The organism is Tolypothrix tenuis PCC 7101, from assembly GCF_963874875.1.
GTDB lineage: Bacteria > Cyanobacteriota > Cyanobacteriia > Cyanobacteriales > Nostocaceae > Aulosira > Aulosira tenue.
Map to the genome: position 1 here is coordinate 1,645,477 of NZ_CAWNJS010000001.1, position 57,671 is coordinate 1,703,147.

The following is a 57,671-nucleotide window of genomic DNA, read 5'->3' on the forward strand; positions in this document are numbered from 1 at the left end:
TTAGGGAGGCTTTTGTTATGGCTAGCATACTTCTTCTCAATATATGACCAACTACCAGATCTCGTTCTAGCTGATTTCGATTTTTGAGGTTGTGGCAAAAATCGAAATCTCAGTTTTTGGTATACGTATATTAATAACGCTTGCTCTTCCAGTGTGGAAAACTTGACAGCGATGTCTTCAACAAGCTGTGGCCAGGTTCTGATTTATTTCCCAGGCTTTCCTGTAATCACGCAATATTGTGACAACCGAAACATACCCGACTTTTTTTGTCGGGTATGTTTGACTGGTATTTCTACTCGTGTTAGTATCAGGCGAGAGTTGACAGACAAACAGGGAAAGCTAGGTTTATGACTCAGACAAAATCCGCACTTAACGAAGCAGCCACATATTTTCAAGCCTTGAAGTGTAAGGAATGTGGTGAGGAATATGAACTGAAAGCTAACCATGTTTGTGAATTATGCTTTGGTCCTTTAGAAGTTAAGTATGACTATAATGCGCTGCGTCATTCTGTCACTCGTGAAAAAATTCAAGCTGGCCCTAATTCTATTTGGCGTTATCGTGCCTTTCTGCCTGTAGCAACTGACAATGTTATAGATGTGGGAACAGGTATGACTCCCCTGGTTCGTTCTCACCGTCTGGCTCGTCGTCTGGGTCTAAACAAGCTTTATATTAAAAATGATGCTGTCAATATGCCCACCCTCAGCTTCAAGGATAGGGTGGTTTCAGTTGCTTTAAGTAGAGCTAGAGAGTTAGGCTTTACCACTGTTTCTTGTGCTAGTACTGGTAATTTGGCAAATTCTACAGCAGCGATCGCAGCTCATGCTGGTTTAGATTGCTGTGTGTTTATCCCCGCAGATTTGGAAGCAGGTAAAGTCATGGGTAGCCTGATATACAGCCCAACATTGATGGCTGTCAAGGGTAATTACGATCAGGTTAATCGTCTATGTTCGGAAGTAGCTAACACACATGGCTGGGGTTTTGTCAATATTAATCTTCGCCCCTACTACTCAGAAGGTTCAAAGACTCTAGGTTTTGAAGTTGCTGAACAATTGGGTTGGGAATTACCTGACCATATTGTGGCTCCTCTAGCATCTGGTTCGCTATTTACAAAAATTTATAAAGGATTCAAAGAATTTGTAGAAGTTGGTTTAGTAGAAGATAAGAAAGTCCGTTTTAGCGGCGCGCAAGCTGAGGGTTGTTCTCCCATCGCGCAAGCATATAAAGAAGGACGTGATTTTATTAAACCAGTCAAACCAAATACCATTGCTAAATCTATTGCAATTGGTAACCCAGCAGATGGCGTTTATGCCGTAGAGATAGCTAACAAAACAAACGGTAATATTGAATCAGTCAATGATGCAGAAATCATTGAAGGCATCAAGCTGTTAGCTGAAACAGAAGGCATTTTCACAGAAACAGCTGGTGGTACAACCGTTGCAGTGCTGAAAAAATTAGTAGAAGCTGGCAAAATTGATCCAGATGAAACTACTGTGGTATACATCACTGGCAATGGTTTGAAAACTCAAGAAGCACTTCACGGCTATATTGGCGAACCTTTGACAATTGATGCCAAACTTGACAGTTTTGAACGCGCACTAGAGCGTTCTCGCACTCTTGATCGTTTGGAATGGCAGCAAGTACTCGTCTAAAGGATGAAAGCTGAAGGCTGAAAGATTAAACTCAATCCTTCATACTTTATACTTTTTATTTCACACTTCTTACTTCAATTATGTCTGTAACAGTTTTAGTTCCCACAGCTCTTCAGAAATTTACCAATAACCAAGCTACATTAGAATGCAGTGGCAGTACGATCGCAGAATTATTTGATTCTTTAGAACAAAGCTGTCCTGGTATAAAAGCGCGCTTGTGTGATGAAGCAGGTGCACCACGGCGCTTTTTGAATTTGTATGTCAATAGCGAAGATATTCGCTTTTTGGATGGGACAGCTACACTTCTCAAAGATGGCGATGAAGTCAGTATTGTCCCTGCTGTTGCAGGTGGTTGATAGCGAGAAGTTGTAAATTTGTTAAATATACATATATAAGCGTGCCCTAACAGCACGCTTATATTGTTTAATACCATGTGGTTAAGCTTTTTAGGGTTGGGGTAGGAGATGTCACTAAACTTCAGTCCTGGGAATTTCAGGATGAACCAGAACATTGCGGAATAATTTATTTTTTGGAGTTCCCTAAAAAGATAGTCCAATAATCTTTATCTCGTTGTTCTATAAATTGTTTGACTGGGGTCGGTGCTGCTGTCATCGGACTCATAGCTACTGTATTGTTATTATGGGCTCGAACTGCGATCGCTTATCAACTGGCGAGAATTTTTTGCAGTTTTTGTTTAATTTCTATATGTCTTTGTACACCTTCAAAAGCATAGCGATTATAACCATTACGCTGAATGATTTCTTCTAAATAGCGAACTCGTGCTTCAGAGGTGGGATGGGTACGCAGGTAAGCTGGAGTACTTTGTCCTTTTTCTTGTTGTTTGAAAGTCACAAATAAGTTGCGTAAACCATCAGCCGCATAACCAGCAGCAGCTAATACACGAGTGCCAATAATATCAGATTGAGTCTCGTTTTGACGGCTATAATCTAGACTTGCCAAAGTAGAAATCAGATTGCCAAAAGGTATGATTTGCCCTACATTAGCAAGTAAATTCGCATTGGTAATTCGCTGAAATCCATGAGATAAAACTGCATGACCAATTTCATGTCCTAATAATCCTGCTAATTCTGCTTCTGAGTTAGCAGCCATAATTGCTCCGGTGTTAATAAATACTTTGCCACCAGGGAGAGCAAAAGCATTAAGAGAATTGTCTTTAACTACATTAAATTCATATTTAAAATCAGCCCGCCCCATCAAATTAGCTATATCATTACCAATACGGCTGACATATTCTAAAATACTCGGGTCATCTATCAGAGGTAATTGCTGTTTATAAGCAGCAGCAACTTGTGCCCCCATAGCAGATTCACCTTGGAGCATTAAAGGAGCCAATCTTACAGCTTGGTTAGCTCCATCACCTGTGAGAATCCCAACAACTGCACCCACAACTCCTTGGAAGATAATTTGTTCGTTGAGCTTGCTACGAAAGCGATTAAAGTTCTTATCTGCAATGCTAGCAAACTCCGTCGCTTCTGGATGTTGAGGATAAACAATCGCAAATTGACGAGCAATAATAGAAGCTTCCAACCATTGATCGTTTTCTTCCTGAGCTTTGATTAAAGCTTTATTTAACTCTACAGAATCAGGGAAGGTTGCTACGCCCCTCTCTAGAATGGGAATTACATCTTTTTGATCGCCGTACTTCTTAGAAGCTTCTGCATACAGTGCATATGCAGGGACAAATTCCGGCTGTTTTTCTAACAGCATTTTTAGCGGTACAAAAATTTTACTCGTTAGTCCCTGTTGCATTCCTTCGGTGGCATTACGCCAGTATACCCGACCTGCTCCTGAAAGTTGTTCAGGGTCAGTAATGGCTTTAGGAATGCTATTAGCCGTGGCTGTTTCTTTAGCAAATGGAGGTTTAGCTTGGCGATAGAGTTTTTCCGCACCTGCGGTATTTCCTGTAAGGTAAAGTTCATCTGCTTTGGTTAAAGTTTGCAACCGATTAGCTGCATTAGAATTTTGTGCAGAAGAAATTATGGGTACTAGTAAGTTAATAGACAGAAATAAAACTGCACCAAAAACCACCCATAATAATTTGGAGACTTTTTTCATTGATAGCACCTTGATAGTTTATTAGTTTGAAAATGGGCATGGGGCATGGGGCATGGGGCATGGGGCATGGGGCATGGGGCATGGGGCATAGGAAAGAGAGATTTTCATGTTTGGTTATGGGTTTTTACCATGCGGGGCTAGCTTGAAAAGAGCATTGACTGTTGACTGTTGACTCGGAAGAAATATTTTTATGTTTTTGACAAATAGTTGTAGTTTTAATTGAAATTATGGGAATGTAAACCCTATTGAAAATTACAATCCGGGAATTTTGGGAACTTGACGCAGAATCCCCGGAATGGGATTTTTAAAACCTGGAATAACAGATTCAACCACATTCAAAATATTGGAAACTTGTGCTGCACGATAAGCAAATTCACTGTATCCTGTAAAGCCGACATCAAAGATACAACCATCTAATAAACTTGCATCAACTCTCGCATTAAGACATTGGGATCTCGCATCCTCAAGTTGTGCAGGAGATAGCATATCTAGTGTCAAGTAGGCATCAGGAAAAGCTTTATCTGTAAAAGTTGCTGTAGACTGAGCTTGTCCATAGTCAAATAGAGATTCTTTCTGGCTGACTCGCCAACTATTACCAAAGTCTTTATTTAATTTATCAAGGTAAATTTTCTCCAATTCACCTAATGGAATCCGAATTGGTGATACACGCTCAATTAATTGGCGAACATCTCCATAAGTTGATTTAGAAGGTAGAATATCTCCACTACGGAACCGTAAATCATCATTAACATTACCGTTAACATTTCCCAGCAAACCCACCATTTGATTGGCTTGAGATTCTAGAACAAAAGGAAAGACATCCATGTATTTAAACTGTCCACGGCTATAAATTGTGATTGCAACTTTCTCACCTGTAGACCACTCAACTACATAGTTGCTATCATTTTGTTTATGAATTACCCCACCTCCTGGTAGAGATAAGGAATCACCTTCTACAGCAGTAGGTTTTCCATTAATTCGTAGGGGGGTATCAGTATTGGAATCTGGGAAATCTTTTGAGTAAAAAGCTACACGATTCTTGCCAACTTTCATCGCAACTGCACTGTTGAGAGAAAGGGATTTGTTCACTGCAGATTGACGGGTTTGGACTTCAAAAATACCATCAGTTGATTTTGCGAGGATGAATTCGCCAACTGTTTGGAAACTGTATCTGTGTCCGTCGAAGGTGATGAGGTGAGGATCGCCGTAACTTGTACCTTTGACTGGCTTTCCTGTTCTATCTTGGGGTTTTTCTTCTGGTTCTTTAGAGTAGATTGCGATCGCTGATGGAATACCAATCCTGATTGTAAACCGACCTCCTTGAAGGAGGATATCTTTACCCCAGGTCAGAAGTAAACTTCCAGCGCCATCTAACTGAGCAATTGATGTCGCTCCAAAACTTGTTAATGTATCTCTAGCTTGCTTCAGAGTTGCTGAATTACTAGAGAAAAACAAGACTGTACTACCTTGAGCATTACCATTTCGGATTCCGACGAAAGTTCGCCCTCCTAGAATAGGTTTTTCATCTGGATATGTTGGAGCGGTAGGAGCATAAAGACCAATAAAATTTGGACATTTGCTAGTATCTTTAAAAGCCTGAGCAACATCATTTAGAATAGAGGCTGTTGTTGAGTCAAAACAGAATGCTCGGTGAGCAAAATTAGAGCCGACTTTCTGAGGGTCATATTCCTGAATTTTTTTTCCCTCAGTTCTTAGTCCTAGAGGAATAATGCGTTCACCATCGACTAATATATTTCCGATAGTCTGGTCTGATTCTCCATCAAGAGTGCGAAAAAATGTACCATTTACCATCGCTCTCAACTTTAAGCCTTGTCTGTTAAGGTTCTCAATTTCATCATGTTCATTGAGAAAATAATCAGGGTTTTTAGCTTTAATGGTATTGTTCTTGGTGATTGGCCCAGTCAAATTAAAAAGTTTAGCTTTACTCAGATCTACTGTAGTTATATATGATGATTCTTGAGAGTAGAGACACACGCCATTGGCAGATTGGTAGAGAGTAAAGCCATTAATTTTATCTTGACAAGGAGAATCTGATTTAGAAGCCTGAGTTTGAATGGGTGATTTGAGGGAATCTTGGCTTGAGTTTTGCGGTAAAACTGCTGGAGAATTATTCTGAGGTACATTACTAGGCTGGGGGTTCTGCTGACGAACACGGGGAATTTGTGCGAGTTCTGAAGGCGTATCTATTTGAGAGTTATAAAACTGAGTCTCACTACCTACTCTATTATTGACAACTTGAATGATAGAGTTAGTACTTGAATATGTGTTAGCAGCATTTGCTTTGCCAGTATCATGCAAAAAAGCGTTTGAAATTGGTGAGTTTAAGGTAATAATTCCACATATAAATATTAGAATATTATTTATAAAAAATTTCTCGTTTATAGCAATCGCAAAGCTAATAAATCCAATAATTAATGGACGAATATACTTGATCATTACTGCTTAAAAATATAAAAAATATTGAATAAAGATACAATAAATAACTTATTTTATAGTCAGGCGATATGATATTGACTTTAAAATTCAGTGCTAGTTTTGGGATTAATTGGGCAAATATTCTTGAAAGTACCAGAAAACTTGATTGGAATTTAAACATTGTTCTATTTCTTTACTGTTTTCCCAACTGCTAGTAACTTGTTTACTTCCAAGGGCGATGAGTGGCCCATAATGAAGTTCATTTGATGTCAACTGAATTAAATAAAATGGCTCTTTTGACCAACCTTTTTTTTCAACCGACTCAAGTTTATATAAACTGAGGTATCGGGGGTCACGAACAACAGAAGCAACTGTTCTAGCAAGGCGGCCAAGTTCTTCATAACAAATGCGATTTCCTTGGATGGCAATTCGAGTACTACTGCTAGATCCTAGAGAATAAAAACCTGATTTTAGTTCTTGTGAAGAAGCCGGATTAAAAAGACGACATACAAGTAAATTAGCTTCTTTTAATGGGTTAGCTTCGCTATGTCTGATAACTTTATTCAGCTTTTCTGTCTTGATTAATTTACCGTTTTTAAAGTAACGATTTTGCAAAATTTTGACAGAGTTTATATCGTTGCAGTTGACATTAACTTCACTTTCTAAGAATTTTCTTTTTTCTAAACGGTTTTCCGATTGTACAAATTCTGCTACGAATTCTGCTGCTACAAAGCTTTTAACGTATTTATAGTTACTAGGTGAAATTTGCTTAACTTTTGCTAAATCAACATAAGAAATTGCAGGTTTTAAATTTAATTGGCTCTGGCTAATAAAATCTGCGCTCACATAGGGACTAGCCTTAGCTACATTTATATAACTGGAAAATGTAACAGTAAAACTGGCAAGTAAGCAGGATGATAAATTTTTTATTCTTATCATTATTTTCATAATTTAATCATTATTAATGTATTTTATTCAACAGAAAATATATTTCTTAGTTATGGAAGTATCAGCAGTAAAATCCTTAGAGTATTAGTATCTGAACTTAATATGATTACCCTTTCTTTTAACTACAGAATGTCTCTCCCCATTTAAGAGGTCTTCCTAACGCTGGAGCATCTACGTTCTCAAATTCTTTAACTGTGCCATCACCCATTAATCCAAAGGTAATTCCGCAAACTGCTGCTAACGTACTACCAAAATAAACTGCACCTATTGAGTTACATTTGCTGATGATATTTTGGCTGATACTTTTCAGAAATTTAGGGGAGTTTCCAAGCTGTTTTATACCAGTTTCTACCATACGACCATTACGCACTGTACCAGTGAGATGAAATATATATTCGATAGGTCGCTCTGCTGGTGAATCGGAATAATTTTCGGAATTTTTTTTCTGATAAATATCTTGAATTAAGACATTAGGCACTTTCTGTAAACTGGTTTTGGCATTAGCGATCGCACCTTTACAAGCTGCTGTTAAATCCTCTGCTTTAACATCTGTTGGCAACATCAAAATATTGACAAAACTAAATACAACAACTGTCATTATTTTTTGAATTACAATGTTAAACATAATTTTGTATTACAGAAAATTTTTAAGTTACAATTTAGTAAATATAAATGCTAATTTTTCACTGAAATAAACTTACCGACTACTCAAGCATCGTTGCCAAGAAATAGATATCGCTTCATCATCTCCAATAGAGATGGCCCATGTACCTGATAATACTTTTGAATTTAAACTTGAAATATAAAGTATATCTTCAAAAGACTCATTATTAGAATTGGTATGAGTAATAGCTAAAGAGTCAGAACTTTTTCGCTCGTATTTTCCCAGGAAAAAAATATTCCAGCTACCTGTATCTTTTTCTTTGACTAAGGATTGATAGCTTCCATCTGGCATAAACACATAACGAGAGGAATTACATTTCCCTTTTTCACTCCATTCGCCTACTATTAAAGAGAAATCAAACCTATTTTCTGCCAATACATATTCAGGCAAAGTTCCTAAAGAAAGTGTACCCAAAACAGTCAGAGACATCAATTTAATAACTATTTTTTCAAGTTTATATAATTTCATTTCAACAAGTAAACTAATCATAAATGTTATTTAACGTAATTACATTTTAATTACTTATTTCGTTTAAATTGTAAACTAATAACACATAATTTTCATGATATCTATTTTCTGCAGAACTCTACCTTCAATACAAAATATCAAAACCAATTCTTGTAATAAAAAAATCAGATACGAAAAGTATAGGAACTAAAAGAAGTGCATTCCGAGAAGATAAACGCAGTACTCCAATTAATGCTGTATTCAAAAATAAAACAACTGTTGTCCAGCAGAAAATAGAAACTAAAAATATTAATTCTCCACCGCTAGTGCCTAATAAGCATAGCAATAGCCAAAATAATGTAATCGGAGCGAGGGAAAATCCAGTCACAAAAATGAATTGTTTGTAATTACCTGCGCCTTTAAATATTTGTCGTATGCACCACAGTACAGCAATCATCCCTAACACTGGAATACTTGCACTTATGAGGATGCGGATATGTTCAAAAATACTTAATTGTTGGTTAAAACTCGTGCCCAACAAATTTACAAAACTCAACCAAGCTGTGAGAGATGCTATGACTTTTAACGCTGCCATCCAAAAAGCTAAAATGAACAGCACACAAAGGGCAATACCTGCGTTGAAGGCGCGGCTGTCTCCTAAACTGGTAATGGCTGTCTGTAATCCGTTAGCTGGATCTTGCCAGATTAATTGAAACACACTCCAGACATCAAAAGCAGCTTCTTTGCTAGCCTCCACAACTGGCTGTGAAGTTTCTGAGTTAAATTGAGAACGGGAATGAATAGGTGCAGAGAAATTAACTTGTGTCTGACTTTGCGGATCAAAAACCAAATGATCCGTATCCGTTTGTCTAGCTTCCTGCTCAATAGAGTCTCGATCTTCAGGTGGGATCGCATTGGACATATTTTTTACCCAATTTATGATAGTGAACTATGACAGAAAATCTTCGTAAACTGCACCCATTGAGAAATTAAGCAGCATAAATATTGAGTTGAACGGTGAAAAAACACTGAGACAACTACAGTTAAGCTAGATAAAATTGCACTCAAAAAAATTTGTATTTAAGTAGTATTACAGTATTTCACCGTAAATCTACTGAACTTAAAATAATTTAATTTCTTCTTATGGTTGAAAAATAGCCTAAAAAAGCCTAAATAGAGCGTATGGCATTTTTAGCAGGCGATGGCTTATTCAATTCATTGAAAGCAACGGGAACATCCACGCGCCTTGGTAATTGGTCGAAATTGTTCTAAAACCTGAGATGGCTAATAGCTCTGGCTATGTAAAGTTTGGGCGCGGATGAGCGTTGCATTCATCCCATCAGCAGAACTCGCCCGTACTGGTATGACTCCGATGAACAACACCAGAACACCAAACTATAAATTTGTGCTTTTGATGATTAATTTTAACCAGATCTTGACAACTTTTGGGTCTGGTTACATTCAGTCTGTGAAACATCTGCAAATTTTGTCTTCCTTGCACCAACAAACTGAGCATAGATATATAAAAATTTGTATGCTGAGGTTAATAGGTCTTAATAGTTCTTTTTTTTAAACTGGTGCAAGAAGATTTTAGGTTAATTGTTGATTTAGTCTCCGTTCTCGCCGTTGCTGCTGGTGGCGGACTGTTGGCGGCGCTGTTACGACAGCCTGTGTTGTTAGGGTATCTCATCGGCGGTATGGTGGTGGGGCCGGCGGGACTGGGATTGATTAAAGAAGTGATTCAAGTAGAGACTCTGGCTCAGTTTGGGGTCGCTTTCTTGTTATTTGCTTTGGGCGTAGAATTTTCTTTTGCCGAACTGAAGAAAGTAAAAGCGATCGCTCTGGGTGGTGGAGGGCTACAAATTGCGCTGACGATTTTGATCACGGTTGTGATCTGCGGTGTTACAGGCGCTTGGGGAGCCTTACCTGCTAAAGGCGTATTTTTGGGGTCAATTCTGTCTTTATCTTCAACGGCAGTTGTCCTCAAATGCTTGATGGAAAGCAACGAAACAGAAACGCCCCACGGCCAGGTAATGCTGGGTATTTTGGTGGTGCAGGACTTGGCATTAGGGCTAATGCTAGCAGTCCTACCAGCGCTGCATGAACCAGGTGAAGCGATTGGTGTTGCGGTGGTGACAGCGCTGGTACGCATTGGCTTATTTGCAGCTGGTGCAGTTGTCGCGGGCATTTGGCTGATTCCTCCACTATTACGACTTCTGGCTCGTACTGAAAGCAAAGAGCTATTTTTATTAGGTGTAGTGGCACTCTGCTTGGGTATTGCCCTTTTAACAGAGTATTTAGGGCTATCCATTGAAATGGGGGCGTTTGTCGCGGGTTTAATGATTTCCGAGGTGGAATACGCCGACCAAACTTTAACCTATGTGGAGCCGCTCAGAGACATCTTTGCCAGTTTATTTTTCGCATCTATTGGGATGTTGATTGACCCAGTGTTTTTGTGGAAAAACCTGGAATTGATTTTGGGTTTAGTGGCAATAGTTTTCGTAGGTAAGTTTTTAATCATTACTCCTTTGGTGAAACTGTTCCGCTATCCCCTAAAAACAGCTTTAATTGCTGGGCTGGGGCTGGCTCAAATTGGGGAATTTTCTTTTGTACTAGCCAGTGAAGGGCAGGCTTTGGGCTTGGTTTCACGTACTGTGTATTTACTGATTTTAGGAACTACAGCAGTAACACTTGTTATTACCCCATTTGTGCTACGTTTGGTGCCATTTTTATTTACTGTGGCAGAATCGATGCCGTGGCTGAAACCTTATTTAGAAGAAGTCCAACCTCGGGATGTTGCAGATGATTTGCCATTAAAAGGGCACGTAGTAGTTTGTGGTTATGGGCGAGTCGGCAAAAATTTAGTCAAATTATTACAGCAACACCAGCTACCTGTAGTCGTCATCGACCAATCTGAAAGCAGAATTCAGAAATTGCGGGAAGCAGGAGTGCCTTATGTATATGGCAATTGTGTGAGTTTACATGTTTTAGAAACTGCTGGGGTGAATCATGCTAAAGGAATGGCGATCGCACTTCCTGACCCCATGAGTACACGTCTTTGCCTCAAACGCGCTTTAGAACTCTGTCCAGAATTAGATTTAGTGGTGCGCGCTACCCAAGATAAAAATATTGAAGTGCTTTATCAATTAGGCGCTAGGGAAGTTGTACAACCAGAGTTTGAAGCCAGCTTAGAAATGGCAACCTATTTATTAAAAGGTTTAGGCTTGGCAGGAGATGTTGTCCAACGGGAAATGCAGCAAATTCGCAAAGATCATTACTTAGACTTGCGGCCAGAACAGACCGCCTCGGAAGTTTCTCGTAATTTAGAACACGCAACACAAGATTTAAATCGCCGTTGGTATCCCCTACCATCTGGTTCGCCCCTCATTGGTATGAGCTTAGAAGAAGCAGATATGCGTTACTTAATTGGGGTGAGTTTAATGGCAATTCGTCGCGCTAATGGCGAAGAAATTGACTATCCCAATAACCAAACGCGATTACAAGAAGGCGATCGCTTGCTGGTAGTGGGAGCAGATGAAGAACTAGCAGCTTTGGCAGAATTTGCTGTGGGTAGAACAGCAGTTCCCGGAGAAGATAGCGCTTGTCAGTGGACAGCAATTAATGCTGATACTCCAATTTTAGGTAAAAATTTAGCAGATTTAGATATTACTAACAAATACAGCGTAAAAGTAGAGGCAATCCGGCGTGATGGTAAATTTATCCGCTCTCCTGATAGCCATATGGACTTGCGAGACGGCGATCAAGTATTGTTATGTGGCAGCTTAGAGAGTCTCAATCAACTACAACCTTTATTTACGGCATCTGAGGCAGTGCCGCTATCCATACCAATGGTAAAAACTGATGAGGCAGAAGCCCTAAAAGAATTTCTGCCTGTAGATCAGTCAAGAAATTAAATAGCATGGTTAAAGAAACATAACCTGCAAATACAAATTTGAGGAATTTAGCCAGCAAACAAGCCTAAATTTTAGGCTTAATGTAAGCGATCGCCTGCTTCCAAATTGTAGTTTGCTGGCTGTTTTCATCCACAATACAGACACAGTTTGGATCTTGCCAAATGATCCTGCCTGTGACCAAATCGCCTGTCAGCAGTTTGAAATCTACTGTTGCTGTATTTTTAATCAGGTTTTGTACTTGCCGAATGCTGGGCAGTGAAGTATCGAATTCCGTAAGGGTTTTTGGTGGTGATGAATGCATAGGGGATTGGGGATTGGGGATTGGGGATTAGGGATTGGGGATTAGGGAGCAAGGGAGAAAGAACAAATGCCCATTAGCAATGACCTATTACCGATGCCCAAATGACCACTTTCTCATCCATAATCGACAGTAACTAATCTTTGATAATTCATCCTTGGGTAAATGGCAATCGAATTTACTAAGTATCACGGTTTGGGGAATGACTTTATTCTCATTGATAATCGCTCTTCATCTGAGCCTGTAATCACTCCAGCGCAAGCAATCAAGTTGTGCGATCGCCACTTTGGTATCGGTGCGGATGGTGTAATTTTTGCTTTGCCAGGAGAAAACGGTACTGATTACACTATGCGGATTTTTAATTCCGATGGTTCAGAACCGGAAATGTGCGGTAATGGTATTCGCTGTTTAGGTGTGTTTTTGGCTGATTTAGAGGGCGAATCGAGAACTCAAGACTTATATCGCATCCAAACCTTGGCTGGTGTCATTACACCCCAACTGATGGCTGATGGTCAAGTAAAGGTGGATATGGGTTTACCTAAATTACTGGCTGGAGAAATTCCCACTACCTTGAGTGCTGCGGATAGCAAGGTAATTAATCAACCCCTAGAGGTGGCTGGGAAAACTTGGGAAGTTACCTGTGTGAGTATGGGCAATCCTCACTGTATTACTTTTGTGGAAGATGTAGCCGCAATTCCTTTAGAATCTATTGGGACTAAGTTTGAACATCACCCAGTTTTTCCCCAACGGACAAATACTGAATTTATTGAAATTGTCAGGCGTGATTACTTGAAAATGCGAGTATGGGAACGAGGTGCGGGTATTACCTTAGCTTGCGGTACAGGTGCTTGTGCTTCCTTAGTGGCTGGTGTGTTAACCGAAAAATGCGATCGCATTGCCACTGTAGAGCTACCTGGTGGGCCTTTACAAATTGAATGGTCAGAAATTGACCAACGGGTTTATATGACTGGCCCAGCAGAACGAGTTTTTACTGGGAAATTATAGTTTCTTATCGGCAGGTATATTGCCTGCCATACCCAAAATTAATATCATCATGTAATTTTTCCTCCTCTGTTCACCAAAGTGATTGTCTATTTTTTATTTGGAAGTTTCTTAGCGTATAGGAATGGTAATTACAAACTCAGTCCCTCTTTCTGGCAATGAGAAACACTCTAACAATCCTCCATGTTTTTTAGTCACAATTTGATAACTAATTGATAATCCCATCCCAGTACCTTTACCAACTGGTTTAGTAGTAAAAAATGGTTCAAATAGATGCAGTCGAACTTCTTCTGTAATTCCTGTACCGTTATCAGCGATTTTAATAATAATGTTTTTATTTACCTTTGCAGAAGTAATACGAATTACTGGTTCAGCACAAAGCTCTTTTTCAAAAGCTTCTTCTAAAGCATCAATGGCATTTGCCAGAATATTCATAAATACCTGGTTCAATTGTCCTGCAAAGCAAGGTATTGCTGGTATTTCACCATAATCTTTGATTAATTCGATTTGAGGGCGATTGTTTTGTGCTTTTAAACGATGTTGTAAAATCAACAAAGTACTATCGATACCTTGGTGTAAGTCTGCCGTTTTAAACTCAGCTTCATCTAACCGAGAGAAGATTCGCAAACTCAACACAATCTCACGAATGCGCTCAGATCCAATCTTCATTGAAGTCAGTATCTTAGGCAAATCTTCTATTAGATATTCAATCTCAGCTTCTTGTTGAGCATTTTGAATTTCTACTTCTGGATTGGGGTAATATTTTTGATAAAGTTGAAGTAATAAAAGCAATTGTTTAGTATATTCATCAGTGTATTTAAGATTACCGTAAATAAAATTAACTGGATTATTAATTTCGTGAGCGATACCAGCAACTAAGCGCCCCAAAGAAGACATCTTTTCGTGCTGGATTAGTTGTGACTGGGTAAGTTTGAGTTCGTTTAAAGTTTGCTTAAGATTAAGATTTTTTTGCTGTATTTCTTGCGTGCGCTCTCTAACTTTTTGTTCTAAGTTTTGGCTATAAACTTCTAGTTTGTTGTTAGCGTCGTATTGTTCTACCAGTAGTCGTTTGACCTGTTGAATTAACTGATTCAAAGCAATGGCTAAAATACCAACTTCGTCTTCGGTTGTCACTGAGGCTTGGAGATTAAAATCAGAGCTATGGGTAACTTGTTGTGCAATCTGAGTTAAAGCTTTTAAAGGACGAGTAATAGCTCGCGCAATTAAACTCCCCATAATTGCCACAATCAAGCTTCCCAGCAAAAATAACACTCCCAAATTTTGCCAGAGTTTCCATCGAGCTAGGTCTAAAGGCAAAATGGGATATAACACTGTAGTTACTAGAGAATGGCTTGCGCCTCGAGATAAGATGCTTTTAGCTAAATAATTCTGGTTGTCAATCGTAATTCGTCTAGCGGGTGAATCAGGGCTAGGAAATGCTTGTTTGCTACTAGGTAGTGTTGATAATGTTGTAGCGACTATCTGTTTTTCTCTGAGAACAATCAAATGCTTAGAAGAACCAGCAGCAATTTTTTTCAGAAGCGTATCATCCACTGAATAACCAATGATCATTCCTCCTGAAATTCCAGCCGATGATTTAATTGCATGAGTTACCACTTGCAGAACTTGTTTTTCGCCTTCTACATTTAACAAATCAGTTAAATGTGCACCACGACTAGCGCTATTACTAATTGCTTCATCCAATATTTTAACTTGATATAAAGAATTGTTACGCGCATCTAGTAATAAGTTGCCTTGGGAATCAACTATTTTAACCCAATCTAATTTCAATACAGACTTAAGTGGTAGTAATATTTGTAAAAGTAAGGATTGATCGCGCTTTTCCACAGCTTGATTAAGCTGATTTTGTGTAGCAATCAACTCAATTTTAGTTTCTAATGTTTGCTGCTCATACTGAAAATCTTGAGCAACACGTTCAGCGAAACTTTCAACTTCTTGGCGAAAATTCTGTTCCAAACTATCTGTGAACCAATGTCCTAGAGCCAGTAAGCCAAACATGAATACGCTAAAACAAACTATTAGTAGCGGTAGAACTATCTTTTGGCTTAGACTCAACCGCCCAAAAAATCTGTGCATAACAAGTTTTATTTATTGAGCAGGGGCAAAGCCATTTTTTTGTAGCAGTTTTTTTCCTGTCTCGCTATAGATGAAATCTATAAAACCCTGGGTTTGTGCTGAAGGTTTTTTACTCGATATAATGCCAATTTGACGTAGCATTGGGTATTTCCCATTAATTAAGTTTTCTTGTGTAGGTGCAACTTTGTTGAGGCTGAGACGATTGACTGGTAATTGATTGATGAGTGAATAAGCTAAAGAAAAAGCGCCGATGGAATTAGGAGTATTTTGTAAGGTTTCTATTAATTCACCCTCTTTGTTTAGAATTACAGCTTTAGTTGTAGTCTTATCATTACCTAAATAATATTTTCGCAATAATTTTTTTGCTGACTCATCTTCTGGCCGATCTAACACTACAATTTTTGCATTATTCCCGCTCAGTTCTTGCCAATTAGTGATTTCACCTTTGTAAATTGCTTTTAACTGCTGAGTTGAAAGATTGCTTACACCTTTAACGCTATTATGGGTAGCAACAATTAACAAGTCTTTTGCCAATTCGCGATACTGAATTTGGCCGTTATCTTCTTCAGGCTTGAGTTGTTTACTAGTACTAGCAATATCGATAAGATTGTTTTTCAAAGCTGCGATCGCACCTTCAGATTGGCTATTAGAAACAAACTCAATTTTAATTGCTTTATTTTGAGCTTCATAAGCTTTTGCTAACAGTGTTGAGACTGTTAACGTTGAACTAGAGCTACCCATTTTGATAATTTTTTGGGCTTGGGAATCAGTCTGACTAGCAATTTGACGAGAATCTTTTGGGACAGTTGAATTAATGGAATTACAACTGTACAGCCCAAAGACCATAATTCCCATGAACAACGAGTAAGTAATTTTTTGCATAAATTAACGATTCAATTTTTGATGTTGCATTGCTCTACAAATTAATTTAAAAACATAAAACCGATATCAATTTATGATGTAAGTATATTTATACATACGGTATGGATTTGAAAAAAATTTACTGAGCGATAGATTATACTCTCTGGTATGTTTAACCAGAATTGGAATAAAACCCTATTGTGGTAGATACTATTTGAGAACGCAAGCTATGAGGTGAAAACAAAAGTAAAGATTAGCCTAACACAAGAATACTGGGAATTATAGTTTACTTTATTTGATTTTTTTATTTTCTGTAATAACACTGAGATAGTAGTGCCATAGGATTCTGGTAGCAACTGCACGCCAAGGCCGCCAATTTTGGGCGATCGCTTCTATTTCTGTGGGTGTGGGGCGTGTGGTTAATCCTTTGAGCTTTTGTAAAGCGATCGCTATTCCTAAATCGCCTTTGGGAAACACATCAGGACGTTGTAGCGCCATCAGCAAGTAAATATCAACTGTCCAATCGCCAATCCCTTTGATGCGCTTTAATTCAGTTCTAATAGTCATTTCATCCATTGTCTCTAGTTGAACTAAATTCAGTTGACCATTAGTAATTGCTTTCGCCAATTCTCGACAATAGAGCATTTTTTGCCGACTAAACCCAATTCCTTTTAATTGCATATCGTCAAGCGTTAAAAAATTCTCTGGTGTGAGTGGTTGGATCGCTTCACATAGGCGTGCATAAACAGCCTTGGCTGATGCTAAGGAAACTTGCTGTTCTAGAATAATCCGCAGCAAGGTAGGAAAACCCCTTTCTCTTTCCCACATTGGTGGAGGCCCAAATTTTTTGAGAATGCGAGCAAAATCGCTGTCAAGATGAGCAAGCACCATCAAAGCATGGGTAAAAGTTTCTGGAGTTAGTGATTCTATTTCTGGTGTTGGAGAAATTGTTTCTTTTAAAGTCATTTTTTAATTAAATTGGCAATTTAAAATTAAATTTTCTCAATAGAATTGTGCATATTTAGACCGTTGTTGAAATTAAAAAATATTAAAGATATACCATTTCATAAGTATGTAACGAATTAAAATTATAAAAGCTCTTTGTTAATGAAGCGTATAGTTTTATTTAAGCGTGCTAAGAATTAATACATATATGTAATAACGATTGCCAAGAACAGCAATTAATTAATTGAATACTAATAATTTTGGTAGGTGGCATTGCTAGATATTGCGTTCATACTTTAATGATAAGTAGTACTTACTCTAAAAGTTCCTGAATAGGGAATTGGTATTCTAGTACAATACGGCGGAAATAAGCCACCCATTTAAAACAAGTGAAAAGCTTACAAAATCATCATTCTTTCTTTTTACTTTTGCCTTTTTACTTTTGCCTTGTTGTACTAGTCTATTAGCTTGTTGATTTTTGACTACTATTCAGCACTAATTTAAGATCTGTTCACCCGATTGGGGGAATGCGATCGCTTCAAGCAGAATTACCCTGAAATAAGGGGTAGTTTTGCTGCTGACAGCAATGATGTTACCCGCATCAAAATTGTCAAGATGGCAACAATTGCCTCAATTACATTAGTTCCTGGCTGTACAAAGGCACAAAAAGTGGATGAAACTGTAAAATTACTGCATAAACCAGATTTTCCACATAGGACTCTAACTTTGTTGGAGAAAATTGCTGCTAATTTACCGGGAATGATTTTCCAAGTCCTGCAACGTCAGGATGGTTCTGAACAGGTGATGTATGTAAGTTCTGGTTGTCGTGAACTATATGAATTAGAACCAGAAGTTATTCAAGCAGATTTGCAGGTACTACACAAACTAGTTCATCCACAAGATGCGAACAGCCTCGCAGAATCTATTGAAGTTGCAAAAGCTACTTTGTCACCTTGGCGTTGGGAAGGTCGCATCATTACACCGAGTGGCAAAATTAAGTGGATTCAAGGCGCTTCCCAGCTAGAACTACAAGATAATGGTGATTGGCTGTGGGAGGGTTTGGTAATAGATATTACAGACCGCAAGCAAGCAGAAGAGCAATTGCGAACTAGTGAGAGGCGCTATAAGGCGATTTTAGATGCGATTCCCGATTTGATGTTTCGCCTCAGCCGTGCTGGTGAGTATTTGGACTTGAAAGGTGATGGTGCAAATATAGTTTTGCCCAGAGAAGAGATAGTTGGTAAAAACTTGGAAGATATTTTACCGACAGATGTAGTTGCAATTAGCCAAGACGCGATCGCTAAAACTTTAGATTCTCATAATTTGCAAACCTGTGAATATCAACTACCAACGCCTTTAGGAATTCGCGATTACGAGGCACGTTTGGTAGCTAGCGATACGGATGAAGTGTTAGCCATTGTCAGAGATATTACGGAGCGCAAACTAGCAGAAGCGAATTTGCAAAGCTTGGCGCAGAAGTATTCAAAAGCTTTTCGTTGCAGTCCCAATCCTATCAGTCTCAGCACCCTGGAAGAAGGACGCTACATCGAAGTTAACGACAGTTTTGTCAGGCTTTCGGGTTTTGAGCGAGATGAGGCGATTGGGCGCACATCTTTTGAATTAAATATGTGGGTCAATAACCGCGATCGCATGAAATTATTACAACACTTGCGAGACCTGGGTATGGTAAGGAACTTAGAAATAGAATTTCGGGCTAAATCAGGACAGATTCTGACATCGCTGCTATCGGCAGAAATTATTGAATTAGATGGCACTCCCTGCATCTTAGCAGTCAATCACGACATTACCGAACGTAAGCAGGTAGAAGCTCAATTGCGCCTTTCCGCCCAGCGCGATCGCTTGTTGACAGAAACTTTAGCCAGAATTCGCTCTTCCCTCAACTTAGAGCAAATTTTGCAAACTACGGTGACGGAAGTTAGGCAATTTTTACAAGCTGACCGAGTGTTTATTGGTCTGAATGATGCCCAACAAGGAGGTAAAACGGTTGCGGAATCAGTAGATCCTAAATATCCCGCCATTTTGGGTTGGACAACTGAAGATAAAACTTATCTCCAAGAGTTAAAAACTCTCCTCTCTACTAATCGGGTGCGTTTAGTAGAAGATATCGATCAAATAGCTGCATCGCCCAAATTAAAGGAACACTATCAACAATTCCAGACGCGGGCTACCTTGGCTGTGCCAATTATGGTCAATAATGAATTATTGGGGGCATTAGTTGCTAACCAATGTTCTGGGCCGCGTCAGTGGCAAGCTATAGAAATAGATTTACTGCAACAAATGTCAGAGCAGTTAGCGATCGCTATTCAACAAGCTCGACTTTACCAAGAACTAGCAATACTCAATACTAATTTAGAACACCAGGTAGAAGAACGCACCGCCCAACTCCAGCAGAAAATGCAGGAACTAGAAGGACTGCAACGGGTGAAAGATGTAGTATTGCACACCGTTGCTCACGATTTGCGAACTTCGGTGATGGGTAATTTATTGGTGCTGAAAAATTTACTCAAAAATCGCGGACAGAATCAGGAAGCTTCCCCAGCAGAAATTCCCGTCCCGCGTTCAGTAATTGAGCGAATGATTCAAGGTAATGACCGTCAATTAGGAATGATTGACTCACTGCTAGAAATTCATAGCTGTGAAGGTCAAGGAATGTCCCTGCGCCGGGAATTGGTACATTTTAGTACGCTGCTGGAGTCAATTATTAAAGACTTGCAGCCGATGCTCAACCAAAACCAAGCGATATTGAATAACTTACTGCCTGACGATTTACCATTGGTGATGGCAGATCCAACTCAGTTGCAAAAAGTCGTTGCTAATTTATTTACCCATAGATTGCAAAATAATCCCCCAGGATTACGTTTTACCGTTAAAACCAAAATTGAACCAGGCATGATTCGCACCGAAATTCACGATAATGGTATCGTTATGAGCAAATTAGAGTGCGATCGCCTATTCGATTTATCTGTTCGCGAACCGCAAGCTTGTTGTTCCACGAGTCTAGCTTTAAAAATGTACCTCAGTCGGCAAATCATTCAAGCACATGGTGGCGAAATAGGTGTGAGTAGTAGTCGCAAGTATGGTTTAACTTTTTGGTTCTCATTACCCTTAGCCACTCCATCACCAGTAATTCGTAATTCGTAGTTCGTAATTCGTAATTGATATTAGGGACTTCCAGAAAATGAATTATCCGATTTACGAGAAAGAATATTTTCTTTCTCCCCCTGCGCTCCTTCGGATTCGCCAGTCGCTCATGGGGGAAACCCCCAAGACCGCGCTGGCTCACCTGCTCCCTGCTCCCTTGCTTGGCAAGGAATAGTATATTTTTTAAGTTGGAAGTCCCTTACCCCTTTAATTAGCCCTAGTGAGAAATTCACGCCAAAATACCAGGGTATTGTGGCAGTCTGGAAATAGGAAACACCTACGATTTATGGGCAAAGTGGGTAATAAGCGGATGGCTACCTTATTAAAAGCAATGAAAAGGTGGGCTAAAACAGCCTTTTGTACATCAACTAATGAAAAAATTGCTGTTGCTAAAACTAAAATTCAAGAATCCGAATGGTTAGCGGCTAGACAGCGCTTTTTATGGCAAAGGTTGCAATTATGGCTATTACTAGCGCTAATTTGCTTATTTACCTTTACTTTGCGTAATATTTATGACTTATATTTTCCTTTAAAAGAATTTGACCCATTACCAGAGGCGTTCAGAACCCAAGGATTGTTGATCAATCTTGCTATGCTGGTAATTCTCATTATCTGCTTTAGCCTGCACAGAACTCAGTTTGGTCAGCGTTATCCGGGACTATTGTTTGTCGGGTCTTCTTGGTCAATTAGTCTCGCATCACAGTTATTTGCTACCATCAAAGGCTTTGCATTCCCTGATACCCTGGGTTGGTCACTGCTGTTTTTAAGCCAAGCTACATTTATTCCTGTTTCCTGGCGTTTACATTTGATGTCTCAGGTGGGTTTGCTGATTTACTATTTTGGTGTCAATACAGCCTTAGGACTACCAACCCCCATAGCAGAACACCCAGAAATTTATAATGTCACGTTTATCTTGTACGTTTTTTGGCTATGTGCAATTTGCGATTTGGGTGTTTATCTTTACGATCGCCTACAACGTTCAGATTTTTATGCTCATCAAGAATTAGAATCGGCTTATCAAAAGCTGAAGGTTGCAGAAGCAAAATATCGCAGTATCTTTGAAAACGCTGTGGAAGGGATTTTTCAAAGCAGTCCCGATGGTAAGTACATTACAGCTAATCCTGCCTTAGCTAAGATTTACGGTTACTCATCGCCAGAGGAAGTAACAGCTAACTTCACTGATATTGAGCATCAACTATATGTTAACCCCAACCGCCGAGCCGATTTTGTCCGCCTGATTGAAGAAAATGGTAGCATCTCAGAATTTGAATCCCAAATTTACCGCCGAGACGGGAGTATTGTTTGGATTTCCGAAAAAGCTTACGCAGTTCGCGACGAACAAGGAAAGCTGCTTTACTATGAAGGGCTAATTGAAGACATCACTAAGCGCAAACAAGCTGAAGAAGCTTTGCGAGTCTTTTTTCACGCAGTTTCTCACGACTTACGCAACCCAGTATTAGGTACTTTAATGGTGCTGAAGAATTTACTGGCAAATCCAGACAGCAAAATTACTATTTCTCGTTCGATTTTAGAACGGATGGTGCAAAGTAGCGATCGCCAACTCAGCTTAATTAATTCTTTACTGGAAGCCCATAGCAGTGAGGTACAGGGGATAGCCATACAACGCCAGCCAGTACAATTACATACAGTTGTCGAAGCTGCGATCGCGGATTTAGAACCGATGCTAGCGGAAAATCAAGCGACACTGAAAAATTCAGTCACCGCAGATTTACCATTAATTAACGCCGATTCAACGCAACTGTGGCGTGTGTTTTCTAACTTGATTGTCAATGCAGTGAAACACAACCCTCCTGGGTTAGAGTTGACAATTAACGCCACCATCAAAGAAGACAAGATTTATTGTACAGTCAGCGATAACGGTGTCGGCATTAGCCAGCAACAAAGCGATCGCCTTTTTGACCTTTACTATCGGGGTAATAGCTCTCGTAATTCCGTAAGTTTGGGATTAGGATTATATCTCTGTAAGCAAATTATCCTAGCTCATGGTGGCGAAATTGGCGTAAATAGCGCTTTAGATAAAGGTGCAACCTTCTGGTTTACATTGCCAATACAGTAGTCATCAAATTGCTTACATGAAGGCGTTTGGTAATGGGTAATAGGTAATTGGAATTGTTGCTTATGTTTATTCCCCTCATTCTTAATGCCTAAATTGTTAAAAAAGTATGACATTTTTTGGTTAATAAAGTTACTCTGATTGTTCCTGTGAGAGGAACAACTTTACTCATGTCATCTAACTACACTTATTTAGGGGAGTTTGCATTCCTTTATAGATAATAATTATCAGCAACATCACCATATAAATATCAGTAAATTATGGGAAATTAAATCAAATTAACGGTAATCACATCGAGTTAGTAAACTTATAAATTTGCTCTTAAAAACACTATTGACTCCTCAAAAATATGAGTCTAATGTGATAAGTAGTCCTACCAAGGACTACTCACAATGCATCAGAAAGTCAAGAGGTATTTCCTATGATGATGATGATGGCTGAATCCATGACAACCGAAATGCAAACTTGCATGGATGCTTGTATGGAATGTCATAAAATGTGCATGGAAGCCATGACTCATTGTATGTCTATGTTCAAAGGCGGTAAGCAAATGGACATGAACATGATGAGCATGATGGGCATGATGCGTGACTGCGCTGAAATGTGCATGATGTGCATGAACATGATGATGGGCGGTTCCGAATTTATGGGACGCACTTGTATGTTATGTGCAGAAATGTGCGATCGCTGTGCAATGGCTTGCGAACAAATGAGCGACAATCCCAAAATGATGGAATGTGCTGCTGCTTGCCGCAAGTGTGCAGAATCTTGCAGAATGATGCAAATGATGCCTGCTTAATTTCAATAACTCGCAGAAGTTGAATCTGCAACCTAATATTCAAGCGCTCAGGCTCACAAAGTCTGGGCGCTTGAAGTCTAATGGTAGAAAAAAGCGTATAAGAAAGAATTAAAATAACAAGTATCAATAGGTATATTAAATATTGAAGATTTCAATATTTAAATAATCGCTATCAAACAATTTGACCTTTAAATAAATGAATAAAATATGATAAATGTTGATTTATCAAAAGCTTTCCAAACAGGTCAAAGGTTAAATACACAATTTGGTGTTTTTGTTCTTAATCCCTATAAAATTGGGGAGTTAAACTTAACTTCAGGAAAATTAGTAGCTTGTGATCCCCTAGTTTTTCCTGGTACAGATCCCTTTAGTCCCAATTTTCAACCTGGTTGTTACCCAGTTTTTTTGAGCGTTGCACGGAACCTCAATAACGAAGAACCAATGGTTGCTTATGCTATGGTTCAGATTAGCGAAGTAAGCGCAATACGGTGGGAACTAGCTACTAGAGTTGGTGAAAAATTAAGTGATTTAAAAGAAGGAGAGGGGTTTTTTGGTTATGGAGTTGATTCGGGAATAGGGTGCTTTATGGATGCGGATGCTGCTCAAATTATTGTTAATAATACTTGGGAAGCAGAAATTTACGAAGACACTTTAGCTTGCAAAATAGATAATTTACTCGAAGAAGAAAATAGGCTTGGCATAATGTTGGCTAATATGTGTGTCAATGAGTCCAATGGAGCAAATGTTATTGCATTTGCTACAGCGTTAGGTGATGGGTTTTATTATAATTACTTTGGATACGATAATAATAATAATGTTGTTAACGTTATTACAGTGAGTTTATCTGGAGATATCCAGTAAGAAGAAAGTAAGAATACTTTCTGATAATTGAAATCGAAAGTCTAAAATACAGAGTCTTCAGCATCCATTACCGCGCACCTTGATTTACGAAGTCGGGGCGCTCGCTTTTTTTCGCGATAATATCTAAACAGATGTTATAGAGAAATCAGTATGAAATAAATGCAGAATTCACCTTGATTCAAAAATTCGTAGGAAAGATGACAATGGTTAGTAGCCTTAAAGAACTAATTGATGAGCCAGAATTGGGTCATGGTAACGATCCAGAAGAAAGGTTTATTAGTAGCGGTGTGAGTTGGGAAAGCTATGAATCGCTACTGGCAAAACTAGAAAACAACTCTCATTACCGAATTAATTATTTAGATGGAATATTAGAGATTGTGTCACCATCAATCAGACATGAAAAAATCAAAACGAATTTAGGGATGCTGTTGGAGCGTTTTTTCTACAGTAAACGTATTCGTTTTGTACCTATGGGAAGTTCTACTTTTAAAAACAAAGCAAAAAAAGCTGGTGCAGAACCAGACGAGTGTTACTGCATAGGTGAAGAGAAAAAAGTACCAGATTTAGCTATAGAAGTAGTTTTGACTAGTGGCAGTGTTAGCAAACTGGAAATCTACCGCAGATTAGGAGTGGCAGAAGTCTGGTTTTGGGAGAGAAACCAGTTTAAGTTATACCATCTACGGGACAATTCTCAACAAGAACAAGCTACTGTTTACCCTGATACTTATGGGTATGAAGCTCTCTCTAAAAGTGAGATTCTACCAGAATTAGATATTTCTTTGCTAGAACAATGTCTGACAATTTCGGATTCAATTCAAGCTATTGACGAATTTGAGCAGGGGTTAAAAGCAGCCGATGAGCGCCAGCAATAGCTCTGACAATTAAAATCTGTAATTAGACGTAGGCAAGGGTATATTACGTCTGTATAAGGGTAGGTAATGAAAACCGATAAATTTGGTAGGTTGGTAATAGGATAGGTGAAATTAAAATTTCCTGTCTGAATTACCAAGGATTTGCTTATGAATTATCAGAAGCTAGACGCTGCCCTAGCCACAGCCCTTAATGATGTACCAGACCCAGAAACACCAAGTTTAACAGTGTTTATCCATACCGAACCTATTTTAGATGCGGACGCAACTGCTATCTTAGAAAATCTTAATGTGGCTGGCGTAACTCCAGGCAAAGATACTTTTACAGCCACCCTTTCTGCCAATGCAATTGCCCAGCTATCTGCACAACCTTGGGTACAACATCTCAAGTTATCGCAGAAATTGCATTTAGTTAACACCAGGTTAAATTTCCGTAAATTGGGTGTTTAATTTACTATTTAGCGATCGCACTCTTATTAGCTATGTTTCTATACAGTTAAACACTGCATATTAAGAGTTGGCAAAGACTAAGCAAAAATATTGTGAACAGAATTTGACAATTTTTCTTAAAACTATAAGTAGCTACTTTGTTCTTTGTAAAACCTTGAGCATAGTAAGGCTTACTGCCTGAGAAATTGGGTTTTGTTAAAAAAAGCTAAGTTTTGAAATAGAGAGATTGCCGAGTTGTCAAACTTGGTTGGCGATCGCATCTTTTTCCCAGGTGTTAATCAATACATAGCTTTTGATGTGCTATTTATTGGCAGCGACATATATCACCGGCAGCATTCTGTAAAATTCACTCGCGATAATCTTTGATCCCCCCTTACCTATGGTGGCAGACAGTCCTAAACTTAAGGTGAGAGTTGAAAGGCAGTCGGGAGACATTTTGTGAAAAAAGTTATAGCAATCATTCTCGGTGGTGGTGCAGGTACTCGCCTTTACCCGTTAACGAAACTACGTGCTAAACCAGCCGTACCAGTGGCAGGAAAGTACCGCTTAATCGATATCCCTGTCAGCAACTGCATAAATTCCGAAATATTTAAAATCTACGTCCTGACACAATTCAACTCAGCCTCTCTAAATCGCCACATTGCTCGTGCTTACAATTTTAGTGGCTTCAGTGAAGGCTTTGTGGAAGTATTAGCAGCCCAGCAAACCCCAGAAAACCCCAACTGGTTCCAAGGTACGGCTGATGCTGTGCGTCAGTACATCTGGTTGTTGGAAGAATGGGATGCAGATGAATATCTAATTCTTTCTGGCGATCACCTCTACCGCATGGATTACCGCGAATTTGTCGAACGTCATAGAGAAACGGGTGCCGATATTACTCTCTCAGTTATTCCTATCGACGATCGCCGCGCTTCGGATTTCGGCTTGATGAAAATCGATCAATCCGGTAGAGTGGTTGACTTTAGCGAAAAACCCAAGGGCGAAGCTTTAGCTCAAATGCGCGTTGATACTACCATCCTGGGATTAAGCCCAGAAGAAGCCCAACGCCAACCCTACATCGCCTCGATGGGAATTTATGTCTTTAAAAAAGATGTTTTGATCAAATTGTTGAAAGAATCTTTAGACAGTACAGATTTTGGCAAAGAAATTATTCCTGATGCCGCTAAAGATTACAACGTTCAAGCTTACTTATTTGATGATTACTGGGAAGATATCGGAACCATCGAAGCCTTTTATAATGCCAATTTAGCCCTAACCCAACTACCCCAACCGCCCTTTAGTTTCTACGATGAAGAAGCGCCAATTTATACACGTGCTCGTTACTTGCCTCCCACCAAGCTGTTAGATTGCCAGATTACCCAATCCTTGATTGGTGAAGGTTGTATTCTGAAAAATTGTCGCATTCAACATTCAGTTTTAGGAGTGCGATCGCGCGTTGAATCTGGTACTGTCATCGAAGAATCCCTAATTATGGGTGCTGATTATTACCAATCTGCCATAGAACGCCGCCAATGCAACACAGTCCCAGATGAGATTTCTGTAGGAATTTGTGCAGATAGCATCATCCGCCGGGCAATTATTGATAAAAACGCTCGCATCGGTTGTGATGTGAAAATTATCAATAAAGACAACGTCCAAGAAGCAGATCGTGAAAGCCAAGGCTTCTATATCCGCAGCGGCATTGTAGTCGTGTTGAAAAATGCCGTAATTCCTGATGGGACAATCATTTAGTGATTAGTCAAGAGTCAACAGTCAAGGGTCAACAGTATATATTTTGACTTTTGACTTTTGTACAGACGCGATTAATCGCGTCTCTGCAACTTTTGACTGTATACTTTGGACTGATGTCTAAACTCTTGTTGTTAATTGGTCTTCCGGGTAGCGGTAAGTCAACTTGGGTAAAACGATTGCTCGCAGAATGCCCCCAAACACAGCTGATTTCTACAGATGGCATTCGGGGGCAATTGTTTGGGAATGAAGCGGTTCAAGGGCATTGGCTGCTGATTTGGCGAGAAATTCGGCGGCTATTACACCAAGCTCAAACCCAAGGGAAAACAGTGATTTACGATGCCACCAACGCCCAGCGTCGCCATCGCCGTGAAGTGATTGCCCTAGCGCGTGAGTTCGGCTTTACCCACATTACTGGGTTATGGGCAGATACCCCAGTATGGCTTTGTTTAGCAAGAAATCAAAAGCGCGATCGCCAGGTTCCTGAAGAAGTCATTTTCAAAATGCATCGTCAATTACGGGATGCACCCCCAACCTTAGAAGATGGACTCGATAGCCTAATTCGCTTATCAGGATTGCGGGAGTACGGGAATTGCACTCATCCTACGAGCAAGAACCCCACTTGATTTTTGATGATGTTTGTTAATTTAAAATCAGAATCTAATTTGCTGGGCATTATACCTGGCAAATAACATATCTAACATCTTAGAAATAGAACATAACAGAAATTTCTACAGGAGGCTGGTAGATGGCTGCAACCGACTTCAAAGACTATTACGCAATTTTGGGAGTAAGTAAGACTGCCAGTCCAGAGGAAATTAAACAAGCTTTTCGGAAATTAGCCCGCAAGTTTCACCCTGATGTTAACCCAGGCAATAAACAAGCAGAGGCGAGTTTTAAAGAAGTGAACGAAGCCTACGAAGTTTTGTCAGACCCAGACAAGCGCAAAAAGTATGACCAATTTGGTCAATACTGGAAACAAGCTGGTCAAGGCTTCCCCTCTGGTGCTGGTGTCGATATGGGCGGTTTTGACTTCAGCCAATACGGTAGTTTTAATGACTTCCTCAATGAGTTATTTGGTGGTGCTGGCCCTCGCAGTAATCGTCAAAGCTATTCTTATAGTACTTCCACAAATGCTTCTTCCAGAAGACCAGGCGGTTTTGGCGGTTTTAACGATTTTGGCTTCCAAGATATGGGAGCAGGGACTAGCCAAGATAGCGAAGCCACAATTACACTGACTTTTGCGGAAGCATTTGCTGGTATTCAAAAGCGCTTTAGCTTAGGTAATGAAACTATAGATGTGCGTATACCTGCTGGTGCCAAAGCTGGTACACGTTTGCGTGTGCGTGGTAAAGGTCAAATCAATCCTATGACTCAACAGCGGGGTGATTTGTACTTAAAAGTGGAACTTCAGCCGCACTCCTTCTTCCAATTTGAAGGCGATAATCTTGTCTGTGAAGTTCCCATTACACCAGATGAAGCTACCTTAGGAGCTTCTATTGATGTTCCCACACCCGATTGTTCAGTGAATGTAAAACTGCCTGCGGGAGTACGTTCTGGCCAATCCCTGCGTCTGCGGGGTAAAGGTTGGCCCCTAGCCAAGGGTGGACGTGGCGATCAGTTGGTAAAGGTGGCGATTGTTCCACCAAAAGATATGAGCCAACAAGAGCGCGAGTATTATGAAAAAATCCGAGCTATACGTACCTACAACCCCCGCAGTCATTTGCAGCAAGTCAAGCTATAACTTCGCCGCAGTTGCAAACAAACAAAGCCTGCTAATGCAGGCTTTAAATAATTAAATTGTTAATCAAACAAGCATTCAACATTAATAAAAGTTTTATCCGGAATTAATTTACGCCTGATGTGAATTAGCAACACCTATGATTCCAAGTGGGTTTCTATCTAACCTGAGTTCGGGATAAGCTGAAACCCTCATTACACCGTTGCTTGATTCTAGGATATTTCAACGTGCTTGCGTTGTTTCAGACATTTAAGCTTGAATAAACCTCCTTAACCCGAACTGACGTTATCTAGTACAAGAAGGCTGTACCCCCACTGTGAAGCAAGCTACGCATAGCGTATTTGCAGGAGAACTACGGAATAAATAAGTTTTTATAGTCAGCCTTTCAGTGATTGAGAATAGTTGCTTTATTGATGCAGTGTTGTACTAGATTTGCCCCAAATCATTATTTTGGAACTACTTAGATAATTACCAAGGTTTCAAGATGATTCCTGGAGTTATTCCTCAACATTCTCCAGTGCATCAGGCTTATGCGCGGCTTTTTTCCCTGTTTTGTCGCTTTCTACTAAATATTCTGGATTGTCAGGAGAAGCAGCTACATGATGCCCTTTAATATCAGTAGGCGAAGTAATCTTTTCTTGCACTTCACCAGTGGTTTCACCTTGCGCTGTATTCCACTTTACCTTATCGCCTTTCTTAAACTCTTCAGTCATGGGTTATTTTCACTGCTGTTTTATACCTGTTCATTATGTTGAACTTGTACAAAAAATTAATCATTCGAGAGACATAAAACGAAGCTAAGTAGGGCGATGCATTTTAAAGATAACCAGGACTTACGCAACTGGCACAGTTATCTTCTGGCATAAGAGTCAAGAGTCAAGGGTCAAGGGTCAAAAATTTAGGTTTTTTGGACTATTGACATTTGACCCTGGACAAACCTACACGAAAAAAATATGACACTTGCGTAAGTCCTAATAACTAGTCATAGTCATCTTCACTTCAACGATTTCCCTTTTGAAAGTCAGTTTTTCGATAATGATGACAACGAAAAACTGCATCAGCCTGTAGAGCTTTCACAAGTACCAAGTCTACATAAGTGCCATTTCTACCCTACAGTAAATTTATTTTTACTTTATCAATAAATACAGTTCAGTTAAGAAAATTAATTGATCACAAAACCAAAAAACTAGTTACTCAACAAAAAAACAGAACAATAATTTTGGAGGGTGTTTGGGGGACGCAACCGTCACCCAATCGGGGGTTTGGGGGATTCTCCCCCAATTGATCTGGCTTCTTTAATTAAGTGACAATCAATCGCTAATGAGCTTAACTGAACTTTATTGCTTTATAAATAACCTCTCAGCATTACTCAAATTCTCCAGTTATGGGATAACAATCCAAATTTTTGCTTTTTGGGAGTACGGTAAACCTCATAACTGATATTGATGAGTATGAGTCAAAATTAATCTATCTCAAGGGAAAGCCGCAAAATAGCCGGAGTACGGTAAACTGCAATACTAAACTGCTGAAGCGAAGATTACAATAAAAACTATAAAGCAAGTGGAGGAGCCACCAGGATGCAAGTTACATACGACCCTGATAAGCGTAAATTGCTATCCTCTCTATGTCATGGGGCGATTTTCTTTAGTACAACATTATTTTCTATTGGTGTTCCCATCGTAATTAATATTATTTCTGATGACCCAGTTGTCAAAAATAACGCTAAAGAATCGATTAATTTTCACTTTAATGTTTGGTTCTGGGCTACTGTAATTGGAGTACCAATTGCGGTTCTATCTTTCCTAACTTTTGGTCTTGGCGGAATTTTATTCTTCCCTGTTGTAGCTTTGGGTTTTGCAATCCACTGGGGATTAACAATTTGGGCGCTATTTCACTGTCTCACAAACCCAGATACACCGTTCCGTTATCCGTTTATTTTTAGAGTTTTTTAATCTTACAAACTACATATAGAAGAGGATGTTTGCTAAAGGGATTGAGAATATCATCCCTTTTTTTATGAGATGCGATCGCAGGAATAAAACTCTCAGGAAACATGAGTATCTAAACGAAGTTTTATCCGACCTCAAATGCGCTAATAATATCTTCAGGTAAAGGTGCATCAAAATCATCAGGTACTTTAAATTCTCCTGCACACAAACCAAATGGGCGTTGCTGTTTATTGGTGATTGTGATTGCTGGTAATTCAGTAGTTGATTTATCTGCTGGGAGAATGGTAAAACTGTCACCAGCTTCAAAGCGATTAGGATATTTTGCGAAATCTTTTTGCATCTGAGTATTTTGTCATAGTAGTATGAAGATGGTGTATATTCTGAGTGAATTGTAGTGCGATCGCACTTTGTAAGCATCACAAAACTGGATGTGAATTTAGAATAAAATATATACAGCTTTTATTTACTAGTCCATGTCGCCAAATATTCAAAAATATTTTATTCAGAAAACTCCAGGAATTTGCGGAGGTAATGCACGCATTCGTAATACTCGCATTGCTGTTTGGACTCTAGTTTCTTTTCGTCAGCAAGGCGCTTCTGAGGAAGAATTATTGAGAAATTATCCAACGTTAACAATTGAAGATTTAGCGTCAGATTGGTCGTATTATAAAGAACATCCACAGGAAATTGACCAAGTGATAGCTGACGACGCATAACATGACTAAAGTTTTATGCTAATGAGAATTTTCCTCTTGATTTAGTTCGAGAATTACCTTGGTTCTGCTTTGTTTAACGCTATCTATTATTCAATCTTTAATCTGGTTTAATCCAACCTTTGATAATAGCTTTAGCAATATTTATATAAGAATTATCCAAAAACTCTTCAATTGCAGCTTCACTACCTCCTTGTAATGCGCCAACAACACGACGCTTAAAGTTAGGAGTAGTTTCATCATTTACATAATTAATTCTTTCTGATTCAGTCGCTATAGGATTGTTCTGTTCCGACTGTTTGACTAATCTTTCTATTTCAGCAGCAGCTTCAGCAAGAATTTGATTTTGTTCAGATATTTGAATATTTTGGTTTGCTTGCTGGCGTGCGTTATCCGCTACTTTGTTAGCAAAATTAGCAATATTTACTCTCTGAAATTCGTTGTTAAAATTTTCTGACATTACTCCCTCCAGATTATGAATAGATCCTGAGCCAGTTGCCTGTAATATAACATTAATATTTTTATTTGCTAGATTTTTGGCAATTTCGCTTAAATCAGCGTTCTGCTGACGATACAGTGCTATTTCGTGCTCTTTTGCGTTTATTTCTGTTCGATATTGAAATTCTAATAAATTGAGAGTATTTTCATACTTTTCTTTCAATTCACTTTCAATCATACGCTTAATTTCGTCAATATTGATATCTGCCTCAACATCAAATTTCAATCCAATAATCAAAGCGCTATCTTTGTCTTCAATTCTTTGAATGGCAAGTTTGTATTGAGAGTAATTTTCACGTAATTCTTGAAATGATTGAAAAAATGCTTTCCAATCAATACCATCAGTAAAAGTCAGATCTATAGTTTCTAATGCCTTTTCAAATACTTTAAAGCGTTGTGTAAACTCGCCATGTGTAAAAATACTATTTGAGTTGAGAGGACGACGTTGCTCAAACTTTCCTGTATCTTCATTAATGTGGATATAAATATAATCACACTTAACATTCTCTAAAACGGTAGTATGATTAATATTCCAATTTGCTATACATGCTCCTGTTAAATCAACATCAGTAAAATTTACACCAATTGCCTCTAAGTAACTTAAATTAGAATTTCTTAAATTAGAATTTCTTAAATCAGCATTCCTTAAATCAACTCCTTCTAAATCTGATCCACATAGATTTACTTCTTTCATATTGATATTTCTTAAATTTAATTTTCCTCTGGAATAATTCAGCAAAAATTCCAATCCCGAAAATAAAGTTACCATAACGACAAAAAATATAAATAACCGGATTATTGTATATAATGTCAGTTCTGTAAATGGAGATGAATTAATATTTGAAAATGCGGTTTTCTCAAAAATATTGACAATATAATCTGTTATTTTTGTCTGTTGTAAAAGAAGAGTAACCAATAAAGATATAAAAGGTGCTAGGCTTCTCCAAGCCTTTAATTGGTTTCTTCTGGCTACTTCATGAACTAGATAAACTCCGCTAAGATCTACATTTATATTTGGATTTTCTGTTCGCCACTCATTCCAAGCTATAACGCCCTCTGCAAGTTTTTTGAGATGAACTTTATTTGCCATTATTTATAAATTGAACTGAACAAATTATTTGACAGCGAACCTGTAAATTACCAGCAAAAAATAAATGGTGAGTTATTGATACACTTAACCCACCATTTTATTAGCATTTTTGATACAGGCAAGATGTCTGTTCTACAAGCAATTAACTCAACCCAGCTTTTAAATCACTCAGCGCTTGTGTTAAAGCCTCTGGTAACTTACTTGCATCACGTCCGCCAGCTTGGGCTAAATTTGGTCTTCCACCACCGCCACCGCCGCAAATTTTGGCGATCGCACCGACAAATTTACCGGCTTGCAAACCTTTCTTGTTCACCTCTGCGCTAAAGGCTGCAACTATACTCACTTTGCCAGCTTCGGGAACTGAACCCAATACCACCGCACCGTTACCAATTTTTTGTAATAAGCGTTCGGCTGCGGTTTTCAAAGATTCTGGATCGACATCATCGAGTTGAGCGACAATGATTTGATAATCGCCTACAGATTGAGCTGTTTGCAGCAAGCTATCAGATTTAGCGATCGCTAATTGTCCTTTCAATACATCCAGTTGTTTTTGGCTGGTTCGCAGTTCGTTTTGCAGAGTTGTGATTCTCTCTGGTAGTTCTTCGGGTTTGACTTTAAAGCGATCGCTTAAATCCTTCACTACTTTATCCCGGACATTGAGATAATCTAGGATTGCTGGGCCGGAAACCGCTTCGATGCGTCGCACTCCAGAAGCCACACCAGCTTCGGAAATAATTTTGAAAACACCTATCTCAGCAGTATTACTGACATGAGTGCCACCGCACAGTTCCATTGATACGCCTGTGAAGTCAATCACCCGCACTTCATCGCCATATTTTTCGCCAAACATGGCAACGGCACCCCTAGCTTTGGCTTCTGCTAAAGGTAATATTTCTATCTTTGCACTATGTGCCTCGGCAATCCAAGTATTTACCTGTTCCTCAACTTGCTGGACTTCTTCTGCTGTCAACGCACGGGGACAGTTGAAGTCAAAGCGTAATCTGTCGAAGGAAACCAAAGAACCTGCTTGGGAAATACCTTCATCGACAATTTTCTTTAACGCTGCTTGTAACAGGTGAGTTGCTGTGTGGTTAGCTTGCAGACGACGACGACAAGCACGGTCGATTTGAGCAGTCACAGCATCTCCTACTCGGATTGTACCGCGTTCAATGCGCCCGAAGTGGATAAAGAAATCTGATTCTTTTTTCACGTCATCAACGCGAATCACCACGCCATCGCCGGAGATATAACCGCGATCGCCTATTTGTCCCCCAGATTCGGCATAGAATGGGGTCTGATCTAAAACCAGTTGTATTTCTGTGCCAGCTTCGGCTGCTTCTTGAGCTACACCACCCACTAACAGCGCTTCGACTTTGGCGGTGACTGTAGGTTGGGTATAGCCTAAGAACTCGGTAGCGTGGATATGTTCTGCTAGTTTATCCAGGGAACCTTGCAAAGTTAAATCGATGGTTTCGTGTGCGTCTCTACCGCCTTGTTGTTGAATTTCCATTTGCTTCCGGAATCCTTCAGCATCAACTGTTAGGTTGTTTTCCTCAGCAATTTCTTGAGTAAGTTCAAAGGGGAAACCGTGGGTATCGTAGAGGGTAAAAGCACTTTCACCACTAATTGAGGTTTTTCCTTGCTGTTTCACCTGTTGGATAATTTCCTCCAACAATTTTTCGCCTCGGTCGAGAGTGCGGAGGAAATTGGCTTCTTCTCGTTGCAATTCCGCTTTAATTGCTGCTTCCCGTTGCCGTACATTAGGGTAAGCTGATTCCGATAGTGCGATCGCAGTTTCGGCGACTTGGATGGTAAATTCTCCCGAAATCCCAATTAATCGCCCATGACGTACCACCCGGCGAATTAATCTCCGTAATACATAACCCCGTCCGACGTTGGAGGCGCGGATTTCATCAGCAATCATGTGAACAACAGCACGCACATGATCGCCAATTACTTTGAGGGAGACTTTGGTTTTCTCGTCGCTGCTATGGTAATCAATCCCCGCAATTTTGGCTGCTGTTTGAATAATCGGGAAAATTAAATCTGTTTCGTAATTATTCGGGACTTTTTGCAGGATTTGGGCCATGCGTTCCAAACCCATACCCGTATCAATATTTTTATTTTGCAGCGGTGTTAAATTCCCTTCTGCATCCCGGTTATATTGCATGAAAACCAGATTATAAAACTCGATAAACCGGGAATCATCTTCTAAATCAATGGTGTCGTCGCCACGTTCTGGGTGGAAGTCGTAGTATATCTCAGAACAGGGGCCGCAAGGGCCAGTGGGGCCAGATACCCAAAAGTTATCATCTGCACCCATGCGCTTGATTCTAGCTGGTGTTACGCCGATTTGATCGCGCCAAATGGCATAGGCTTCGTCGTCTTCTTCAAAGACGCTAACAACCAGGTTATTGGGGGAGAAGCCAAAAACTTGCGTGGAGATTTCCCATCCCCAAGCGATCGCTTGTTCTTTAAAATAATCTCCAAAGCTGAAGTTACCCAGCATCTCAAAAAACGTGTGATGGCGTTTGGTACGGCCGACGTTTTCGATATCGTTAGTGCGGATGCATTTCTGGGAAGTGGTAGCACGGTTAAAGTCCGGCGTACGTTGTCCCAAGAATATCGGTTTAAATGGTAGCATCCCCGCGATCGTCAGCAGCACAGTTGGGTCTTCAGGCACAAGGGAAGCACTTGGGAGAATCTGGTGTCCCCGTTGAGCAAAGAAGTTAAGGAATTGTTGGCGAATTTCGTTACCGCTGAGGTTTTGGGGATTGGAAGACATGGGTTTTTACAAAGTGAGTATCAATTAACTGGGAAGGCCGACAGAGGATCTTTCTTCGCTTTTACAGACAAAGTATGCCGCAATCCAGGACATCTGTGCTAAAAGTTTGTCACTCCTAATATCTAGCACTATTCTCATTAACCTTCGGGTGGAATGTTACAGGACTTAGGCACTCCCATTAAAAAATATCCCATTGCTTTTGCAGATTGGGGAGAAAAATCTATATCGTGGCGTATCCGGATTCATGGCATATATCTCTTTATGCTTATATATTTTTCCATTTTCACGAATCCCGAAGTTAGCCAATTACAGGAAAATGCTCCTAACCTAGCCTCATTTTTAATCTATTCATTACACTCTAGGTTTGGGCACAACCAAGCATAAAACTCTGTTTTTCCTATGACCTATACCCTATGCCCTATGCCCATTTTCAACCTAGGAACCTTAATTGTAAAAGCAGCTATGTACTACAATTGTCTACCCGCAAAATCACCTAACTCTGGTAAGATGAACAATTTTTACAGCGACGATAATATTAAACCTTAAGAAGATATTAAGATTGTTTTTGAGGTTAGATTAATGGCATTAAAACTGAAAGTACCGAATATAGCTTGTGAAGACTGTGCAGCTAAAATTAGTAAATCAATTCATGTCATGGAACCAGATGCCAAGGTAGATGTAGATGTTAAGGACAAAACTGTTACCGTAGAATCTGCCGCTTCAGAGGAATCCATTAAACAGATTATTGTTGCTGCTGGTTACCAAATTGAAGGTTATTAATCCTAAGATTAGCCTGCAGAGAAATTGCATCTCATAAATTTTGACACGCAAATAATTTGTTGCTGTGATTGTCCGTCTCCCACCGAGGCGGACAATCCGCTATTTAAGGACAGACAACTAATAACTACGTAGGTAAAATATTTTTTTGCAAGATTGTGCCCTGGTTAAAAGTTGCAAAAATGACCATTAATCCTTGACTCTTGACCATTAACCCTTGACTCTTAGCAGTTTGTCCCTCTAGCATATGATATATATACTTGTTACCTAAGTCATGATAAATTTGAGTAGAGTCACGGGTTATCTGGCTATTTATGTAAAATTACTGATAGCCTTTGCAAATATTTTATGAAGATGTAACTGATTAACTGTATACTCAATATCAATACTTTGAATATAGAAAGACTATGACTTACTTTGTGCTATCCAATGCAGCAATATCAAGGCTTTATTATTAGGCAATGATGATTCAGTATTTTAAGGGATATAAGATTTTATCAAGTTAGTAACTATCTTCGGTTTTCACTAGCGAATAAAAATTTTTATCTTTTTTTAAATTTTGTGCTTCAGTAATTTTTTATCTTTAGAATATGCTGGTTTTTATAAATCATTAAATTACATATTTAGCTACAAATGTTTAATACATGGAAAATACATAACCAATTTTGTCCTCCCCAGTAATATTCAGTAATTATACTGTTTGAAAATTATTAGGGAAAAGCTGAAAGTATTTTCATCCGACCTTTTGTTGTAAATATAGTTGAGGTAAATTCTTAAAAGGAGATTAAAGTTATAATAAAAAATTAAATTAGGTAGTAAAACAAACAAATATAGGGTAAACCTCCCTAACCGAAAATACTGATGTACTCAGTATTATTTAAGTAAACACAGCAAGTTTTACCAAGTCATCCTTTTGAAATTTTAAATAGGGTAAAAAGCAAAGCAATGAATATTTCCATTCTGGTCTTTGGGTGCCATAAATTTCTAAACACACTTCCAGATCAGATCCGTTATGCCACAGCTTTTAATGTAGAAGTTATTGACAATTTTGATCTGGCAGTTTCATATATTCAAAGTACACCACCAGACATCATAATTGTGCAGGCTAGTATTGATGGCAGTATAGAAATATGTACCTGGTTGAAAGACCAAGTAAAGCTATCTTGGATCTACTGCATTCTCTTGGAAGACCGTTCTCAGCACATCATTGAAAGAGCTAACTACGGCTGGGAATGGGATTTAGAAATGACTTCCGCTGCTTTAAAACAAGGAGCTGATGCTTATATTTGGCAAGTAAATACAGAACCAGCCATCGATAATTTGCCAGAAGTAACTGCTAATCATCGACTCATATTAGCTCAATTGTCAGTTGGCTTACGGAAAGCAGAAAAGTATCGCGATTTGATGCGAAAAAATGATTTATTATCATCAATTGCCTTAGCAGATTCTTTGACAGAACTAAATAATCGTCGCGCTTTAGAATGGGATTTACCTAGACAAATTCAAAAAGCTCACGAACAACAACTTTCTTTGAGTTTAATTATTTTTGATGTAGATTTCTTTAAGAAAGTCAATGATACCTATGGACATTTAGTAGGCGATCGCTTGTTGCAATTATTGGCTACTCGTGTCAAACACAATTTACGCTTCCAAGATACAGCTTTCCGCTATGGCGGGGAAGAATTCGTGATTTTGTTAGCTAACACCTCTGGCGAAGAAGCCGCAATTGTGGCGCGTCGTCTGAATCGCATAGTTAGCGAACAACCATTTGCGATTAACAATCAACTGAGTATTAATGTCACCATTAGTTTGGGTACTGCTTCACTCCAAACTGACGATGACGCGCAAGGAATTAGCCTATTGCATCGTGCCGATCAGTGCCTCTTAGAAGCTAAAAGCAGCGGACGTAATCGTGTCATTAGCTGGGAAAACTTCTGTCGTATCCCATATTTACAAGTTGCTTCTTCATAGCATCAAGATTTAATTCTGCTATTGCCATTTGGTATTGGACATTACTTTTTAATAAATTTATTCCCATCATTTAGTCCCGGGTTTGTGTTCCCTATTTCCCAGCACTGGGTAACTCATGGACTCCAAGTTGAGCATGATCAATCGCAATTTGACACTCAGCTATCGATGCTTTTTGAGCCATAGCATCAACTAAAGCTTTATAACTAGACCAATTTTCTTCTAATAGGGTTTTGGCTTGGAGAGTATGAAAGCGTTGTTTCTGTTGAGCATTAGCAGCAGAAAAGCCGATATTTGCCAATACACCTACTAGCTTAGTGCGATCGTCAGCACCACCTTGAGCATTTTGGAAAACTAAGGTTTCTGCCGCCATCCCCGCCATCCAAACCGTGCAGTAGCGATCCAAGATATGTGCGCTAATTTTACCCGCTTCCAGTTGAGATACTAATTCCGCATCATTAAAAGTGACACCACCTTGTCCTGGTTGTCCCTGTTTCCAAGCTTCCCACGCACTGAGGGTATAAGCACTAATTGGGATACCCAGCAGGTGTGCAACGAGAAAATGTCCTGCTTCGTGATGCAGAATGCGATCGCGGTGTTCGCTGTTAAAACCTGCTAGCCAATCTAAAAGAATAGTACCGCCTTTTCCCTGCAAGCTGAAACTGTCTAAGGTAGCTATCCCCAAAATAGCAAAAGTGGCAACTGCGGGGATTGCAGGTGAAAAATTCAGCAATGGCCCCAACAGCACCGATAGAGTCATTAAAAAGATAGATATGGCAATTAAATTCAGGGCAGTTTGGCTCATACTAAGTTTTATGAATGCAGCTTAATCTTTCTTTATTATGAGCCGATCTGCAAATGATATTCAGTTTTTCCGGGTATTAAGCACGTTAATTTTTAAACTTCCATAAATTTTTTGTACAACAGCGTCTAATACTCTGCATAAAGACGAAGCATTCAAAAAACTGGGAAACAATAAAGGTTCAATTTCAACATCTGACATCACTACATCCAGTTCCGCCTCACTCAGATGTTCCTCCCATAATCCTTCTTCAACCAAGTTATTGGATAGAACAATAATCCGTTCGCGCAATAACCTTAATTGTTCATGCCTTGGTGCAGCAGGTAGGCGGATGGTACAAGGACAAGTCCCAAACAACACAACTACTTTTCCTGGGAGATATGGCGGCATATGTTAAGAGTCTGGAAATTGCGATCAATTTTGTGATTCTTCTTCACCTGCCTTAATTGTACGCTCTTTTTTGTTGGCAGCATGAACAATCTTGACTACAGTATTGTAAGCTAATCCACTAATGCGGCTAATGCCTCTTAAACTAATACCATCAGCATAGGACTGTAGTACAATTTGCACATCTTCTTGATTAACTTGCCTGCGGTAGTAAAACGTATTAAAAGTTTCACTGAAAGTTTGCCGACAGCTGAGGCAGAAGTAGCGTTGGCTACCTTTACTTGTCTTACCGTGTTTACGAGTGTGAGGATGATTACATAAAGGACAGGGTACTGTCTGTTTCGCAAAACTTGTCTGCTTTTGATTATGGAAACCACTATTGCGGTAAGAAACTATCAAGTTACTAGCAACTGTGTCCATTTCTAATTGAACTGGCATAAATTTCAATCTCCCTGGTAACAGAATTGAATTGGTCAGTCTTGTTTGAGTGGCTTTAATTGCTTTGCTGTTTTCCGAATAAAACAGTGACAGTCACGATCCACGTCTCATACAAGAACCTGGGGAGTTGAATACCAACTGGGTACTAAACTCTAGTACAAACACTAGTTAAGAATTCTGAGGAAATTCTGAGGAAGCAATATTTTTGGCACAATATTGGTCATCACCAGTATTTTCATCAAAGTACTGATACCATTGCATAGCTCCTTGCAATCTTGATTTCAGCCTTTTGTGTTTAAGAAGAAATCACCCTGATGGATATTCGTAAACCATTGCTGACAGTTACAAAAAATATGCCGATGCTTGAGGTGATTCAATTGATGAATCAGTCTCATACAAGCTATGCACTAGTTTTAGATGCCGAAAAATTAATTGGTATTTTTACAGTTAGAGACGTATTTTTTGCCACTAGTAATCAATCTGCATTGGCGGATACAACTGTTGCTGAATTCATGAGTCAACCTGTAATTACCTTGAACGCAGCAGAGGCAAAAAATTTATCCACTGTGATGCAAAGATTTAACCAGTATGGAATCAGCCACTTACCAATACTAGATAATTACGGGCAAGTATTCAGCGTAGTTACCAAGGATGAAGTGATTGAGAGACTCTGTCAAACTCTTGATTGCAAAGCAGCAGAGTTGGAACGCGAAGTAGCTCAAACAGAGCAAATGAGCAAATTGATCGCATACAAAGAAAACTGTTATCAAGCATCACAAGCCATCATCCAAGATATTCTTGATAGTGCGATCGCTACTTCGATTACCAGTTTCAGGGTATTCCCCAACCGTGAATGGCAATGTGACTATCAATCACCAGGTAGCAAAGCTTTATTTGGCTATACACCACAAGAAATTATCTCTCAACAATACCTTTGGATATCGCGAGTGCATCCAGAGGATCGAGAAAAAGTGATCGAACCTTTATTTGAGGATATTTTGGCTGGGCGTACAACCAATATAGAATATAGATTTCATCACAAAGACGGTTCGCTACGTTGGATTTGTGCTACTTATACCTCTCGTTATGATGCTAGAGCCAACTGTTGGATAGTCACAGGTACTAGTGGCGATATTAGTGATAAAAAATTGGCACAAAAAACTTTATTAGAGCAAGCCAAACTCTTAGAACTTTCTCATGATGCTATCATAATTCGCAATCTCGATAACCAGATTACATTTTGGAATCAGGGAGCAGAGCGAATCTATGGCTGGACAGCAACAGAAGTCATGCACAAGAATAGTCACACTCTGCTTGCAACTCAATTTCCCATCCCTTTGGAGGAAGTCAACGCAGGCCTGATTAATGAAGGATATTGGGAAGGCGAATTAGTCCATTCTCGACGAGATGGTCAGAAAATTGTCGTAGAAAGTCGCTGGGCGTTGTTCAAACAAGCTGATGGTACACCCATATCTGTGTTGGAAATTAATCGAGATGTTAGCAAGCGCAAACAAGCAGAACTTACTTTGCAAGAACGAGAAGCAATGTTGCGCGGCATTGGAGATAATTTGCCTAATGCTGTAGTGTATCAAGTTATCCGCGAACTCGATGGTAGCGATCGCTTTTCCTACCTGAGTGTAGGATGTGAAAGAATCATGGAAATCAGTACAGAGGCGGCGCTACAAGATTCTAGTTTGTTGTATAGCCAGGTAATTGCAGAGGACGTACTTCGCTTAAAGCAAGCAGTTGAGCAGTCGATGCAGAATATGTCTGTATTTGATATGCAACTGCAGATCAGAACTCCTAGTGGTCAACTGAAATGGTTAGATTTATGTTCCACACCACGCAAGTTGCATGATGGTCGCGTTGCTTGGGATGGGCTGATGGTAGATGTCACCGATATTAAACAAACAGAAGAAACCCTACGCAAGAGTGAAGCGTTATTGGCAGAATCCCAACGCACTGCGCGTCTGGGTAACTGGGAATGTGATGCAGCTACAGGTAAAGCCACTTGGTCAAAAGAACTGTTCCGCCTGTTCAATCGCGATTTCGACACAGAACCCAACTATCAGGAAATACTCAGTTTATGGCAATCTGATGATGGTGAAAAATTGCAGCAAGCCATTGAAGAAGCGATCGCTACTGGTAAATCCTACCACTTAATTCTGCGTGTACCCCAGTCTGATGGCTCTCATAGCTATTTAGAGGTGATTGGACACGCACAATCGAACGCCGAAGGTAAAGTGGTTCGCCTTTATGGAACTGCTCAAGATGTTACCGCTAGAGAAAAAGCACTTAACGAACGCCAACGAGTAGAGCAAGCACTGCGCGAAAATGAAGCCTTTTTACGTAGTATCTACTATGGAGTAGGACTATCGATTTTTGTGATCGATGTTGTCGATGATGATTTCCGCTATGTGGGCTTAAATCCGACTCACAAGCATCTTACAGGACTCACAGCAGATGAATTACGTGGCAAAATACCTGAGGAAATCTTTCCCCCAATTGCAGCGGCGGCTGTACGACAGCATTATCAGGATTGTGTCCGATCTGGGGAAACTATTACCTACGAAGAATGCTTACCTTTTCAAGGTAAGGATATTTGGTGGATTACTAGCCTCACTCCTTTAAAAGATGAAAATTCCCGCGTACACCGCATTATTGGCAATAGTCTTAATATTAGCGATCGCAAACATACTGAACAGATATTGGAACTACAAGCAATCATTGCTCGGAATATGGCTGAGGGAATTTCCTTGATTCGAGCCAGTGATGGTGTTTTAGTTTATACTAATCGCAAATTTGAGCAGATGTTTGGTTATGAAGCTGGAGAATTAATTGGTCAGCATATCTCTATTGTTAATTATGCAGATGCACAAACCGATCCTCAGGCAGTGTATGAAGCTATTACTGCCCAGATTAGGCAAAATGGTGAAAGCATTTATGAAGTTCGCAATGTAAAAAAAGATGGTACTCCTTTTTGGAGTTCTGGTGCTGCATCGGTTTTTGAACATCCTGAATATGGAACTGTGTTTGTAACTGTGCAACAAGACATCACAGAACAAAAAAAAGCTGAAGACAAACTTAAAGCATCTTTAAAAGAAAAAGAGGTTTTACTTAAGGAAATTCATCATCGGGTCAAAAACAACTTAGGAATTATTAGCAGTTTGCTACAAATGCAGTGTAGGCGTATCCAAGATACTCAAGCAATCTCTATCCTACACGATAGCCAAAACCGCATTGCTTCCATTGCTTTAGTGCATGAAAAATTATATGCTTCCGATCATCTGAGCGATATTGATTTTGCTCAGTACATTCTCGATTTAACAACTCATTTATTTAAATCTTATAATTTTAGTTCCAGCAATATCCAATTAAATATTCAAGTTGAACCTGTGCATCTAGATGTTGAAACTGCTATTCCCTGCGGATTAATAATTAATGAACTAGTTTCAAATGCTTTAAAATACGCCTTTCCAGACCAACTCTCAGGTGAAATACAGGTAAAATGTTATCAAAATTATGAATATTGCTCAAAGATTTCGCTTCATTCCGATTTAGTTATGATTATCCGAGATAATGGTGTTGGACTACCTGCAGATTTTGATAGCAAGAAAGCAAGAACAATGGGAATGACCCTTCTTCATGGATTAGTAAAGCAGCTGAGGGGAACAGTTCAGATTCACAACCAGCAGGGAACAGAGTTTAAAATTATTTTTCCAAGAAGCAAGGTAGAAAAGCAATGAGCATCTCATCAGCAGTCGAAACAGCAAATATGATTCAAGTACTGGTTGTTGAAGATGAGTATATTCTTGCGATCAACCTCCAAGAAAGTTTAGAAGGTTTGGGTTACACAGTTGTAGACATTGTAGATTCTGCAACCGAAGCAATTGCAAAAGCAAATGAGCTACGTCCAAACTTAATTTTAATGGATATTAGGTTGCGGGGAGAAATGGATGGTATTCAAGCAGCAGAGGAAATTTGGAGAAAACTGCAAATCCCAGTAATTTACCTCACAGGACTTTCTGATAAAAATACAGTAGAAAGAGCAACTTTAACATCACCTTTTGGATACATACTCAAACCTGTTAGCGAACAAGAACTTTATGTTGCGATCCAAACAGCACTAGAACGCTACCAACGCGAGCAATTTTTAAGCACTGTTCTCCGGGGAATGGGTGAAGGTGTAATTGTGGCTGATTCTCAACTGCAAGTACAATACCTCAATCAAGTAGCCGAAACTTTAACTGGCTGGCGATTGGAAGAAGCCAAAAACCAGATGTTAACCGAAGTCGTGCAACTAATTGAAGAACAAACTCAGCGTCCTGCTGAAAATCCGATTGCCATAGCTTTACAAACACAAACAACTATCTATCTCAAAAATCGCATTTTACTGGTTACCAAAAACGGGACAAAAATTCCTGTTGCTGATAGTGCTACGCCTGTGAGAGATAAAAGCGGAACCATCACAGGTGCTGTGATGGTTTTTCGTGATGATACACAACGCAGACTCAACGAAGAACGCAGCCTTGCAGCTGAAAGAGCCAGACAAATAGAAATTCAATTAACAGAACTGCAACGACTCAATCAGTTGAAAGAAGATTTTTTAGCAACTACTTCTCATGAAATGCGGATGCCTTTGTCAAATATTAAAATGGCAATTTCTCAGCTAGAAAATGTATTAAACCAACTGGGAATATTGAATCATGAAGAAATGTCAGCTTCTGAGTCTGTTGCTAAATACTTAACTATTTTGCGTAGCCAGTGTGAGCGAGAGCTAACTTTAATAGACACTTTACTCGAAATGCGGATGATTGATGCAGATGTCTATCCACTGCAATTAACTAAAATTAATCTGCACAATTTTCTGGCGCAAATTATTGAGAGCTTTCAAGAGCTAGTGCAAGCACAACAACAAACTTTAGAAATTAATATTGCTGCAGATTTACCACCTTTTTTTGCCGACCTCAATCTTTTAACTCGGATATTGACAGAACTGCTAAATAATGCTTGTAAATATACCCCTTTGCGGGAAAAAATTACCGTCAATGTCGAATATATATACTCAGCAAATAGTTACACAAATGAGTATAAACAATCTGAGATCATAGGTAGTTATCCAGAACCGATACTACAGATAAGAATTAGCAATTATGGTGTGGAGATTAACCAAGAAGAGCTAGCTTTAATCTTTGAACCTTTCTATCGGATCAACAAAAATAAAGCCAAACAGAAAGCAACCGTCTTTGATCCAGATTACCAAATTAACATTAGGAATCCTTTACAAAATAGCGGTGCTGGCTTAGGTTTAACTTTAGTTAAAAAGCTAGTGGAACATCTGCAAGGCAGCATTACAGCTACTAGCAATCATCTCTGCACAACATTTACTGTATCATTACCCTTTATTCAGTCTCAGTAATTCAAGATATCAGGAGACAGGCAGAGTAGAAGAATTATTCAAAGACTACAGTTCTATTAGCATAGACTAAAACCCGATTTTGTAAATGTAAGCGTACTGCTCTAGCTAACACAACTCGCTCTAAATCCTTACCTTTTCTAATTAAGTCTTCAACATCATCGCGGTGGCTGACTCTGACTACATCCTGTTCAATAATTGGGCCAGCATCTAACTCAGGCGTGGCATAATGTGCTGTAGCTCCAATAATTTTAACTCCTCTTTCAAAAGCGCGGTGGTAAGGGTTTGCGCCTACAAAAGCAGGTAAAAATGAGTGATGAATATTAATAATTTGCGGAAATTTAGTAATAAAATCAGCACTGACAATCTGCATATATTTTGCCAATACAACTAAATCAATTTTGTATTGCTGCAGTAATTCTAATTGTTTAATTTCCTGCTCTGCTTTGTTGTCTTTACTGATGGGAATATGGTGGTAATCAATGCCAAATTGCTCGGCTACTTTTTGCAGATGAGGATGATTACTAATAATTAACGGAATCTCAGCCGCAAATTCTTGAGCACGATGTCGCCAAATTAAGTCAAACAGACAATGGTCTTGCTTACTAACCCAGATAGCTATACGTGGTACAGTATCCGAAAAATGTAGTTTCCATTTAGCACCTAAAGGTTGGGCAATGGCATTAAATGCTGGCCCTATTAAATCTCGTGGCAGGTTAAATCCCTCTAGTTGCCATTCGATGCGGCTGAGAAATAACTCAGCACCAAAATCTGTATGCTGATCGGCATGGATAATATTACCGCCATTAGAGTAGATAAAATTCGCAAGTTTCGCCACTAATCCCCGCTGATCGGGGCAGGAAATAAGCAAGGTTGCTGTTGGTTTGGTCATGTCATTTGTAATGGGCATTGGGCATGGGGCATTGGGCATGGGGCATTGGTAATTGGTGATGGGTAATTGGTAATGGGCATTTTTCCCTTTTCCTCTTCCCCCTTCCCCCTTTCCCCCTTTCCCCTTGTCCCCTTCTCTCCCTATTTACTGCTGGGAGTTGGTAAAGGTGTTTTATCGTTATTAACTACTGGTTGTTTCCACTCGGATATATCGCGATTGACTGCGTTTTCAAAATCTGTGGAAACCAACAAGACATCTATATTACCATCGGGTTTTACAGATGGGTCAACCTGAACATACAAGAGACGACGGTTAAAATTAGTCGTACCTAAAAGCAATTGATGACTTTGCTGATTTTTCAGGGTGATATTAATTGTCGCCTGGGGGTTGTCTAAGCCAAAATCGCCTTTTTGATTAGGCGAGATAGATAAAGTGCGATCGCTCTTTCCTTTTACCAACAAATCCATTAAATAAGAAACAATAGCATCATTCGCTGGCTCTGATACAGGTGATTTTAACAACCACTTAGGCGGACTATCCTGCGGGTTTCGTTCCAAGGCTAAAGAGAGTTTTGCCGTTGCGATTTTCAAAGACTGCACATCATCAGCAGTAAAAGCGAAAATTTGCTGTTTTTTCTCCTTTACTTCCTCCCGCTGAGTCTCCCCCCGAATTTCGTAGAAATAAACAAAGCTACCCAAACCCAGGGCTAGCAATATCAAAATTAAAGTTGTGCGCGAAAATTTCATGTTTTAATTTGTCATTTGTCATTTGTCATTTGTCATTTGGTAATGGGTAATGGGTAATTGGTAATTGGTAATGGGAATTTCTTCCCTTGTCCCCTCATCTCCTTCATTCTCCTTTTCCCCAGTCCCCAGTCCCCAGTCCCCAATCCCCAATCCCTCACCTCCTCCGCCACCAAATTAGAAAGGCGGATACTAACCCAATTAAGGGTAGAAGCAATAGAGATGACAATGTTAAAAGATTGGCTTGGGCGGCTGTGATGTTGAGGCGGCGGTTTTTGGCTTCTTTGGGGCGAATTGATAAAGGTTGTCGATCCTCTTGTTTACTTAGCCAGGTGACTGAGTTGAGGAAGACATCACCGTTTAATTGCTGTTGAAATAAGCCATCGGTAGCAAAATCAGAATTTCCGATGACTACTAATCGAGATTCAGTAGCAGGTTTTTCACCTTGCTGATTGTTTAAAGGTGCAGCAGTTGTAGGAGTTGGTGAAGGTGTAGCTGTGGGAGTTGGCGAAGGGCTAGCGCTGGGTGTAGGTGAAATACTAGCTTTTGGTGTCGCCTGTCCTTGGGTTGTGGGTGATGGTAATGGTGAAGGTGTAGGGTTAGGCTGAGTTGAGGATGGGGCTGGTAGTTTTTTCTCTAAAGCTACGCCCAAAGTTAAAGGCCCTTTCAGGTCTTTATCGGCATTAAACTCTAATTTCTCGCTTTGCAGGTCGCTTTCTGCCCAGCTGTTAGGATAAGGTTTGGTTCGCAGCAAGGGTGTAGACTGAACACCAGCTACGGGATTAATTTGCAACGGTCTTGCTAACCGATAAAAAGAAATGTTGTTACCAAATTCTTTAGTAATTGGATGTTGACCATAGTCTGTAATGATGGGGACGGCTGGCCCTTGTTTTGCACCTTGTCCAGAAACATCAACGGCTAAACGACTATCCAGGGTAACACCCCACTGTTTCAACAAGTTCTCGAGTTTGGGGTCGGTACCAGGGTCAATCATTAGCAGTAAGTTACCACCACGATTGAGGTATTGTTCTAAAGCTTGAACTTCACCCTCAAATAGGGCTTCTTTTGGCCCTGCTACTACGACCGCCGCCGCATCATCAGGTACTTTTGCGGCTTCTGCTAAATTTAAGGGCGAGGTTGTGAAATTTTTATCAGTTAATCCCTGAATAGCTTGGGACATTCCACTTTCAGCTGCTGTCAATGGATGTTCGCCATGACCTTGAAGGAAGTAAACTTTGGCGGCGTTAGCAGTAGTAATTTGTTGCAGGCGATTAGTTAACCGCACTTCGGAAAGTCGTTCATTTTCTGGATTAACTACTTGTACTAACTGCCTTTTATCTTGATATTCTAAATAAACTTCTCCATAGTCTTTGTAACCAAACTTTTCAGCTAATCCTGGTCTAGCATCTGGATCGACATACTCAAATTGAAACTTAGAGCTTTGCCGACGATAATTTTCTAGTAAATCTCGGTCTTGGGGATTTTGATTGACATCAAAAATCCAGACTTTAACTGGCTGATTTAGATTATGTAATAATTCCTGAGATTGGGGTGCCAGGGTAAATAATTGCGTTTCTGTTAAATCGGCACGGTAATGGTAGCGAACACCCAAAAAGTTTATTAGTCCTAAAATTATCAATACTGCTAAAGTGGCAACTAAAGCATTAGTCCCGGCTTGGGTAGAACGACTTCCTAACCATTGATTGTTTTGGATTTGTAAAATAATCCATATACCAATAACTGCAATTCCGGTAATGAGAAATGCTAATGAAATGGGACTCCAATATGATGAAATTAAGCTAGCCGTTAAGCCCGCCACTAAGAAAAATGGGCCAAGCCAAAATAGATATTTCCAAAGTTTCTTTTTTGCAACGATTTTCATGGGATTTGTCAAAAGTCAAAGGTCAAGGGTCAAGAGTTAAGGGTCAAGGTTCAAGGGTCAAGGGTCAAGGGTTAAGAGTGGAGAATTTTGACTTTGGACTCTTGACTTTGGACTTTGGACTCTTATTTATTGACGCTGAAAGCGTAGGGCATCAATTGATTGAGATGTGAGGAAGATACCCAGAAAGATGTAACTGAGAAATAACAGTAGGGCGCTAGTATCAAAAATGCCTTCGATAAAAGTATTAAAATGTTTGAGTAAGGAGATATAACTCAAGGCTTCGCCAATGGGGCCGGGGACAGTTTTAGCAAGTAAATCAACGAATAACAGTAATAAAATCACTGCAAAAGTGAATACAGCAGAGAGAATTGTACTATCTGTTAACGATGAAATAAACATTCCCAAAGACAAAATTGCGGCTGCTAGCAAGATTAATCCTAAATGCCCAAATAACAGCATGGTTGGTGCCATAGGTGGATTTGATTGTTGAATCACAAATGCTTCCAGTGCTAGCAAAGGTACAACCATTGTGATGAAAAAAGTTAGCACGCCTAATAACTTACCCACAGCTACTGCCCAGTTTGTAACTGGTGACGTGGCTAATAGTTCTAAAGTGCCGCGTTTACGTTCTTCGGCATAAAGTCCCATAGAAAGAATGGGCAGTACAAATAATAATAGCCATCCCATCCGGTCTAGAAATGCCCTTACAAATTCATAAGGAACATCAATCGGCGGTACTGGTACTCCTAATTGTTGTCCTTGTAAATCTAAGGCGGTGATTGTTGGCAAAATACCACCTGGCCCTAGCAAAATCATGACTAAGAATAAGCCAGAAATAAACCAAAATATGCCAGCAATCACATAAGCCAAAGGTGATACAAAATAACTCTGCAATTCTCGGCGATAAATGGCAATAATATTACTCAGTACTATACCCATCTACGCTGCTTCTCCTTCTTTGGGGGCTGAGTCTTGGATAGATTCTAAATTCTTTTCTTCTGTTGTTAACTGCAAAAACACATCTTCTAGGGTAGCGCTGACACGGCGCATTTCATATAAAGCAAATCCCGCACGGACTATTGTGGCAGCAATATCTTTTCCGGGTTCGCTTCCTGGTTGTGATATTACTCGTAAATAGGCGCGGTTTGCTGAAACTGGGTGATGACTCCCAGATGTAGGAATTGATTCTACCAGACTCACACCTGATATGTTTTGCAATACTTGTTTTGCCAGGCTAGCTTCGCCTTCAATTTCTAATTCATACCCAGAGCCACCTGTCAACTGTGTCATGAGATTTTCTGGTGTATTGGTGGCGACGACTTTACCGCGATTAATAATGGCAACGCGGCTACAGGTCATGCTCACTTCTGGGAGAATGTGGGTAGAAAGAATAATAGTATGAGTGCCGGCAAGACTTTTAATTAAATTCCGCACATCGATAATTTGCCGGGGGTCAAGTCCTACCGTCGGTTCATCTAAAATAATCGCTGGTGGATCGTGGACGATCGCCTGAGCAATCCCCACTCTTTGACGGTATCCTTTAGACAGCTTGCGGATCAGTACCTTACGCTTATCTTCTAAATTACACCGGGCGATCGCAGCTGTTACTTTATGATTGCGATCGCCTGCGGATACTCCTTTAATTCTGGCGACAAAATGCAAAAACCCTTCCACCGTCATATCTGGATATAACGGCGGCGTTTCTGGTAAATAGCCAATCCGCTGACGCACAGCCAGAGAATTCTCATGGACATCAAAGCCAGCAATCTTCGCCGTCCCCTTCGTTGCGGGTAAATAACCAGCTAAAATCCGCATAGTAGTAGTTTTACCAGCACCATTAGGGCCTAAAAACCCTAAAATTTCCCCAGGTTCGACATTAAAAGTCACATCAGTAATCGCTGGAGTCGAACCGTATATCTTACTTAGATGCTCAACTTCAATCATCAGTCTCAGGCGATCGCAATTTTATAGAATACCCAACAATATTAGATCACGACGTTGGGAAAAGAGGGATTGATTCGGGGGATTGGGGATTGGGGATTGGGGACTGGGGATTGGGGACTGGGGATTGGGGACTGGGGACTGGGGACTGGGGAAAAGGGGAAATTATTATTACCCATTACCAATTACCAATTACCAATTATCCAATTTGAGAAAGCAATATCGACTTTGGCTTGCTAAATATACTGAATGGAGAAAGCAAAAGCTGCTGATGAGAAAGCAATATCTGCTTTGGCTTGCTGAATATACTGAATGGAGAAAGCAAAAGCTGCTGGTGAGAAAGCAATATCTGCTTTGGCTTGCTAAATATACCGAATGGAGAAAGCAAAAGCTGCTGATGAGAAAGCAAAAGCTGCTTTAGCTTGCTAAATATACCGAATGGAGAAAGCAAAAGCTGCTGGTGAGAAAACAATATCTGCTTTGGCTTGCTAAATATACTAAATGGAGAAAGCAATAGCTGCTTTAGCTTACTAAATTCGACTTTATGTATTTTTTTGGTGAAGTGATGAGTTATAGCGATCGCCAGCAGTAAAAATAGTATATTTAAATACATTTAAGCTAAGAAAATTAATCGGCAACAAAACCAAAAAACTATTTACTCAACAAAAAACAGATCAATCCTTTTGGAGGGGGATTGGGGGACGCAACCGTCTCCCAATCGGGGGTTTGGGGGAGAATCCCCCAATTGAGCTAGCTTTCTACACGACTAACAAATCAATCACTCATGATTTTATCTGAACTGTATCAAAATTAACTGTAGAATTTGCTCGTGATTGAATAAGAAAGCGTTAAGGCTTAACGAGTCAGCAATAAAGCGGAAAACACCAAAATGAGAAGGCTGTAATTTTTAGGCATTTGTAACAAGTATTAAATTAGACTTGAAACACATTCTCTCGGGTAACTCTCTCAAGTAAAATATCTGATAAAACTGATACAAGATTGCAGCAGATGCTCCAGCAGCTTTGGCTATTAATCAAGGATTATATTCAGCAATTATCCGGCAATGAACAGTCTAGTTATAATTATTTAACAGAAGAAAAGCTAGCAGAAATACGCAGGGAGTTGGAAGATACGGAGTATGAATCGTTATTTATTCATTTATTGGTAAGAGTCAATGATGAAAGCTGGAGTCGAGGACAAGTAACAGGTTTTTTGGATGCAAATCGCATCAATCAGAGAAATTTAGCCAAATGGTTGCGTGGTTTTGGTGAAACCTTATTAGCATTGCCCCAAGAGAATGATGCGTTAGCGAGTCGGATAGTGCGTTTAGGGGAGTTGGGCGCTGGGGAAATTAGTGATGTTGCCTATGATATTGGTGTGCGCTTATTAGGGTGTGGGAAAGCAACGAACCAGGTTTTTGAAGAATCTCGCCCAGCAAATGCAGAGGAAGGTAAGGAACAAGGGGACGCAGCAGCTTGGTTTAACCAAGGTAATCAACAATTGATGTATGGTGATTTTGCAGGTGCGATCGCTTCATTGAAAAAAGCTACCAAAATCAACCCTAACTTACATATAGCTTGGTTTAACCAGGGCGCAGCATTTTATCAATTACAGCAATTTGAGCAAGTAATTATTGCTTGTGACAAAGCCATAAAAATCAAATCTGATTTTTACCAAGCTTGGTTTAATCGGGCTACAGCACTGGAACAGTTAGGAAGATTTGATGAAGCAGTTACTTCATTAGAGAAAGCCATAGAAGTAAAATCTGACTTTTACCAAGCTTGGTACAAACAAGCTGAAATTTTGAGTCAGTTAAAACGATTTACGGAAGCGATCGCCTGTTGCGATCAAGCCGTAAAAATCAAACCTGATTATTATCAAGCTTGGTTCCATTGGGGCTATATATTAAATCAACATGGGCAATTTGAACAAGCAATTATTTATTACGATACTGCTATAGCCATCAAACCAGACTACTATCAAGCTTGGGTAAATCGCGGTGCAGCAATGCACGCGTTAAAGAAATTGTCAGATGCACTCATATCTTATGAGCGAGCGATAGAAATTCAACCGCAAGCTTATCTAGCTTGGCATAATCAAGGGAACATTCTCACGGAATTAGAGCAGTTTGGCGAAGCACTAAATGCATATAATCAAGCCTTAAAACTTGAACCAAATTATTATCAAGCTTGGAATAATAAGGGTTTAGTATTAAGAAAATTGCGGCTATTTCAAGAATCAATTGCTGCTTATGATCGCGCTATAGCTATCAAACCTCAAAATGACTTAGCTTGGAATAACCGGGGGTTAACGCTGAGTGAAATGGGAGACTATAAAGCAGCGATCGCCTCTTATGACAAAGCTATCAAAATCAACCCTAACAATAAATTTGCTTGGAACAACCGAGGCGCAGCCTTATCCGATCTCCAACTATTTGAAGAAGCGATCGCCTCATTTGACAAAGCCATAGAAATCTCCTTTGACTTCTACGAAGCTTGGCTAAACCGGGGTATGACAGCTGGTAATTCTGTGAATTGCGATCGCTTGCTGGCTTTGTTGAGTACAGTAGCAATCCAAAATCCTCTGCTTAACCAGCGAGGCTATGAAGGAGAATTAGCCAGTTATGAGGAAGGGTTAAAGTACTGCTATCAAGACACCCACCCCAAAGGTTGGGGAAAATTATATCAAGCAATGGGTAATGCTCTCTACTTCCGAGGGAGAGCCGATTCTCGTCCCCACAGCTATTGGTACAAAGCTGTTACCAACTACAACGAAGCACTAAAAACTCTCACAGCAGCAGATTTTCCCCATTTGCATCTAGAAGTATTACAGAATTTAATTCGCGTGCAGTTGAATTTGGGGGAAAAAGCTAAAGCAGAAGAACTCAAGCGACGGGGAACTGATATTTTACGGCGTTTATTGGATGAGTGCAAAAGTCCTGAAAAGAAAAAGCAGTTAGCTTTGAAGTTTGCAGGCTTTCAACAGTTAACTGTAGATTTAGCCGTGCAGTCAAGAAACTTAAGTACAGCCTTGGAATTAGCAGAACAAGGAAAAAATGCTTGTATGTCTTGGCTGCTAGATGGGTGGAGTGATGAATCTCCTAAATGGGTGGAAATGAAACAATTACTCAATCCCCATACTGCCATAGTTTATTGGCATCTCAGCCCAGCCGCCTTACATACTTTCATCTTCCAGCACAATACACCATCACTCATTGTCTTAGGAGCAAAGTCTCTAACACCAGTACAACGTCTGCGTGATTTTGAAAGCTGGCTGAAAACTTGGAATGAACAATACGCCAATTATCGCCAAAGTAAAGACAAGCATAGCGAAGACGCAAAAACTTGGCGCGACAATTTACCCGCAATGCTGAATCAACTGAGTGAAATTCTCGACATTAACGCTATTGTTTCCCAAATCTCAGATATTACCCAGTTAATTCTCATTCCCCACCGCGACTTACACCGCTTTCCTCTGCATACCCTATTTCCAAGAGAATTCACCATCAGCTATTTACCCAGCATTCAATTAGGCTTAATCTCCCAAAGCAATGAAAATCAGCTAAGTCATCAGCTACTCAGTATCGAACATCCCAACAGCGCAGGTTATCCCGAACTAGAATTTGCTCAAGTTGAATCGGAGGCGATTTGTCGCATCTTTCCCCACAACACCCGCCAGCGTTCTGAGGAAGCCACAAAAGATGCAGTTATCAAGGCTTTGCCTCAAGGCTACGGTATCCTAAACTTTACTGGGCATGGCGAATATAATTTCCACAATCCAGCTTTATCTTTCTTGGTGTTAGCAGATAAAGATAAACTGACTCTCACAGATATCCGCGATTTTGATTTACGCAGCTATCAACTCGTCAGCCTAGCTGCTTGCGAAACAGCAATTACAGGTAATCACACCATCACCACAGAATATGTGGGACTTGTCAGTGGTTTTATGAGTTGCGGCGTGGCTTCTGTTGTCAGTACTCTGTGGACTGTGGAATCAGCCGCTAGTGCTTTAGTGATGATTCAGTTTTACCAACGGTTACAACAAGGTAAATCCAAGGTAGTGGCTTTAGCTGAAGCTACCCAATGGCTGCGGAATGTCACTCATGATGAACTAGCCGCATGGTATGCAGAGGAAATTGCTAAACTCCCAGAAGACGAAGGTATTTTGCGCCGTTTTTTATTACGTCATTTAAATAATCTTAAGAATCAACTAGAACCCATTAATCAACCCTATAATCACCCATACTTCTGGGCAGCTTTTACAATTACTGGTATCCTGCCAATAATACTCAAGTAAGCGTTTTGATTTCAAAATTGGTTTTGGGGAAAAGGTTAAATGTTTTTTCTGTCCCTTTTCCCATTCCCCTTTTTTCCCTTAACCGACAAGTATTGAGTATCCTTCTATCATGCAAAATTTAAATTTATTGAAAATGGTAGGGTGTGTTGTCGCCAAGCGCCGCACCGTCAACAAATCATGGAAGGTGCGTTAGCCTACTGGCGTGGCAAGGCTAAAATACGCCGCTAAATAACCGCATGGGTACATTCGGTTATTTCATCTTCTAATACTTTTCGGTTAAGAGGGAAAAAGCGAAAAGGGAAAGGAAAACAAAATACCTTTAACCCTTATCCCTTCCCCTTTTCCCTAAACTAAATTATGAATTCAAAATACTTAACTGGATAGTATTGTCTATGTCCCAACGCAAAATCCAAAGTATCTACACCGATGGCGCTTGTACAGGAAATCCTGGCCCTGGGGGTTGGGGTGTAGTCGTTTATTTCAATGATGGCTCAATTCACGAAATCGGCGGCGCATCATCCCACACCACCAACAATAAAATGGAAATGCAAGCTGCGATCGCAGGTCTGCAATTTTTGCAAACATCTGGACAAACTCAACCTATCACCCTTTATACCGATAGCGAATATTTGATCAAATCTGTTACCCAGTGGATCAAAGGCTGGAAACAAAGAGGTTGGAAAAAAGCCGATGGTAAACCCGTGCAAAACCAAGACCTGTTAGAAACCTTGGACGAACTTAATAGTTATATAGTAAAGTGGGAATATGTCAGGGGTCATTCTGGTAATGTAGGTAACGAGCGCTGCGATGTCATTGCTCGTACTTTTGCTAGTGGTAGAGTTCCAGATCTTAAACAATCTTTTACCACAGATGCCGATCAATCTTTACCACAAACTAATCAAATAAATGTAGCAAAAGTAACTGAATCTTCAGCAACCTCTACAATAATTGACACAAGGATACCAGAAAGCAGTACTCTTGCATCAAATATAACAATTATGGAGCCAACTATCACAAACTCTACTAGTCCAATTGAAGATAAGCCACCAGCCCTGAGGGTAGAACAACTGCGTGACTTGGTTGAAACCCTACGGATCGCTGATGAAATCGCCACAAAAGGTTATTTAATCACCAGTTCCGAACTCGCTGACCTCATGGATGTTCACGCTAGCGCCGTTACCAGTCGCGGCGACCAATGGCGCTGGCGTAACTGGATAGTTTCACGGGTAAGACGTGAAGGTAATCAAATTCTCTGGGAATTGGAACGTGGCGATCAGGTAGGAGGTGAGGAGGAGTAGCGGGGATTAGGGATTGGGGATTGGGGATTGGGGACAAGGAAAAAATAATTGTGACCCTTAACCCTTAACCCTTAACCCTTAACCCTTGACCATTGAGTACAGACGCGATTAATCGCGTCTCTCCAATTGACCCTTAACTATACTTCCTTCCCCGCCACTCCTTAGGAGTGCGGAATGCAGATAAGAAGATTCGCAGTACAGCTAGAGGATCGGCTAGGGGTGAAAGCCAGAATAACCAGCCGGCTTTAGCAGTTGTGCGATCATAGGAAGGTGCGATCGCCAATAGCATCGCAAAGCGAATCACTAGCAGAAATATATTTAGTCCTAATAATAAATTCAAGGGAAGCAGGGATGGCTGGGGGAAGAGGAGAGCCAGCAAACCGTAACTAAGTAAAATTATTAGGGGTAAACCTTGCACTGCTGAAAGTAGCCATAAATCTCCCCAAATCTGAGCGCGGGGTGATGCATCTTTTAAATCGAGGCTGCGTCCCCATTCTTTCCAGGTTTCAATTGCACCCTCATACATCCGCACCTTTAGCACCTTCGCGCCATCTAAAAAGCCTACTTTAAAACCTTGAGCAGCAATATATCGAGCTAAGGTAACATCATCACAAAATGAACCACTGGCGCTGGTATAACCATCTACAGCAGCTAAAACCGAACGCCGACATAAAAAGCATTGACCATTAGCCATTACCCTTTCTGGCTGTTCTGTATTCACACCAGCCGGATCGAATCGATACAGCAGAGTCATTAACAAAGCAGGCTGTAGCAA

General features: G+C 39.9%; 45 protein-coding genes (1 of these 45 running past the window's edge). 21 read left to right on the top strand and 24 right to left on the bottom strand.

The genetic code is table 11. The features are described 5' to 3' along the window. Window positions 1-347 precede the first annotated feature (347 nt). Together thrC and AACU25_RS06690 are read left to right on the top strand one after the other, a co-directional pair. A complete protein-coding gene (gene thrC, locus AACU25_RS06685; RefSeq protein ID WP_045873013.1) occupies window positions 348-1,649 on the top strand; it encodes a threonine synthase in 1,302 nt (433 codons plus the stop codon). An 80-nt stretch (window positions 1,650-1,729) separates the two neighbouring features. Further along, window positions 1,730-2,005: a MoaD/ThiS family protein gene (locus tag AACU25_RS06690; RefSeq protein WP_096574462.1), complete on the top strand. Its 276-nt coding sequence runs from the start codon at window positions 1,730-1,732 to the stop codon at window positions 2,003-2,005. A 307-nt stretch (window positions 2,006-2,312) separates the two neighbouring features. Here the strand turns inward: AACU25_RS06690 and AACU25_RS06695 are convergent, their stop codons facing one another. The 6 genes from AACU25_RS06695 to AACU25_RS06720 all read right to left on the bottom strand — a co-directional run bounded on the left by AACU25_RS06695 (window position 2,313) and on the right by AACU25_RS06720 (window position 9,142). Then, the gene (locus AACU25_RS06695; protein WP_096574463.1) at window positions 2,313-3,725 is read right to left on the bottom strand and encodes a M48 family metalloprotease; all 1,413 of its coding nucleotides are present in this window, start codon (window positions 3,723-3,725) and stop codon (window positions 2,313-2,315) included. A 252-nt stretch (window positions 3,726-3,977) separates the two neighbouring features. Then, complete coding sequence (locus tag AACU25_RS06700; protein ID WP_321206587.1) at window positions 3,978-6,044, bottom strand: VWD domain-containing protein; 2,067 nt, start codon at window positions 6,042-6,044, stop codon at window positions 3,978-3,980. Window positions 6,045-6,287: 243 nt separating this feature from the next. After that, entirely contained in the window at window positions 6,288-7,109 is an 822-nt protein-coding gene (locus tag AACU25_RS06705) for a hypothetical protein (protein ID WP_190445620.1), read from the bottom strand. Between the two features lie 118 nt (window positions 7,110-7,227). After that, on the bottom strand, window positions 7,228-7,707 hold the full coding sequence (locus tag AACU25_RS06710) for a hypothetical protein (protein ID WP_096574465.1): 480 nt from the start codon (window positions 7,705-7,707) through the stop codon (window positions 7,228-7,230). Between the two features lie 99 nt (window positions 7,708-7,806). Beyond that, a complete protein-coding gene (locus AACU25_RS06715; protein WP_096574466.1) occupies window positions 7,807-8,262 on the bottom strand; it encodes a hypothetical protein in 456 nt (151 codons plus the stop codon). 103 nt (window positions 8,263-8,365) lie between these two features. Next, a complete protein-coding gene (locus tag AACU25_RS06720) occupies window positions 8,366-9,142 on the bottom strand; it encodes a hypothetical protein (protein WP_190445619.1) in 777 nt (258 codons plus the stop codon). Between the two features lie 655 nt (window positions 9,143-9,797). Here AACU25_RS06720 and AACU25_RS06725 point away from each other — a divergent pair. After that, window positions 9,798-12,134: a monovalent cation:proton antiporter family protein gene (locus AACU25_RS06725; RefSeq protein WP_096574469.1), complete on the top strand. Its 2,337-nt coding sequence runs from the start codon at window positions 9,798-9,800 to the stop codon at window positions 12,132-12,134. A gap of 64 nt (window positions 12,135-12,198) precedes the next feature. On the opposite strand, the gene AACU25_RS06730 is transcribed toward AACU25_RS06725, so the two are convergent. Continuing rightward, entirely contained in the window at window positions 12,199-12,435 is a 237-nt protein-coding gene (locus tag AACU25_RS06730) for an Hfq-related RNA-binding protein (RefSeq protein WP_096574470.1), read from the bottom strand. Between the two features lie 162 nt (window positions 12,436-12,597). Between AACU25_RS06730 and dapF the strand changes: the two genes are divergently transcribed. After that, entirely contained in the window at window positions 12,598-13,437 is an 840-nt protein-coding gene (gene dapF / locus AACU25_RS06735) for a diaminopimelate epimerase (protein ID WP_096574471.1), read from the top strand. A gap of 108 nt (window positions 13,438-13,545) precedes the next feature. Here dapF and AACU25_RS06740 read toward each other — a convergent pair whose 3' ends face one another. The 3 genes from AACU25_RS06740 to AACU25_RS06750 all read right to left on the bottom strand — a co-directional run bounded on the left by AACU25_RS06740 (window position 13,546) and on the right by AACU25_RS06750 (window position 17,358). Further along, a complete protein-coding gene (locus tag AACU25_RS06740) occupies window positions 13,546-15,531 on the bottom strand; it encodes an ATP-binding protein (protein WP_096574472.1) in 1,986 nt (661 codons plus the stop codon). 12 nt (window positions 15,532-15,543) lie between these two features. Then, on the bottom strand, window positions 15,544-16,413 hold the full coding sequence (locus tag AACU25_RS06745; RefSeq protein ID WP_096574473.1) for a substrate-binding domain-containing protein: 870 nt from the start codon (window positions 16,411-16,413) through the stop codon (window positions 15,544-15,546). A 270-nt stretch (window positions 16,414-16,683) separates the two neighbouring features. Then, window positions 16,684-17,358, bottom strand: coding sequence for a DNA-3-methyladenine glycosylase family protein (locus AACU25_RS06750; protein WP_096574474.1), 675 nt, complete (start codon window positions 17,356-17,358; stop codon window positions 16,684-16,686). 594 nt (window positions 17,359-17,952) lie between these two features. Here AACU25_RS06750 and AACU25_RS06755 point away from each other — a divergent pair. From AACU25_RS06755 to AACU25_RS06795, 9 genes are all read left to right on the top strand, one after another. After that, window positions 17,953-20,499, top strand: a complete 2,547-nt coding sequence (locus tag AACU25_RS06755; protein ID WP_190445618.1) for a sensor histidine kinase — start codon at window positions 17,953-17,955, stop codon at window positions 20,497-20,499. Between the two features lie 310 nt (window positions 20,500-20,809). Further along, window positions 20,810-22,576: an ATP-binding protein gene (locus AACU25_RS06760; RefSeq protein ID WP_096583547.1), complete on the top strand. Its 1,767-nt coding sequence runs from the start codon at window positions 20,810-20,812 to the stop codon at window positions 22,574-22,576. Window positions 22,577-22,994: 418 nt separating this feature from the next. Further along, complete coding sequence (locus AACU25_RS06765; protein WP_045873006.1) at window positions 22,995-23,372, top strand: four-helix bundle copper-binding protein; 378 nt, start codon at window positions 22,995-22,997, stop codon at window positions 23,370-23,372. Window positions 23,373-23,579: 207 nt separating this feature from the next. Continuing rightward, window positions 23,580-24,233 (top strand): DUF4241 domain-containing protein, encoded by a 654-nt coding sequence (locus tag AACU25_RS06770; RefSeq protein WP_096574475.1) that lies wholly within the window; start codon window positions 23,580-23,582, stop codon window positions 24,231-24,233. Window positions 24,234-24,436: 203 nt separating this feature from the next. Then, window positions 24,437-25,105 carry a Uma2 family endonuclease gene (locus tag AACU25_RS06775; RefSeq protein WP_096574476.1) on the top strand — a complete coding sequence of 223 codons (669 nt, stop codon included), beginning with the start codon at window positions 24,437-24,439 and terminating at the stop codon, window positions 25,103-25,105. Window positions 25,106-25,252: 147 nt separating this feature from the next. Beyond that, the gene (locus AACU25_RS06780) at window positions 25,253-25,552 is read left to right on the top strand and encodes a hypothetical protein (protein ID WP_096574477.1); all 300 of its coding nucleotides are present in this window, start codon (window positions 25,253-25,255) and stop codon (window positions 25,550-25,552) included. A 438-nt stretch (window positions 25,553-25,990) separates the two neighbouring features. Then, complete coding sequence (locus AACU25_RS06785) at window positions 25,991-27,283, top strand: glucose-1-phosphate adenylyltransferase (protein WP_096574478.1); 1,293 nt, start codon at window positions 25,991-25,993, stop codon at window positions 27,281-27,283. Window positions 27,284-27,396: 113 nt separating this feature from the next. Next, entirely contained in the window at window positions 27,397-27,906 is a 510-nt protein-coding gene (locus tag AACU25_RS06790) for an AAA family ATPase (RefSeq protein WP_096574479.1), read from the top strand. Window positions 27,907-28,028: 122 nt separating this feature from the next. Next, on the top strand, window positions 28,029-29,024 hold the full coding sequence (locus tag AACU25_RS06795; RefSeq protein WP_096574480.1) for a DnaJ C-terminal domain-containing protein: 996 nt from the start codon (window positions 28,029-28,031) through the stop codon (window positions 29,022-29,024). 494 nt (window positions 29,025-29,518) lie between these two features. Here AACU25_RS06795 and AACU25_RS06800 read toward each other — a convergent pair whose 3' ends face one another. Beyond that, window positions 29,519-29,734 (bottom strand): hypervirulence associated TUDOR domain-containing protein, encoded by a 216-nt coding sequence (locus tag AACU25_RS06800; RefSeq protein WP_096574481.1) that lies wholly within the window; start codon window positions 29,732-29,734, stop codon window positions 29,519-29,521. 864 nt (window positions 29,735-30,598) lie between these two features. On the opposite strand from AACU25_RS06800, the gene AACU25_RS06805 reads away from it, so the two are divergent. Continuing rightward, complete coding sequence (locus AACU25_RS06805; RefSeq protein ID WP_096574482.1) at window positions 30,599-30,973, top strand: DUF4870 domain-containing protein; 375 nt, start codon at window positions 30,599-30,601, stop codon at window positions 30,971-30,973. Window positions 30,974-31,094: 121 nt separating this feature from the next. Here the strand turns inward: AACU25_RS06805 and AACU25_RS06810 are convergent, their stop codons facing one another. Further along, entirely contained in the window at window positions 31,095-31,310 is a 216-nt protein-coding gene (locus AACU25_RS06810) for a prevent-host-death protein (RefSeq protein ID WP_096574483.1), read from the bottom strand. A gap of 133 nt (window positions 31,311-31,443) precedes the next feature. Between AACU25_RS06810 and AACU25_RS06815 the strand changes: the two genes are divergently transcribed. Continuing rightward, window positions 31,444-31,686 carry a DUF433 domain-containing protein gene (locus tag AACU25_RS06815; protein ID WP_096574484.1) on the top strand — a complete coding sequence of 81 codons (243 nt, stop codon included), beginning with the start codon at window positions 31,444-31,446 and terminating at the stop codon, window positions 31,684-31,686. Between the two features lie 97 nt (window positions 31,687-31,783). Here AACU25_RS06815 and AACU25_RS06820 read toward each other — a convergent pair whose 3' ends face one another. Then, window positions 31,784-33,271, bottom strand: a complete 1,488-nt coding sequence (locus tag AACU25_RS06820; protein ID WP_096574485.1) for a pentapeptide repeat-containing protein — start codon at window positions 33,269-33,271, stop codon at window positions 31,784-31,786. A 142-nt stretch (window positions 33,272-33,413) separates the two neighbouring features. Beyond that, a complete protein-coding gene (alaS, locus tag AACU25_RS06825; RefSeq protein ID WP_096574486.1) occupies window positions 33,414-36,056 on the bottom strand; it encodes an alanine--tRNA ligase in 2,643 nt (880 codons plus the stop codon). Window positions 36,057-36,635: 579 nt separating this feature from the next. Between alaS and AACU25_RS06830 the strand changes: the two genes are divergently transcribed. Continuing rightward, window positions 36,636-36,836, top strand: coding sequence for a heavy-metal-associated domain-containing protein (locus tag AACU25_RS06830; RefSeq protein WP_096574487.1), 201 nt, complete (start codon window positions 36,636-36,638; stop codon window positions 36,834-36,836). A gap of 942 nt (window positions 36,837-37,778) precedes the next feature. After that, on the top strand, window positions 37,779-38,804 hold the full coding sequence (locus AACU25_RS06835; protein ID WP_096574488.1) for a GGDEF domain-containing protein: 1,026 nt from the start codon (window positions 37,779-37,781) through the stop codon (window positions 38,802-38,804). A gap of 91 nt (window positions 38,805-38,895) precedes the next feature. On the opposite strand, the gene AACU25_RS06840 is transcribed toward AACU25_RS06835, so the two are convergent. The 3 genes from AACU25_RS06840 to AACU25_RS06850 are packed head-to-tail and all read right to left on the bottom strand — an operon-like array spanning window position 38,896 to window position 40,428. Next, a complete protein-coding gene (locus AACU25_RS06840) occupies window positions 38,896-39,606 on the bottom strand; it encodes an ATP-dependent Zn protease (RefSeq protein ID WP_096574489.1) in 711 nt (236 codons plus the stop codon). 60 nt (window positions 39,607-39,666) lie between these two features. Further along, window positions 39,667-39,993 (bottom strand): hypothetical protein, encoded by a 327-nt coding sequence (locus tag AACU25_RS06845; RefSeq protein WP_096574490.1) that lies wholly within the window; start codon window positions 39,991-39,993, stop codon window positions 39,667-39,669. 24 nt (window positions 39,994-40,017) lie between these two features. Continuing rightward, window positions 40,018-40,428, bottom strand: coding sequence for an IS1/IS1595 family N-terminal zinc-binding domain-containing protein (locus AACU25_RS06850; protein WP_096574491.1), 411 nt, complete (start codon window positions 40,426-40,428; stop codon window positions 40,018-40,020). 314 nt (window positions 40,429-40,742) lie between these two features. Between AACU25_RS06850 and AACU25_RS06855 the strand changes: the two genes are divergently transcribed. Both AACU25_RS06855 and AACU25_RS06860 read left to right on the top strand, forming a co-directional pair. Continuing rightward, entirely contained in the window at window positions 40,743-44,174 is a 3,432-nt protein-coding gene (locus AACU25_RS06855; RefSeq protein WP_096574492.1) for a PAS domain S-box protein, read from the top strand. Beyond that, on the top strand, window positions 44,171-45,847 hold the full coding sequence (locus AACU25_RS06860) for a hybrid sensor histidine kinase/response regulator (protein ID WP_096574493.1): 1,677 nt from the start codon (window positions 44,171-44,173) through the stop codon (window positions 45,845-45,847). Before AACU25_RS06855 ends, AACU25_RS06860 begins: the two co-directional genes overlap by 4 nt. A gap of 34 nt (window positions 45,848-45,881) precedes the next feature. Here the strand turns inward: AACU25_RS06860 and purU are convergent, their stop codons facing one another. The 6 genes from purU to AACU25_RS06890 form a co-directional block, all read right to left on the bottom strand. Further along, a complete protein-coding gene (gene purU, locus AACU25_RS06865; RefSeq protein ID WP_096583549.1) occupies window positions 45,882-46,736 on the bottom strand; it encodes a formyltetrahydrofolate deformylase in 855 nt (284 codons plus the stop codon). A 140-nt stretch (window positions 46,737-46,876) separates the two neighbouring features. Then, window positions 46,877-47,482, bottom strand: coding sequence for a DUF4340 domain-containing protein (locus AACU25_RS06870; RefSeq protein ID WP_096574494.1), 606 nt, complete (start codon window positions 47,480-47,482; stop codon window positions 46,877-46,879). Between the two features lie 154 nt (window positions 47,483-47,636). After that, window positions 47,637-49,361, bottom strand: a complete 1,725-nt coding sequence (locus tag AACU25_RS06875) for a GldG family protein (RefSeq protein WP_096574495.1) — start codon at window positions 49,359-49,361, stop codon at window positions 47,637-47,639. Window positions 49,362-49,487: 126 nt separating this feature from the next. Continuing rightward, on the bottom strand, window positions 49,488-50,300 hold the full coding sequence (locus AACU25_RS06880; protein ID WP_096574496.1) for an ABC transporter permease: 813 nt from the start codon (window positions 50,298-50,300) through the stop codon (window positions 49,488-49,490). Further along, window positions 50,301-51,305 (bottom strand): ABC transporter ATP-binding protein, encoded by a 1,005-nt coding sequence (locus tag AACU25_RS06885; RefSeq protein ID WP_096574497.1) that lies wholly within the window; start codon window positions 51,303-51,305, stop codon window positions 50,301-50,303. It abuts the gene before it with no gap. Window positions 51,306-51,501: 196 nt separating this feature from the next. Next, window positions 51,502-51,915: a hypothetical protein gene (locus AACU25_RS06890; RefSeq protein WP_190445617.1), complete on the bottom strand. Its 414-nt coding sequence runs from the start codon at window positions 51,913-51,915 to the stop codon at window positions 51,502-51,504. A gap of 395 nt (window positions 51,916-52,310) precedes the next feature. Between AACU25_RS06890 and AACU25_RS06895 the strand changes: the two genes are divergently transcribed. Beyond that, window positions 52,311-55,598, top strand: a complete 3,288-nt coding sequence (locus AACU25_RS06895) for a CHAT domain-containing protein (protein WP_096574499.1) — start codon at window positions 52,311-52,313, stop codon at window positions 55,596-55,598. 392 nt (window positions 55,599-55,990) lie between these two features. After that, window positions 55,991-56,896, top strand: coding sequence for a ribonuclease HI (gene rnhA / locus AACU25_RS06900; RefSeq protein WP_096574500.1), 906 nt, complete (start codon window positions 55,991-55,993; stop codon window positions 56,894-56,896). Window positions 56,897-57,029: 133 nt separating this feature from the next. On the opposite strand, the gene cruG is transcribed toward rnhA, so the two are convergent. Continuing rightward, window positions 57,030-57,671: the 3' portion of a 2'-O-glycosyltransferase CruG gene (gene cruG / locus AACU25_RS06905; RefSeq protein WP_096583551.1), read on the bottom strand. Its footprint extends 567 nt past the window's final position; only the last 642 of its 1,209 coding nucleotides appear in the window; the start codon falls outside the window, past its right edge; it ends in the stop codon at window positions 57,030-57,032.

Excerpts from the sequence above, each read along its gene's own strand:
- AACU25_RS06720 (WP_190445619.1), bottom strand. The coding sequence starts at position 9,142 with ATGTCCAATGCGATCCCACCTGAAGATCGAGACTCTATTGAGCAGGAA.
- AACU25_RS06895 (WP_096574499.1), top strand. The coding sequence starts at position 52,311 with ATGCTCCAGCAGCTTTGGCTATTAATCAAGGATTATATTCAGCAATTA.
- AACU25_RS06820 (WP_096574485.1), bottom strand. The coding sequence starts at position 33,271 with ATGGCAAATAAAGTTCATCTCAAAAAACTTGCAGAGGGCGTTATAGCT.
- alaS (WP_096574486.1), bottom strand. The coding sequence starts at position 36,056 with ATGTCTTCCAATCCCCAAAACCTCAGCGGTAACGAAATTCGCCAACAA.
- AACU25_RS06795 (WP_096574480.1), top strand. The coding sequence starts at position 28,029 with ATGGCTGCAACCGACTTCAAAGACTATTACGCAATTTTGGGAGTAAGT.
- thrC (WP_045873013.1), top strand. The coding sequence starts at position 348 with ATGACTCAGACAAAATCCGCACTTAACGAAGCAGCCACATATTTTCAA.
- AACU25_RS06855 (WP_096574492.1), top strand. The coding sequence starts at position 40,743 with ATGGATATTCGTAAACCATTGCTGACAGTTACAAAAAATATGCCGATG.
- AACU25_RS06730 (WP_096574470.1), bottom strand. The coding sequence starts at position 12,435 with ATGCATTCATCACCACCAAAAACCCTTACGGAATTCGATACTTCACTG.
- AACU25_RS06695 (WP_096574463.1), bottom strand. The coding sequence starts at position 3,725 with ATGAAAAAAGTCTCCAAATTATTATGGGTGGTTTTTGGTGCAGTTTTA.
- AACU25_RS06830 (WP_096574487.1), top strand. The coding sequence starts at position 36,636 with ATGGCATTAAAACTGAAAGTACCGAATATAGCTTGTGAAGACTGTGCA.
- AACU25_RS06835 (WP_096574488.1), top strand. The coding sequence starts at position 37,779 with ATGAATATTTCCATTCTGGTCTTTGGGTGCCATAAATTTCTAAACACA.
- AACU25_RS06875 (WP_096574495.1), bottom strand. The coding sequence starts at position 49,361 with ATGAAAATCGTTGCAAAAAAGAAACTTTGGAAATATCTATTTTGGCTT.
- AACU25_RS06805 (WP_096574482.1), top strand. The coding sequence starts at position 30,599 with ATGCAAGTTACATACGACCCTGATAAGCGTAAATTGCTATCCTCTCTA.
- AACU25_RS06755 (WP_190445618.1), top strand. The coding sequence starts at position 17,953 with ATGGCAACAATTGCCTCAATTACATTAGTTCCTGGCTGTACAAAGGCA.
- AACU25_RS06770 (WP_096574475.1), top strand. The coding sequence starts at position 23,580 with ATGATAAATGTTGATTTATCAAAAGCTTTCCAAACAGGTCAAAGGTTA.
- AACU25_RS06810 (WP_096574483.1), bottom strand. The coding sequence starts at position 31,310 with ATGCAAAAAGATTTCGCAAAATATCCTAATCGCTTTGAAGCTGGTGAC.
- AACU25_RS06850 (WP_096574491.1), bottom strand. The coding sequence starts at position 40,428 with ATGCCAGTTCAATTAGAAATGGACACAGTTGCTAGTAACTTGATAGTT.
- AACU25_RS06840 (WP_096574489.1), bottom strand. The coding sequence starts at position 39,606 with ATGAGCCAAACTGCCCTGAATTTAATTGCCATATCTATCTTTTTAATG.
- AACU25_RS06715 (WP_096574466.1), bottom strand. The coding sequence starts at position 8,262 with ATGATTAGTTTACTTGTTGAAATGAAATTATATAAACTTGAAAAAATA.
- AACU25_RS06690 (WP_096574462.1), top strand. The coding sequence starts at position 1,730 with ATGTCTGTAACAGTTTTAGTTCCCACAGCTCTTCAGAAATTTACCAAT.
- AACU25_RS06790 (WP_096574479.1), top strand. The coding sequence starts at position 27,397 with ATGTCTAAACTCTTGTTGTTAATTGGTCTTCCGGGTAGCGGTAAGTCA.
- dapF (WP_096574471.1), top strand. The coding sequence starts at position 12,598 with ATGGCAATCGAATTTACTAAGTATCACGGTTTGGGGAATGACTTTATT.
- AACU25_RS06740 (WP_096574472.1), bottom strand. The coding sequence starts at position 15,531 with ATGCACAGATTTTTTGGGCGGTTGAGTCTAAGCCAAAAGATAGTTCTA.
- AACU25_RS06705 (WP_190445620.1), bottom strand. The coding sequence starts at position 7,109 with ATGAAAATAATGATAAGAATAAAAAATTTATCATCCTGCTTACTTGCC.
- AACU25_RS06845 (WP_096574490.1), bottom strand. The coding sequence starts at position 39,993 with ATGCCGCCATATCTCCCAGGAAAAGTAGTTGTGTTGTTTGGGACTTGT.
- AACU25_RS06760 (WP_096583547.1), top strand. The coding sequence starts at position 20,810 with ATGGCTACCTTATTAAAAGCAATGAAAAGGTGGGCTAAAACAGCCTTT.
- AACU25_RS06710 (WP_096574465.1), bottom strand. The coding sequence starts at position 7,707 with ATGACAGTTGTTGTATTTAGTTTTGTCAATATTTTGATGTTGCCAACA.
- AACU25_RS06880 (WP_096574496.1), bottom strand. The coding sequence starts at position 50,300 with ATGGGTATAGTACTGAGTAATATTATTGCCATTTATCGCCGAGAATTG.
- AACU25_RS06890 (WP_190445617.1), bottom strand. The coding sequence starts at position 51,915 with ATGTATTTAAATATACTATTTTTACTGCTGGCGATCGCTATAACTCAT.
- AACU25_RS06885 (WP_096574497.1), bottom strand. The coding sequence starts at position 51,305 with ATGATTGAAGTTGAGCATCTAAGTAAGATATACGGTTCGACTCCAGCG.
- purU (WP_096583549.1), bottom strand. The coding sequence starts at position 46,736 with ATGACCAAACCAACAGCAACCTTGCTTATTTCCTGCCCCGATCAGCGG.
- AACU25_RS06780 (WP_096574477.1), top strand. The coding sequence starts at position 25,253 with ATGAATTATCAGAAGCTAGACGCTGCCCTAGCCACAGCCCTTAATGAT.
- AACU25_RS06745 (WP_096574473.1), bottom strand. The coding sequence starts at position 16,413 with ATGCAAAAAATTACTTACTCGTTGTTCATGGGAATTATGGTCTTTGGG.
- AACU25_RS06815 (WP_096574484.1), top strand. The coding sequence starts at position 31,444 with ATGTCGCCAAATATTCAAAAATATTTTATTCAGAAAACTCCAGGAATT.
- AACU25_RS06750 (WP_096574474.1), bottom strand. The coding sequence starts at position 17,358 with ATGACTTTAAAAGAAACAATTTCTCCAACACCAGAAATAGAATCACTA.
- rnhA (WP_096574500.1), top strand. The coding sequence starts at position 55,991 with ATGTCCCAACGCAAAATCCAAAGTATCTACACCGATGGCGCTTGTACA.
- AACU25_RS06870 (WP_096574494.1), bottom strand. The coding sequence starts at position 47,482 with ATGAAATTTTCGCGCACAACTTTAATTTTGATATTGCTAGCCCTGGGT.
- AACU25_RS06860 (WP_096574493.1), top strand. The coding sequence starts at position 44,171 with ATGAGCATCTCATCAGCAGTCGAAACAGCAAATATGATTCAAGTACTG.
- AACU25_RS06775 (WP_096574476.1), top strand. The coding sequence starts at position 24,437 with ATGGTTAGTAGCCTTAAAGAACTAATTGATGAGCCAGAATTGGGTCAT.
- AACU25_RS06765 (WP_045873006.1), top strand. The coding sequence starts at position 22,995 with ATGATGATGATGATGGCTGAATCCATGACAACCGAAATGCAAACTTGC.
- AACU25_RS06800 (WP_096574481.1), bottom strand. The coding sequence starts at position 29,734 with ATGACTGAAGAGTTTAAGAAAGGCGATAAGGTAAAGTGGAATACAGCG.